The 56,288-nt window shown below is 64.4% G+C and carries 57 protein-coding genes (2 of these 57 cut by a window edge); 45 read left to right on the top strand and 12 right to left on the bottom strand.

All coding sequences use genetic code 11. The features are described from left to right. From AABA84_RS27805 to AABA84_RS27790, 4 genes are all read right to left on the bottom strand, one after another. On the bottom strand, positions 1–1,490 hold the 5' portion of the coding sequence (locus AABA84_RS27805) for a DEAD/DEAH box helicase (protein WP_338313755.1). It extends 1,120 nt beyond the left edge of the window; 1,490 of the gene's 2,610 nt are visible here — the first part of the coding sequence; it begins with the start codon at positions 1,488–1,490; its stop codon lies off the left edge, out of view. Continuing rightward, entirely contained in the window at positions 1,487–2,449 is a 963-nt protein-coding gene (locus AABA84_RS27800) for a HamA C-terminal domain-containing protein (RefSeq protein ID WP_338313754.1), read from the bottom strand. Before AABA84_RS27800 ends, AABA84_RS27805 begins: the two co-directional genes overlap by 4 nt. 1,060 nt (positions 2,450–3,509) lie before the next feature. Then, positions 3,510–5,300, bottom strand: coding sequence for a peptide ABC transporter substrate-binding protein (locus AABA84_RS27795; RefSeq protein WP_338313753.1), 1,791 nt, complete (start codon positions 5,298–5,300; stop codon positions 3,510–3,512). 174 nt (positions 5,301–5,474) lie between these two features. Then, positions 5,475–5,861, bottom strand: a complete 387-nt coding sequence (locus AABA84_RS27790) for a hypothetical protein (RefSeq protein ID WP_338313752.1) — start codon at positions 5,859–5,861, stop codon at positions 5,475–5,477. 210 nt (positions 5,862–6,071) lie between these two features. On the opposite strand from AABA84_RS27790, the gene AABA84_RS27785 reads away from it, so the two are divergent. The 8 genes from AABA84_RS27785 (at position 6,072) to AABA84_RS27750 (ending at position 13,963) form a co-directional block, all read left to right on the top strand. Then, positions 6,072–6,866 (top strand): MetQ/NlpA family ABC transporter substrate-binding protein, encoded by a 795-nt coding sequence (locus tag AABA84_RS27785; protein WP_338313751.1) that lies wholly within the window; start codon positions 6,072–6,074, stop codon positions 6,864–6,866. 150 nt (positions 6,867–7,016) lie between these two features. Continuing rightward, complete coding sequence (locus AABA84_RS27780) at positions 7,017–8,051, top strand: putative FMN-dependent luciferase-like monooxygenase (protein WP_338313750.1); 1,035 nt, start codon at positions 7,017–7,019, stop codon at positions 8,049–8,051. A 35-nt stretch (positions 8,052–8,086) separates the two neighbouring features. Further along, positions 8,087–8,689: a CMD domain protein gene (locus AABA84_RS27775; protein WP_338313749.1), complete on the top strand. Its 603-nt coding sequence runs from the start codon at positions 8,087–8,089 to the stop codon at positions 8,687–8,689. A gap of 15 nt (positions 8,690–8,704) precedes the next feature. Next, positions 8,705–9,283: an alkylhydroperoxidase domain protein gene (locus AABA84_RS27770; protein ID WP_338313748.1), complete on the top strand. Its 579-nt coding sequence runs from the start codon at positions 8,705–8,707 to the stop codon at positions 9,281–9,283. Between the two features lie 59 nt (positions 9,284–9,342). Then, positions 9,343–10,500: an ABC transporter substrate-binding protein gene (locus AABA84_RS27765; protein ID WP_212248877.1), complete on the top strand. Its 1,158-nt coding sequence runs from the start codon at positions 9,343–9,345 to the stop codon at positions 10,498–10,500. Between the two features lie 54 nt (positions 10,501–10,554). Next, positions 10,555–12,378 carry an ABC transporter permease gene (locus AABA84_RS27760; RefSeq protein ID WP_338313747.1) on the top strand — a complete coding sequence of 608 codons (1,824 nt, stop codon included), beginning with the start codon at positions 10,555–10,557 and terminating at the stop codon, positions 12,376–12,378. After that, complete coding sequence (locus AABA84_RS27755) at positions 12,378–13,226, top strand: ABC transporter ATP-binding protein (RefSeq protein WP_338313746.1); 849 nt, start codon at positions 12,378–12,380, stop codon at positions 13,224–13,226. The genes AABA84_RS27760 and AABA84_RS27755 overlap by 1 nt, the downstream gene beginning before the upstream one ends. Further along, on the top strand, positions 13,223–13,963 hold the full coding sequence (locus tag AABA84_RS27750) for an ABC transporter ATP-binding protein (RefSeq protein ID WP_338313745.1): 741 nt from the start codon (positions 13,223–13,225) through the stop codon (positions 13,961–13,963). Before AABA84_RS27755 ends, AABA84_RS27750 begins: the two co-directional genes overlap by 4 nt. Positions 13,964–13,967: 4 nt before the next feature. Here AABA84_RS27750 and AABA84_RS27745 read toward each other — a convergent pair whose 3' ends face one another. Further along, positions 13,968–15,479 (bottom strand): ATP-binding protein, encoded by a 1,512-nt coding sequence (locus tag AABA84_RS27745; RefSeq protein WP_338313744.1) that lies wholly within the window; start codon positions 15,477–15,479, stop codon positions 13,968–13,970. 103 nt (positions 15,480–15,582) lie between these two features. Then, entirely contained in the window at positions 15,583–16,401 is an 819-nt protein-coding gene (locus AABA84_RS27740) for a YkgJ family cysteine cluster protein (RefSeq protein WP_338313743.1), read from the bottom strand. A 261-nt stretch (positions 16,402–16,662) separates the two neighbouring features. Between AABA84_RS27740 and AABA84_RS27735 the strand changes: the two genes are divergently transcribed. Continuing rightward, positions 16,663–17,247: a LysE family translocator gene (locus tag AABA84_RS27735; protein ID WP_212248883.1), complete on the top strand. Its 585-nt coding sequence runs from the start codon at positions 16,663–16,665 to the stop codon at positions 17,245–17,247. Between the two features lie 27 nt (positions 17,248–17,274). Here AABA84_RS27735 and AABA84_RS27730 read toward each other — a convergent pair whose 3' ends face one another. Next, complete coding sequence (locus AABA84_RS27730) at positions 17,275–18,339, bottom strand: ketopantoate reductase family protein (RefSeq protein ID WP_212248884.1); 1,065 nt, start codon at positions 18,337–18,339, stop codon at positions 17,275–17,277. 375 nt (positions 18,340–18,714) lie between these two features. Between AABA84_RS27730 and AABA84_RS27725 the strand changes: the two genes are divergently transcribed. Together AABA84_RS27725 and AABA84_RS27720 are read left to right on the top strand one after the other, a co-directional pair. Continuing rightward, positions 18,715–18,975, top strand: coding sequence for a hypothetical protein (locus AABA84_RS27725; protein ID WP_338313742.1), 261 nt, complete (start codon positions 18,715–18,717; stop codon positions 18,973–18,975). 220 nt (positions 18,976–19,195) lie between these two features. Further along, complete coding sequence (locus tag AABA84_RS27720) at positions 19,196–20,278, top strand: alpha/beta hydrolase (RefSeq protein WP_338313741.1); 1,083 nt, start codon at positions 19,196–19,198, stop codon at positions 20,276–20,278. 76 nt (positions 20,279–20,354) lie between these two features. Here the strand turns inward: AABA84_RS27720 and AABA84_RS27715 are convergent, their stop codons facing one another. Beyond that, positions 20,355–20,834: a MarR family winged helix-turn-helix transcriptional regulator gene (locus tag AABA84_RS27715; protein WP_212248887.1), complete on the bottom strand. Its 480-nt coding sequence runs from the start codon at positions 20,832–20,834 to the stop codon at positions 20,355–20,357. A gap of 511 nt (positions 20,835–21,345) precedes the next feature. Here AABA84_RS27715 and AABA84_RS27710 point away from each other — a divergent pair. Next, complete coding sequence (locus AABA84_RS27710) at positions 21,346–22,917, top strand: porin (protein WP_212248888.1); 1,572 nt, start codon at positions 21,346–21,348, stop codon at positions 22,915–22,917. Between the two features lie 496 nt (positions 22,918–23,413). Here the strand turns inward: AABA84_RS27710 and AABA84_RS27705 are convergent, their stop codons facing one another. The 4 genes from AABA84_RS27705 to AABA84_RS27690 all read right to left on the bottom strand — a co-directional run bounded on the left by AABA84_RS27705 (position 23,414) and on the right by AABA84_RS27690 (position 27,705). Then, on the bottom strand, positions 23,414–24,049 hold the full coding sequence (locus AABA84_RS27705) for a MarR family winged helix-turn-helix transcriptional regulator (protein WP_212248889.1): 636 nt from the start codon (positions 24,047–24,049) through the stop codon (positions 23,414–23,416). 770 nt (positions 24,050–24,819) lie between these two features. Beyond that, positions 24,820–26,145 carry a flagellar protein export ATPase FliI gene (gene fliI, locus AABA84_RS27700; protein ID WP_212248890.1) on the bottom strand — a complete coding sequence of 442 codons (1,326 nt, stop codon included), beginning with the start codon at positions 26,143–26,145 and terminating at the stop codon, positions 24,820–24,822. Between the two features lie 42 nt (positions 26,146–26,187). Next, positions 26,188–26,916, bottom strand: coding sequence for a flagellar basal-body rod protein FlgF (gene flgF / locus AABA84_RS27695; protein ID WP_212248891.1), 729 nt, complete (start codon positions 26,914–26,916; stop codon positions 26,188–26,190). Between the two features lie 3 nt (positions 26,917–26,919). Continuing rightward, positions 26,920–27,705 (bottom strand): DUF1217 domain-containing protein, encoded by a 786-nt coding sequence (locus AABA84_RS27690; RefSeq protein ID WP_338313740.1) that lies wholly within the window; start codon positions 27,703–27,705, stop codon positions 26,920–26,922. A gap of 143 nt (positions 27,706–27,848) precedes the next feature. On the opposite strand from AABA84_RS27690, the gene motA reads away from it, so the two are divergent. The 33 genes from motA to fliR all read left to right on the top strand — a co-directional run. Continuing rightward, positions 27,849–28,745, top strand: a complete 897-nt coding sequence (gene motA / locus AABA84_RS27685) for a flagellar motor stator protein MotA (RefSeq protein WP_212248893.1) — start codon at positions 27,849–27,851, stop codon at positions 28,743–28,745. Next, a complete protein-coding gene (locus AABA84_RS27680; protein ID WP_338313739.1) occupies positions 28,742–29,683 on the top strand; it encodes a flagellar motor switch protein FliM in 942 nt (313 codons plus the stop codon). The genes motA and AABA84_RS27680 overlap by 4 nt, the downstream gene beginning before the upstream one ends. Next, on the top strand, positions 29,664–29,978 hold the full coding sequence (locus AABA84_RS27675) for a hypothetical protein (RefSeq protein ID WP_338305441.1): 315 nt from the start codon (positions 29,664–29,666) through the stop codon (positions 29,976–29,978). Before AABA84_RS27680 ends, AABA84_RS27675 begins: the two co-directional genes overlap by 20 nt. Before the next feature lie 76 nt (positions 29,979–30,054). After that, on the top strand, positions 30,055–30,444 hold the full coding sequence (gene fliN, locus AABA84_RS27670; RefSeq protein WP_212248896.1) for a flagellar motor switch protein FliN: 390 nt from the start codon (positions 30,055–30,057) through the stop codon (positions 30,442–30,444). Positions 30,445–30,446: 2 nt separating this feature from the next. Continuing rightward, positions 30,447–31,487 (top strand): flagellar motor switch protein FliG, encoded by a 1,041-nt coding sequence (locus AABA84_RS27665; RefSeq protein WP_097660213.1) that lies wholly within the window; start codon positions 30,447–30,449, stop codon positions 31,485–31,487. A gap of 13 nt (positions 31,488–31,500) precedes the next feature. Further along, positions 31,501–32,586 carry a flagellar biosynthesis protein FlhB gene (gene flhB / locus AABA84_RS27660; protein WP_212248897.1) on the top strand — a complete coding sequence of 362 codons (1,086 nt, stop codon included), beginning with the start codon at positions 31,501–31,503 and terminating at the stop codon, positions 32,584–32,586. Between the two features lie 64 nt (positions 32,587–32,650). Continuing rightward, on the top strand, positions 32,651–33,052 hold the full coding sequence (flgB, locus tag AABA84_RS27655; protein WP_212248898.1) for a flagellar basal body rod protein FlgB: 402 nt from the start codon (positions 32,651–32,653) through the stop codon (positions 33,050–33,052). Between the two features lie 11 nt (positions 33,053–33,063). Continuing rightward, complete coding sequence (flgC, locus tag AABA84_RS27650) at positions 33,064–33,480, top strand: flagellar basal body rod protein FlgC (RefSeq protein WP_212248899.1); 417 nt, start codon at positions 33,064–33,066, stop codon at positions 33,478–33,480. Between the two features lie 2 nt (positions 33,481–33,482). Beyond that, on the top strand, positions 33,483–33,812 hold the full coding sequence (locus tag AABA84_RS27645) for a flagellar hook-basal body complex protein FliE (RefSeq protein ID WP_014492660.1): 330 nt from the start codon (positions 33,483–33,485) through the stop codon (positions 33,810–33,812). A gap of 17 nt (positions 33,813–33,829) precedes the next feature. Further along, positions 33,830–34,618 carry a flagellar basal-body rod protein FlgG gene (gene flgG / locus AABA84_RS27640; RefSeq protein ID WP_338305439.1) on the top strand — a complete coding sequence of 263 codons (789 nt, stop codon included), beginning with the start codon at positions 33,830–33,832 and terminating at the stop codon, positions 34,616–34,618. Positions 34,619–34,631: 13 nt separating this feature from the next. Further along, positions 34,632–35,108 (top strand): flagellar basal body P-ring formation chaperone FlgA, encoded by a 477-nt coding sequence (gene flgA / locus AABA84_RS27635; RefSeq protein ID WP_212248901.1) that lies wholly within the window; start codon positions 34,632–34,634, stop codon positions 35,106–35,108. Continuing rightward, positions 35,105–36,235, top strand: a complete 1,131-nt coding sequence (gene flgI / locus AABA84_RS27630; protein ID WP_338305438.1) for a flagellar basal body P-ring protein FlgI — start codon at positions 35,105–35,107, stop codon at positions 36,233–36,235. The genes flgA and flgI overlap by 4 nt, the downstream gene beginning before the upstream one ends. 67 nt (positions 36,236–36,302) lie before the next feature. Beyond that, entirely contained in the window at positions 36,303–37,085 is a 783-nt protein-coding gene (locus tag AABA84_RS27625; protein ID WP_212248903.1) for a MotE family protein, read from the top strand. Then, complete coding sequence (flgH, locus tag AABA84_RS27620; RefSeq protein WP_212248904.1) at positions 37,086–37,793, top strand: flagellar basal body L-ring protein FlgH; 708 nt, start codon at positions 37,086–37,088, stop codon at positions 37,791–37,793. Positions 37,794–37,835: 42 nt separating this feature from the next. Beyond that, positions 37,836–38,279 (top strand): flagellar basal body-associated FliL family protein, encoded by a 444-nt coding sequence (locus AABA84_RS27615; protein ID WP_212248905.1) that lies wholly within the window; start codon positions 37,836–37,838, stop codon positions 38,277–38,279. Next, entirely contained in the window at positions 38,276–39,016 is a 741-nt protein-coding gene (gene fliP / locus AABA84_RS27610; RefSeq protein ID WP_018318447.1) for a flagellar type III secretion system pore protein FliP, read from the top strand. The genes AABA84_RS27615 and fliP overlap by 4 nt, the downstream gene beginning before the upstream one ends. A gap of 264 nt (positions 39,017–39,280) precedes the next feature. Continuing rightward, positions 39,281–40,186: a flagellin N-terminal helical domain-containing protein gene (locus AABA84_RS27605; protein ID WP_212248906.1), complete on the top strand. Its 906-nt coding sequence runs from the start codon at positions 39,281–39,283 to the stop codon at positions 40,184–40,186. Positions 40,187–40,449: 263 nt separating this feature from the next. Further along, the gene (locus tag AABA84_RS27600; protein ID WP_212248907.1) at positions 40,450–41,361 is read left to right on the top strand and encodes a flagellin N-terminal helical domain-containing protein; all 912 of its coding nucleotides are present in this window, start codon (positions 40,450–40,452) and stop codon (positions 41,359–41,361) included. 298 nt (positions 41,362–41,659) lie between these two features. Further along, on the top strand, positions 41,660–43,285 hold the full coding sequence (fliF, locus tag AABA84_RS27595; RefSeq protein WP_212248908.1) for a flagellar basal-body MS-ring/collar protein FliF: 1,626 nt from the start codon (positions 41,660–41,662) through the stop codon (positions 43,283–43,285). Further along, positions 43,282–43,974: a hypothetical protein gene (locus AABA84_RS27590; protein WP_212248909.1), complete on the top strand. Its 693-nt coding sequence runs from the start codon at positions 43,282–43,284 to the stop codon at positions 43,972–43,974. Before fliF ends, AABA84_RS27590 begins: the two co-directional genes overlap by 4 nt. 6 nt (positions 43,975–43,980) lie before the next feature. Beyond that, complete coding sequence (locus AABA84_RS27585; protein ID WP_212248910.1) at positions 43,981–45,294, top strand: MotB family protein; 1,314 nt, start codon at positions 43,981–43,983, stop codon at positions 45,292–45,294. Continuing rightward, positions 45,291–46,469: a chemotaxis protein gene (locus AABA84_RS27580; protein WP_212248911.1), complete on the top strand. Its 1,179-nt coding sequence runs from the start codon at positions 45,291–45,293 to the stop codon at positions 46,467–46,469. Before AABA84_RS27585 ends, AABA84_RS27580 begins: the two co-directional genes overlap by 4 nt. Continuing rightward, a complete protein-coding gene (fliK, locus tag AABA84_RS27575) occupies positions 46,466–47,794 on the top strand; it encodes a flagellar hook-length control protein FliK (protein ID WP_212248912.1) in 1,329 nt (442 codons plus the stop codon). The genes AABA84_RS27580 and fliK overlap by 4 nt, the downstream gene beginning before the upstream one ends. Then, positions 47,745–48,326, top strand: a complete 582-nt coding sequence (locus tag AABA84_RS27570) for a transglycosylase SLT domain-containing protein (protein WP_212248913.1) — start codon at positions 47,745–47,747, stop codon at positions 48,324–48,326. The genes fliK and AABA84_RS27570 overlap by 50 nt, the downstream gene beginning before the upstream one ends. A 90-nt stretch (positions 48,327–48,416) precedes the next feature. Next, positions 48,417–49,649 (top strand): flagellar hook protein FlgE, encoded by a 1,233-nt coding sequence (locus AABA84_RS27565; RefSeq protein ID WP_338305432.1) that lies wholly within the window; start codon positions 48,417–48,419, stop codon positions 49,647–49,649. Positions 49,650–49,683: 34 nt separating this feature from the next. Further along, complete coding sequence (flgK, locus tag AABA84_RS27560) at positions 49,684–51,162, top strand: flagellar hook-associated protein FlgK (RefSeq protein WP_338305431.1); 1,479 nt, start codon at positions 49,684–49,686, stop codon at positions 51,160–51,162. A gap of 3 nt (positions 51,163–51,165) precedes the next feature. Then, complete coding sequence (locus AABA84_RS27555; protein WP_338313738.1) at positions 51,166–52,224, top strand: flagellar hook-associated family protein; 1,059 nt, start codon at positions 51,166–51,168, stop codon at positions 52,222–52,224. Between the two features lie 55 nt (positions 52,225–52,279). Then, positions 52,280–52,624 (top strand): flagellar biosynthesis regulator FlaF, encoded by a 345-nt coding sequence (gene flaF / locus AABA84_RS27550; RefSeq protein WP_212248917.1) that lies wholly within the window; start codon positions 52,280–52,282, stop codon positions 52,622–52,624. Then, entirely contained in the window at positions 52,624–53,034 is a 411-nt protein-coding gene (flbT, locus tag AABA84_RS27545; RefSeq protein WP_212248918.1) for a flagellar biosynthesis repressor FlbT, read from the top strand. Before flaF ends, flbT begins: the two co-directional genes overlap by 1 nt. Before the next feature lie 14 nt (positions 53,035–53,048). After that, a complete protein-coding gene (flgD, locus tag AABA84_RS27540) occupies positions 53,049–53,471 on the top strand; it encodes a flagellar hook assembly protein FlgD (RefSeq protein ID WP_212248919.1) in 423 nt (140 codons plus the stop codon). Next, complete coding sequence (gene fliQ, locus AABA84_RS27535) at positions 53,468–53,734, top strand: flagellar biosynthesis protein FliQ (protein WP_018318462.1); 267 nt, start codon at positions 53,468–53,470, stop codon at positions 53,732–53,734. Before flgD ends, fliQ begins: the two co-directional genes overlap by 4 nt. A gap of 76 nt (positions 53,735–53,810) precedes the next feature. After that, on the top strand, positions 53,811–55,892 hold the full coding sequence (flhA, locus tag AABA84_RS27530; RefSeq protein ID WP_338305429.1) for a flagellar biosynthesis protein FlhA: 2,082 nt from the start codon (positions 53,811–53,813) through the stop codon (positions 55,890–55,892). Next, positions 55,889–56,288 carry the 5' portion of a flagellar biosynthesis protein FliR gene (fliR, locus tag AABA84_RS27525; RefSeq protein WP_338313737.1) on the top strand. 353 nt of this gene lie beyond the right edge of the window, so the window shows 400 of its 753 coding nt (coding positions 1–400); it begins with the start codon at positions 55,889–55,891; its stop codon lies off the right edge, out of view. The genes flhA and fliR overlap by 4 nt, the downstream gene beginning before the upstream one ends.

Below are 56,288 nucleotides of genomic sequence, written 5' to 3'. Positions count from 1 at the left end.
ATAAGATCCTGCTTGCCGCGCTTTGGATTTCTCATAAAAACACTACGGCAAGATAAGTTGACCCCCTCAATCAAAGTTGAGGTGCAAACCAGATAATTGATTTTCCCCAAGGAGAACAAACGCTCCACCTCGGTTCGAATCAATTGAGGGATGTTGCCGTAATGAAAGGCTACACCCTTCTTTACGAATCGTCGCAGCTTGAATTTTGGGTGGACAGCTTTTTCGCATAGTTCACTTAGAGCTAAAAGCTCAGGATCTGGAATTTCATTCTTGATGAATTGACAGAGTATTTCCGCGACTCTCTCTGCGTCGTATGCGCGATTAACATAGATTACGTTCCCTCCTGCCTTCCCCAATTCATGAGCGATGAATGGAAGCTTCTGCGTAACGGAGGGTCTGTTGGGTAGAGAAATTTGTCCGAGTGTGGCTCTCTCATTTTCTGAAAGCAGGCTTAGATTCCACTTCTTCGGCTTGCCTTTCTCTTGTTCTATCCAAATGAGATTCTGATTGACTGTCGGTTTGTTGCCAGTAATTGCCCGTGTTCTCTTTCCTTTCGGCGCGAACTGCAGGAGACTCTGCGGATTGTCTGTCGATGGACTTGCGAATAGGAATTTTGCCTTCGGATATTCTGCTTGGGCAAGTTCGAGGACTTGTTGCAGCAGGACTCCTCGCTGATTTGCTCCAATTTGTTGTGCCTCATCGATGACGATTAGGTCGGCTGAATCGTGCGATATCCGACGAAGCATGCACAGATGGAAGCGTTCCTGAGTGTAAATGTAGATGTTATGCGGTTTCGTGTCGTTGAAAGAGAGCGGTAGTGATGTGATACTCACGTTCTGCTGATCTTGGCCGACAAGTTTTCGAAGATCGGTCTCAACTTGCGAGATAAGTGCTCTCGTTGGGACTAAGAAGAATGTCGTGGAGTGTCGTCTCGTGAGGACGACATTCTCGATCCATTTCTCAAGAATATACGACTTCCCGGCTGATGTGGGAGCTGACGCGCTAATCCAGTCGTGAGTCTCCAGTGCTCTCCAAAGTTCCTGCTGAAAGTCGTTACCTATAAACTCTCGGGACGTGCCGATGTTAATCGTCGACGCGATTTGGCGGGCGGCAATATCTAGCGATAAGTCCGTTCCGAATCGGGAGAGTATGTCCGCGGGAAGTAATTGACGCTTTATCGCTACCTGTAGCGTTGGATTGTTGGAGGATTTTGCGAGGACTGCTGCGGCGAACGCCCGCTCAGTTTGAGCGTTACTCGAAGTAAGGCAGGAATGGAGAACGCGGAGGCCGGCCTCGTGATAGCTTTCAGAGTTGCTGTTCAGAAATATGCTCGCGCACCTTACCAAGTGAAACCAATTGGTATCTTCAGATAAGATTGGGCGGGAAACACCCGGCAATTCGTCAGCGACCGCTCGTAAGGTTATGGCTTGGATGGCCCCTTGCAAATTGCCATCATTCCAAATGAGGTCTGCTAGTGCCTGGACCGTCATGTGGTTAGCCCCAGGGACTTCTTCATTGCAATTCGAAAGTCATCGCAGAATCCAAAGGGAACATAGAGAAGGTGGATTTCAAAGCTTTCAATCCCTCGATAGGTCGCGCGAGATTTTGCCATTCTACACCACTCGGGAAGGGAGGACTTTACCTTCGCAGTAAATTCGTCGTGCCGGATCTGATTGGGCTTCGATGGATATTCGTAGTCAAAACCGACTAAGCAAATCCCCCTCCATGAGACTTTGTTGAATGCAATGGAATGGGGGTTGATCGAGTCGAGGATAAGCTTCTGCAACTCGGGGTCAGCCAAATCCATGTAGTGATCAAGCAGTACAAGCTCTCGTCGCTTGTCCGAGTCACCACCTCCTGCGGACAGTAGGAAGGGCGTCAACCCATCGAGAGCTTCAGACAGTGCGCCTTCCAGGCTCTTATGGACTTTTGACTCGCACCAATAGATTGCCAGTTCGTCGGGGCCGTTACCAGGACCGCAATGAACTCCGTCTAGGCCGTGAAAGTGCATCTCCCTGTCTGTTTTGAGGTCCATTTTGCAGAGAAGCTGCGGTAGTTTTAGTAGGCTCTCTGCGAGCACGAATAGAAGCATTTCGCCCTGCTCGCCTGACATGCCATTTCTCTTGAAGGTGTCAATGGCCTGTCGCCTCAAGCGCTCGTTTTTCAATCTGGCTTCTTGCTCGTTTGATGAGTTCGCCGTCATTAAGTGCTTGCGAGGCGTCACATAGTCGAGCAGCCAATTTGCAACTTCATCGGTGAAGTCTGAAAGCCGTGGAAGGGAACTCCCATCGAGAGCTATGTGATGGCAGTGGGCGATCGCTTTTGTATCCTCTATGCTGGCATGGGTTGTGACAGTCGTTAGAACTGGCGTGAGATCGAGGCCCGGCCGCGTAACAGCTGACAACCTATCGGCAAGGGAGACTGGGGGAACGGTGGTGGAATCCATCATTCGAACAATTTGGAGGTCATGAAAAAGAATCAACTATCGAGGAGTTAAAGCGTCATTGTCGCGCGAAAGTTGTCAATCCCGACGTGTGGATTAGTTGTGCTATACTCGCATTTTGTCGTTCCTCGGTTTTCCGTATTGATCATCAACTTTGGTCCTGGATATGCGTTCAAAGGACCACACATCCGCCCAGCGGCGGTAGCAAGGTGCCGTTGCGGAGTCCCACCCTGTGTCCCCCTCCGTCAACCCCTTCCCATAAAAATATTCCACTTTACCGAAATTCGGTTTCGGCGTATGTGTTGCCCATCCCGGCTCACCCAAGAGGGGCGACTTGAGGTCGTCTTGTTCGCGAGCCGGGCTTGCGGTGGACGCGGCAGCGTCGGCATGAGAGGTGCGGGCAGGGCGGGTAGTCCCTGTGAGTCCGTAACCGCGTGCGGACGACGGCGCTGCTAGGCTTCGTCTCGTTCGTAAGTTTCCGGCTCTGTCGACGGAGTCTGGGAATACTGCGGGTGAAATGGCGGGCCGTGCGTACGGCAAAACCGTGTGGTCCTGGCCGTCGTTGCCACGGTCAAGCTGTTCGAAGATGTGCGCGAGCCCAACCGGGCAGACGGCATCGTCAATTCGAACGGCGAGGGAGGCCAAAAGGAACGGTCGGCTCCCGGGAGATCACGGCATAAGCCGTCCAGCCATCGCGCAGGGAAGGCCGAGTGATCGGCGACACCTGTATGCTGCTGTGCGGTCTCCTTTGCGCATTATTCGCGCAGCAGACCGCGGGTGCCAGCTGGCACCCGGCCTTCCCTGCGCCCTCTTGGCTTTAGAGGGTGGAGCGACGAAGCAAAGCTCGGGCGAAATCCGCCGCGAGGCCGCGAAGGCGTGTCTGCGGTCGAGCTGAGTGCCACAATCTCGATCTCGTAGGGTGGGCAAAGCGACAGCGTGCCCACGCCTTGTTGCTCATGGAGGGAGATCGTGGGCACGGCGCTATGCGCCTTTGCCCACCCTACGGCACCGCCGCTGGGACGTTGCACTGGGGCATCGCAATGACACTCAGCGTCGATTCAGCCCCTCAGCTCCGATACCACGCCGCCAGATTCCACGTGATGGTGTCCCAGCCCGACATGTCGACCATGAGGTTGTTGACGCCGGCGTTGACGACGGGGCGCGAGAGCAGCGGCAGGAACACGTGGGCCTCGCAGAAGATCTCGTCGACCTTCATCAGCAGCGCGGCGCGCTTGACCGGGTCGAGCTCGTTCTGCGCGGCCTTGTAGGCCTTGTCGGCTTCGGGATCGGAATAGCGCGAGTTGTTGCGGCCGAGCCATTTGTTGTCCTTGGTCGCGATCTCCCAGGACACGCATTGGTTCAGCAGGCGCTCCGGATCGGGCTGCGGCTGCGTCGTGTTGTACATCTCCATGTCGGCATAGAATTTCGAGTAGGTGTCGGGATTGCCGACGTCGGAGGAGAAGAACACCGAGGCGGTGACCGCCTTGATCTCGATCTCGATGCCGGCCTTCTGGCAGGCCTGCTTGATGATGGCCTGCGTCTTCTGGCGCGGGGCGTTGGTCGAGGTCTGGAACACGTATTTGAGCTTCTTGCCGTCCTTCTCGCGGATGCCGTCCGCGCCCCTGGTCCAGCCGGCCTCGTCGAGGATCTGGCTCGCCTTGTCGACGTCGAACGCGTATTTCAGCTTGGGCGACTTGAACTGCTTCGGCGCGTTGACGAAGCTCGCGGTGGCGATGCCGCCGCGGCCGTAGATGAATTTCTGGATCGAATCGCGGTCGATCAGGAGGTTGATCGCCCGGCGCACGGCGGGATCGGACAGCGTCGGGTGCCTGGACTTGACGCTGGAGCGCTCGCCGTCGATCTCGGTCCACGGGTCCGTCGTGTTGAGGATGATGAACTCGACGTTGCCGGACGGCGTGATGTCGAGCTTGCCTTTGCCGCCCGCCTCCATGCGCTTGAGGACCTCCTCCTCCACCTGCATGTTCCAGGCAAAGTCGTATTCGCCGGTCTGCAGCACGGCGCGCGCCGCGGACACCGCGTCGCCGCCGCCCTTGACCTCGAGCGTGTCGAAATGCGGCTGGTTCTTGACGTGGTAATCGGGGTTGCGTTCGGCCCGGATCATGTCGCCCGGCTTGAACTCGACGAACCTGTACGGCCCGGTGCCGACCGGCTTCAGATTGCCCGGGGCTTCGCGCGACTTGGCGCCGATATAGTCGCCGAAATGATGTTTGGGCAGGATCTGGCCGACTTGGCCGCCAACGAACGGGTCGGCCCAGAACGGCGTTGGCGCCTTGAAGATCACCTTGACCGTATGGTCGTCGATCTTCTCGACCTTGAGGTCCTTGTAGGAGCCGGAAGTGAAGGCGGCGGTTGCGAGGTCCGCGGCGTACTGCCAGGTGAAGACGACGTCGTCGGCGGTGAAGGGCTTGCCGTCGTGCCAGTTCACGCCACGCTTCAGCTTCCAGACCACGCTCATGCCGTCTGCGGCAAGCCCGCCGTTCTGCTTGGTCGGCACCTCGGCGGCGAGACAGGGGATCAGATTGCCCTCCTTGTCCCAGCCGGCGAGCGGCTCGAAGAAGATGCGCGAGGCGATCTGGTCCTTGGTGCCGAGCGCGAAATGCGGATTGAGCAGGGTCGGGGCCTGCCACAGCAGGATCTTCAGCGGGCCGCCGCCGCCGGCCTTGGTCGGCTTGTAGGGCAACGTCGCATCCGCCATCGCCACGTCGTGCCAGAGCAGGATCTGGCTCGCGATCGGCGCTGCGATTCCGACCGCGGCCACCTTTTGGATGAACGAGCGTCGCGACAGCGTGCCTTGCTTCACCTCCGCGACCAGACCCCGGATTTCGCTCTCGTTCATCAGATGACCCTCCACCGCGAAGACAAATCGTTGCCGGAGGCCATCATGTTGCATCGTGCACGGGGCGGCAATGCCGGCGTGGCCGCAAGGCCATGCGACGAAATGACGACGTGGAGAGCTCTTGCAGGTCACGACCCGGACCGCCGCCCGCGAGCATCCGGGCGGCGAGCCGGTTCAGCCGATGCTGGCGACGCCGATCGCCAGCACCGACAGCAGCAGCGCGTTGCTCAGCAGCTGCAGCGCCGCCTTCGGCTGCGCCAGCCAGCGCGAGACCTTCTCGGAGAAGGACAGCGTCGGATCGGCGAACAGCGGTTCGAAATTGTGCCTGAAGAAATGCGGGAACTTCGGCCCCAGCCATGGCGTCACGAGGCCATGGAAGGTCGTCACCGTCGCAATGAAGATGGCGGCGCCGAACGGCTCGCCGGCGAATTCAGGGGCGTTGATCAGCTTGATCAGCAGCGCGACGCCGGAATAGATCGGCAGGCCCTGCAGCACGGCATAGAGCGCGAAGCATTCGAGCCGGTTCCGGCCGGTGAGCTTGGGAGCGGCGAGGGTCGTCATGGCGAAACTCCGGGGCTGATTGTGCCGGCAATCTCGCTCTCTTGGCACTGCCGTGCCGTGATGCGCCTCACGCTTGCACAGGCGCGTTCGTTCCCCACATCAGATCGAACGGAGAAGCGTTGTCCGCGCCGGGCGGCAAATATGGTTTTCCATTTCATTGATTTCGTTCGACGGAGAAGCGAATACGGTTCCCATCATTCGTGCCGTGCCATGGAGACCAAGATGTCGTTTCGCCTCCCCCTGATCCTCGCGACCGCGCTCGCCGCCTGGTCGGCAGCTGCCACCGCCGAGACCATCAAGATCGGCGTGACACCGGGCCCGCATGCGCAGATCCTGGAGGCAGTGAAGCCGATCGCCGCCAAGCAGGGCCTCGACATCCAGCTGCTCGAATTCTCCGACTATGTCGTGCCGAACGCCGCGCTCGATGCCGGCGAGATCCAGGCCAATTCGTTCCAGAACCAGCCTTATCTGGACAACCAGAAGGCCGACCGCGGCTACAAGATCGAGGCCGTCGGCCTGACCGTGAATTTCCCGATCGGCGTCTACTCGAAGAAGCACAAGGGCTTCGCCGACATACCCGAGGGCGGCAAGGTCTCGATCCCGAACGATCCGACCAATGGCGGCCGCGTGCTGCTGCTGCTGCGCGACAAGGGCGTGATCAAGCTGAAGGACGGCACCGGCTTCAAGCCGACGGTGCTCGACATCACCGAGAACCCGAAGAAGCTGAAATTCATCGAGGTCGATGCGGCGCAGGCGCCGCGCGCGCTCGACGACGTCGATGCCGCCGCGATCAACACCAATTATGCAACCCAGGCGGGCCTCGATCCGGTCAAGGATCCGATCCTGCGCGAGGACCCGAAGGGCCCCTACGTCAACCTGATTGCGGTACGCGCCGCCGACAAGGACAAGCCCTGGGTCAAGATCCTCGTCGACAGCTACCACAGCCCGGAGGTCAAGGAGTTCGTCCTGACCAAGTTCAAGGGCGCGGTGCTGCCGAGCTGGTAGGCAATCTGCCCAGCTCCAGCGCAAAGGGCGATCCGGCGGGCAGCCTTGCCTATAAGCCTTGCGTATGAGCCTTGCGCAATGCCCGCTTGTCTGGAGCCGCAGTACCCGACATCATCGGCAGCCTGGTCATCCCAGTCCGACAGGGGTCGCATGAAACGCTTTGCCAATCTGAAACGCCTGGGGTTCTTCACGCGGCTGCTCGACGAGGCCCCGCCCGCCGAGCGCTATCGCTTCGCGGCCGAGCAGATCGTGCGCGCCGAAAGGGCGGGCCTCGATTCCGCGTGGATCGCCCAGCATCATTTCCACGAGCGCGAAGGCGGCCTGCCGTCGCCCTTCACCTTTCTCGGTTACGTCGCAGCCCAGACCTCGCGCATCCGCCTCGGCACCGGCATCGTCACGCTGCCGCTGGAGAATGCGGTGCGGGTGGCGGAGGACGCCGCGGTGCTCGATCTCATCTGCAACGGCCGCTTCGAGCTCGGCGTCGGCACCGGCGGCAATCCGTCGGCCTTTGCCGCCTTCGGCCTCGACAGCGCCCAGCGCAACGAGATCTTTGCGCGCAATCTGGAGGTCGTCCGCACGGCCCTGGTCGGCAAGCCGCTCGACGGCGGCGACACGATCTATCCGCAGCGGCCGCAGCTGGACAAGCGGATCTGGCAGGCCACGTTCTCCGTCGCCGGCGGCGCGCGCGCCGGCAAGGCCGGCGATGGCCTGTTGCTGTCACGCACCCAGCCGCGGACCAAGGAAGCGCCGAAGGCGACGCTCGCCGAGATCCAGAACCCGGTGATCGATGCCTATCTCGCGGCGCTGCCGCCGGGATGCGAGCCCCGCATCATGGCCTCGCGCAGCATCTTCGTCGCCGACGATCATCGCGAGGCGTTGCGGCTTGCCGATATCGGCCTGCGCCGCGCGCTGCCGCAATTCATGAAGGGCGGTCATCTTCCCCCCGGCGAGACGCTGGAGGAGATGATCGCGGCGTTCGACACCCATGTCGGCGATGCCGACCACGTCATCGCCTCGCTGCGCACCGACGCCACGCTGGAGCGGGTGACCGACCTCGTCTTCCAGGTGCATTCGGTCGATGCCCCGCATCCCCACGTCCTGCGCTCGATCGATCTCGTCGCAGAGAAGGTCGCACCCGCGCTGGGCTGGACCCGGACGGCGCCCGACGTGGCGCTGGCGGGCTGATCGGACATGAAGAGCATCGCGTTGCACGAGGCTGAATGATGGCAACACAGGATATCATCGACACACTCGCCGGGATCGAGTCCGGCTCGGCGCTGGACGCCATCCGCGCCCGCCGCCTGCAAGCCCGCGAGAACGCGCAGAAGAGCTATCTCTCGCTGTTCGAGCCGATCGACGCCGGCGATGTCTCGCTGGCCGAGCGCGCGGCGGTTGCGGCCTTCGTGACCGGGCTCCATGGCGAGTCGCCCGTTGCCACCTTCTATCGCGACAAGCTCGCCGCAAACGCGGACGGCGCGCGCCTGCTGGAGGCGATCGACGCCGAGATCGCGCGGGGCAGAACCTCGGGCCCCTATGGCTCATATCCTGCCGGTCCGCTGTCGGTCGAGAACACGGCCGGCCTGATCTATCGCGCAAGTGCGGCGAGCAAGTCCTCCCTCGGCACGCGGCTCGCAGCAGCGCTCGAGCATGCGCATCTGCTGGTGTTCCGCCCGCGCGATGCGGCCGCTGCCGACATGAAGGCGCTGCTTGGCGCCGGCTGGTCCAACACCGGGATCGTCACCTTCTCCCAACTCGTCGCGTTCCTGTCGTTCCAGGTGCGCGTCGTCAGCGGCTTGCGCACGCTCGCCGCGGCGAGCGCATAAGAGGAGACCGCAATCATGAGCGCAACCGTCAATCCCCCCGTGGTCTTCACCCAGGACGAGCTCGGTTGGGTCTCCTGGATCGATCCGCTGCCCGAGGCCGAGCTGACCGAGCGGCATTACTCGGGCCTCGTCGATCGCTCGCGCGCCAAGTCGGAATATTTCCGCCTGCTGGTGCGCGATCCCGAAGTGCTGGAAGCCCGCACCAAGACCGACAAGGACATCTTCTACAACGTCGCCGACGGCCTGCCGCGTGCCGATCGCGAGCTCGCGGCAGCCGCGACCTCGCGCTACAACGGCTGCATCTATTGCGCCTCCGTGCATGCGCGCTTCGCCAGCACCTATTCCAAGCGCCGCGACGACGTGCAGCGTCTGCTCGACGAGGGCATCAAGGCCGATCTCGGTGAGCGCTGGAATGCCGTGGTCAAGGCCTCGGTGGCGCTGGCCGCGACGCCGATCGCGTTCGGGCCCGACAATATCGCGGAGCTGCGCAGTGCCGGTCTCGACGATGCCGAGATCGTCGACGTCATCAACGGCGCCTCGTTCTTCAACTGGGCGAACCGGCTGATGCTGTCGCTCGGCGAGCCCTCGAAATAGGCAATCTCGGCGGCATGGGAATTGCTGCTTGTTTCAACATTGAGTGGATGGAGCCGTGCATGAGCAACATCGATCGTCGTAGCCTGGTGAAGGGCTCTCTCGCCGCCATGATGGCGGGAGCGGCCGTCTCGCGCGGCGCCTTCGCGCAATCGTCCGAACCGATCCTGCTCGGCGTCAGCGGTCCCCTGACGGGGCCGAACGCGCAATATGGCACGCAGTGGAAGCAGGGCTTTGACCTCGCGCTCGACGAGATCATGGCGGCCGGCGGCATCAACGGGCGCAAGCTCGCCTATCAGTTCGAAGACAGCCAGAGCGATCCGCGCCAGTCGGTGGCGATCGCCCAGAAATTCGTTTCCGATCCCCGCATCGTCATGGAGCTCGGCGATTTCTCCAGCCCGGCCTCGATGGCGGCCTCGCCGATCTATCAGCGCGGCGGCCTCGTGCAATTCGGCTTCACCAATTCGCACCCCGATTTCACCAAGGGTGGCGATTTCATGTGGAGCACGTCGGTCAGCCAGGCCGACGAGCAGCCCCTGCTGGCGGCCTATGCCGTGAAGCGCCTCGGCCTCAAGAAGCTCGCGGTGCTGCACCTCAACACCGATTGGGGCCGCACCAGCCGCGACTATTTCGTCAAAGCGGCGAAGGAGTACGGCGCCGAGGTCGCGGTGACCGAGGGCTACATCGCGGAGGAGCGCGACTTCCGCTCCACGCTGGTGCGCGTGCGCGACGCCAGTCCGGACGGGCTGATCCTGATCTCCTATTATTCCGACGGTGCGCTGATCGCCCGTCAGGCGCGGCAGGTCGGCCTGAAGCAGGTGATCTGCGCCGCAAGCTCGGTCTACTCGCCGAAATTCCTGGAGCTCGGCGGCGAGGCGGTCGAGGATGTCCATCTCGGCACGCGCTATTTCCCCGAGGATCCCAGGCCCGAGGTGAAGAAGTTCATCGCCGGCTTCAAGGCGAAATACGGCGGGCAGGAGCCGGACGCCTTCAACGCTTATTCCTATGACGCCATGAACATGGCGGCCGCCGTGGTCAAGATCGGCGGCACCGACCGCCGTGCGGTCCGCGATGCCTTCGCGAAAGTGAAGGGCGTCTCCAGCGTCATCTTCGGTTCGGCGACGTTCGACGTCGAGAGCCGCCGCGTCAAGGGCGCCATGAACGCCGAGCTCGTCGTGCGCAAGGGCCAGTTCGCGCTCTGGGACGGCAAGCCGACCTGACCTATTGGCTGGAGTGATCGCTCCGACCCGTTCTCCCTTCAGTAGGAATGCTGCGTGTCTTCCTGGCTCGACTACACGATCAACGGGCTGATCGTCGGCAATGTCTACGCCCTCGTTGCGGTCGGGCTCGCGCTGATCTTCGGCGTCAGCCGGCTGATCAACTTTGCGCAAGGGTCGATCTACCTGGTCGGTGCCTATATCGGCTGGGTCGCGGTGGTGCAGCTGCATACGCCGCTGCCGCTCACCATCATCGTGGTCGCGGTGGCTGCTGCGATCGTCGGGTTGATCATCGAACGGTTCGGCCTGCGGCCGCTGCAGAACTCGGTGCGTATCGCCCCACTGCTCGCCACGATCGGCATCAGCTTCGTGCTCGATCAGCTGGTCATGCTGACCTTCTCGCCCAATCCGCGCGCGCTGCCGAGCCAGTTGCCGGATGTCCGCTTCCAGGTCGGTGGCGGCACCATCGGCCCGCTCGATCTCTTGATCGCCGGCGTCGGCCTCACCAGCGCGATTCTGCTGTTCGTGTTCCTGCGCTACTCCAAGCTCGGCTGGGCGGTGCGCGCCACCGCGCAGGATCGCGATGCCGCCATGCAGATGGGCGTCGACGTCAACCGCGTCAATCAGGCGGTGTTTGGCATTGCCGCCGCGCTCGGCGGTGTCTCCGGCATGCTGGTCGGCATGTACTACAACCAGATCGACACCGCGATGAGCCTGCAGGCGACGCTCAAGGGCGTCGTCGCCGAAGTGGTCGGGGGCGCCGGAAATGTGCCCGGCGCGGTGATCGGCAGCCTGCTGCTGGGCCTTGTCGAAAGCTACGGCGTCGCGGTGTTCGGTACCAGCTACCGCAATCTGTTCGCATTCCTGCTGCTGGTTGTCGTGCTCGTGTTGCGGCCCAACGGCCTGTTCGCGAGCGCGCGGCAGGCGCCGCCCGAGCCGCTCACCGGCACCTTCATCGCGCCGAGCCGCCCGGTGCGCATTCCGCGCTGGGCCTTGGCCGTTGCGGCCGCGATCTTCGCGGTCCTGCCGCTCTTCCCGGTGTCATTCTACGTGCTGCAGACCCTGATCAACGCCTGGCTGCTCGGCATGCTCGCGCTCAGCCTGACGCTGGTTGCGGGTACGATCGGTCAGGTCTCGCTCGGCCATGCCGCGCTGCTCGCGATCGGCGCGTATACCTCCGCGCTGCTGTCGCTGACCTTCTCCGTGCCGGTGGGCCTCTCGATCATCGGCGGCGGCCTGATGTGCGCGGCGCTCGGCACGGCGCTGATCTCGCCGTCGTTCCGGCTGCGCGGGCATTATGTGTCGATCGCGACGCTCGCCATCGGCGAGATCGTGTCGCTGGTGATCCTGAACTGGGAAAGCGTCACACGGGGCCCGATCGGCATTTCCAGCATCCCGCCGCTGTCGCTGTTCGGCTACGATCTGATCAGCCCGACGTCGATCTACTGGTTCAGCTTCGCGGTGATGGTCGTGCTGGCGCTGCTGCAGGGGCGACTGCTGACCTCGCATCTCGGACGCAGCTTTCGCGCCATTCGTGACGACGACATCGCTGCGCGTGCCTATGGTCTCAGCCTGAACCGCTACAAATCGCTGGCCTTCATCTTCGGCGGGTTCGCTGCCGGAATCAGCGGCGGCATCGCGGCGCACCTCTATTCCTACATCAACCACGAGACCTTCAACACGCAGCAATCGATCCTGGCACTGACCGTCGTGATCCTCGGCGGCCTCGGCAATGTCGTCGGCGCGATTCTCGGATCGGTGGCGCTGGTCGGGCTGCCCGAGGTCTTCCGGATCGCGGCGGAGTATCGCATCCTGATCTACGGCATCGTGCTGCTGCTCCTCGTGCGGTTCAGGCCGCAAGGCCTGTTGGGGACGATGTGATGGCGGAGCAGCACACGAACATGCTGTCCCTGCGCGGGCTGACGCGGCGCTTCGGCGGCCTCACTGCGGTCGATGCCATCGATCTCGATCTCGCCAAAGGCGAGCTGATCAGCATCATCGGCCCCAACGGCGCCGGCAAGACCACGCTGTTCAATCTCGTGACCGGGCTGGATCGACCCGACGCCGGCACGGTCCGCTTCGAAGGACACGACATCACAGGCCTGTCGCCGGAGCGGCTCGCGGGTCAGGGCATCGCGCGCACCTTCCAGCTCGGCCGCGTCTTCGGCAATCTCAGCGTCATGGACAACGTCCTGATCGGCGCGCACACGCGGCTGCGTGCGGTGAAGCCGGCGGTGCCGGTGATCGGTCCGCTGCTGGAATTGGGGTTGGCGCTGCTGCGGCCCGCGAGCGTCAGGGCCGAAGAAGAGCGGCTGCGCGAGGAGGTGAAGGCCATCCTCGCCCGCTTCGGCGAGCGGCTGCTGCCGCGGATCGACCAGCCCGCCTATAGCCTGTCCTACGCCAACCGCCGCCGCGTCGAGATCGCGCGCGCGCTCGCGCTCAAGCCGCGCCTGCTGCTGCTCGACGAGCCGACCGCCGGCATGAACCCGACGGAAACAACGGAGATGCAGGGCCTCGTCGCCGAGCTCAAGGCGGAAGGGCTGACCATCCTCCTGATCGAGCACAAGCTGGAGATGGTGATGCGTCTCTCCGACCGCGTCATCGTCATGGACGAGGGCAAGAAGATCGCGGAAGGGCCGGGCGAAGCCGTGCGTGGCGATCCCAAGGTGATCGAAGCCTATCTCGGCCATGGGCTATCAGGGGCGTCGGTGCAGGAGAGCGCGGCATGACGGCGAGCACACCAGAACCGCTGCTGGCGCTGTCCAACGTCAACACCTTCTACGGCCAGGCGCAGGTGCATTTCGACCTGTCGATCACAGTCGCGCGCGGCCACATCGTCTGCCTGCTCGGCGGCAATGCCAGCGGCAAGTCGACGACGATGAAGATCATTCTGGGACTGGTGAAGCCGCGCTCGGGCGATGTCACGTTCGACGGTGCCTCGCTGCTTGGCCTCTCGACACCGCAGATCGTCCGCCGCGGCATCGCCTCGGTGCCGGAGGCGCGGCGGCTGTTCGCGGACATGAGCGTGCGCGAGAACATTTTGATGGGCGCCTTCGTGCGCAACGACCGTGAGGCGATCGCGCAGGATCTGGACAAGATGCTGACGCTGTTTCCAAAACTCGGCCAGCGGCTATCGCAGCGCGCAGGATCCTTGTCCGGCGGCGAGCAGCAGATGGTGGCGATGGCGCGCGCGCTGATGAGCCGTCCCAGGATGATCGTGATGGACGAGCCGACCATGGGCCTGTCGCCGCTCTATGTCGACCGCGTACTGGAGCTGATCCGGACCATCAACCAGGAGGGCGTCTCGGTATTCATGGTGGAGCAGAACGCCAGCCTCGCGCTGGAGATCGCGCATGAAGCCTATGTGCTGCAGACCGGCAAGATCGTGCTGTCAGGCCCGGCGCGGGCGCTGAAGGACGACCCGCGCATCCGCGACGCCTATCTCGGCGGCTCCGAGGCTGCGTAGCGCTTCAAGCTGAAGCCGCGCTCGCGACCTGCTCCGCCGGCAGATCATCGCCATTGGGATCGCCGGGGGCCGTGGCCCAGGCCAGCTCCACCAGCGTCACGATCCGGCGTCCGCCGCCGTCGAGCTGGACGACGATCAGGCCCTGCTCCTCCATGTAGCCGAGCAGCCGCTGCGCCCGGCGCAGCGAGTGCGAGCCATAGGCGCGCGCGATCGCGGCGTCGCCGGGGCATGGCCAGCCTTCCTTCGCCGCGCGCGCGATCATCATGAATACGCCTTGCATGTCGTCGGGCAAAATGGATGCGCGCAGCGATACGTCCTGCCAGGCGTCGTCCTCGGCATGCTCGGCGCCGAGCCCCGCGCGTGCGCGCGTCAGCATGCGGCGGAATTCGGTGAGATCAGGGACGGCCGAGCCTAGTCCCTCGATCCGGCAGCGGACCACGAACTCCTGATAGAGCACGCCGACGGCGCGGAAGCCGGCGTCGGGCGCGGCGAGCACGGCACGAAGGGTGCGATCGACGCGTTCCCGCCGCTCGGCGAGCTCCTCGGCGCTGACCGGCACCTCGTCCACTTCCGGCTGGATCACCGGCGCGGCGGCCTTCGCGGCGCGGAGCTGCTCGAGCAGATCCGGCGCCGGCCGTCGTTGCGGCCGGCTGGCGTCGGGCGGCGGCGCGGCCAGGATCATGGCGCGCATATCGTCCGTGGCCGCCTCCGGCAGCGGCATCAGCCGCAGCGTGGAATTGCGCGGCTGGGTGTCGGTCGCCCCGATATGCAGGCGCAGGGGGCGGCGCGACAGCGCAGGTCCCAGCGCCATGAACTGCCCACGCTCGAGATCGCGGAAGGATTCGGCCTGCCGCCGTTCCATGCCGAGCAGATCGGCGGCGCGCGCCATGTCGATGTCGAGGAAGGTCCGGCCCATCAGGAAATTGGAGGCTTCCGCCGCGACGTTCTTGGCGAGCTTCGCCAGCCGCTGGGTCGCGATGATGCCGGCCAGCCCACGCTTGCGGCCGCGGCACATCAGATTGGTCATCGCGCCGAGCGAGAGTTTTCGCGCCTCGTCCGAGACTTCACCGGCAACGGCCGGCGCGAACAGCTGGGCCTCGTCGACGACCACCAACATTGGATACCAATGGTCGCGGTCGACCTCGAACATCCCGCCGAGAAACGCCGCCGCGCGACGCATCTGGTTCTCGGCGTCGAGCCCTTCGAGATTGAGCACGGTGGAGACGCGATGCAGCCGCGCGCGCTCGCCGGCGACCTGAAGGCCGCGCTCGGTATGATCCTCGGCCTCGATCACGAGATGGCCGAAACGCTCGGCCAGCGTGACGAAATCGCCTTCGGGGTCGATGATGGCCTGCTGCACCCAGGGCGCGCTCTGTTCCAGCAGCCGCCGCAGCAGATGCGATTTGCCGGAGCCCGAATTGCCCTGCACCAGGAGGCGGGTCGCCAAGAGTTCCTCGAGGTCCATGGCGGCCGGGGCACCTGCCGTGGTCTGCCCCATCTCGATCGCAACCGTCATGCCCGACTCAAGTCCCCGTCATTCGCGGACAGGGGCTTATCAATCCCGCCGCGGCGCGTCGAGCGGCACGGCGCTGATCAGGCCGCGTTGCCCACGGCGGCGTTCAGGCGTGATTCGATAGCCGTAGAAGTGCGGGCCGATAGGGGGCTTGCGGATCGTCGTCCTCGTTTGCGGGGATCGCGCAGGAGCCGAATTCCTGCCGGATCCGCTCCATCTCGGCGACGCGCTCGTGTAATCGCTGCAGATGCTCCGGCGATGTCGCACGCCAGAATTGGAACGTGTCGGCCGTCAGCGGCACGAACGCCGTGCCAAACAGCGTCGGCTCGGGAACGACGGTGCGTCCGAGCAGCAGGAAACGGTCGGCGCCGGAGACGACGAGAGTGGCATAGCCGCGGTTTCCGATCCGCTTGATCCCATTTAGCGACCATTCGGCGAGCTTGCTGAAATAAGGCTCTTCGCGCCAGCGATCGGGGCAGTGGTCGTCGACCGTGACGTTCACGGCATCCTGGCTGAAATGAACGATGATGCCCGACTTCGCCGGGAACCAGTCGTCGTCGAGATGCCCCTGCAGCCAGGCGCAGACGAAGGAACGGCACATTTGCGGGCGGCGGTCGTAGATGGTGCAGCCGGTGCCCGTCTGCCAGTGCTTGCAGAGCTGGTTCACCGGCTTGTCGACGGCGGCCACCTCGAGAATGTCGCAGCAGGCGTTGCACGATCCGCATTGCCGGGTCAGCGGCGCTGCCTTCAGCTGGCCGGCTGCCTTGAAGCCCTGGCCGTCGCGAACCAGCAGCTTCTGCTTCTCCAGCACGTTCAACGCGCGCTCGACCTTGAGGCGAGACAATCCGGTCGCGTCGATGACACCCTTCATGGTCGTCGCACCGGCCTCCACCGCGCGAACGACCTGCAATGCCGACTGATCCATCTTCGATGACTTGTTCTTTCGCCCGTCAATCCGGCTATCGCGGGCAGATTTGGAACCTGCTGCCCGCAGCCGGCATCTGGAGTATCTGCCGAGGCATCCCGTCGGCCTCTGTTACGTAAGGCCAGACCTCGCATGGATGCAAATTTTTCGCAAATCGGCGACCAGTGGGATGGGCGGATTCGGACCGATTCCGGGCTTTGAGGACCGGATTCGATGATGAAGATCAAATCGACCTGGCCAGGAGCCTGCTAGCTCAGGCGCATGACCTTCCTGACCTTCTTCACGGCGACCTATTTCCTGCTGGCCGTGCCCGGGCCGACCAACACCTTGCTCGCGACATCGGGGGCGGGGATCGGCATCGCACGCTCGCTTCATCTGCTTTTGGCGGAGCTGTGCGGCTATCTGCTGGCAATTGCCGTGCTGAGGCTGGCGCTCGGCCCTCTCGTCAGCGACATTCCGGTCGCGGCCGTCGTGCTCCGAGTCGCGGTCACCGCATACATCCTGTGCCTTGCCGTCATGCTCTGGCGAGTCAACAAGCGCGAGCTGCGCGACGGTGCACCGGTGACGTTCGGCCAGGTGATGATCACAACCCTGTTGAACCCGAAAGCGCTCGTCTTCGCCTTCCTGCTCCTGCCGCTCGAGGCCGGGCCGCTCGAACTGTTGCCCTGGTTCGGCGCGATCGCACTTCAGATCGTCACGGCTGGCGCCGCGTGGATCACTCTGGGCGCAACGCTCGGCCGCGGCGCCCGCCGCCTCGGGCATCCCGACCTCATCACGCGGACCGGCGCGGTCACGCTTGTCGCGGTGACCGGCCTGATCTGGCTTCAATCATTCCTGAGCGCGTGAGCGCCGACGTCACCGCAAGCGGCGCGCTTATTGCGCGCCGGATCCGCCTTGCACGATCTTCTCGTTCAATTTCAGATCGACGGTCTCGACGGTGCGGTCGATCTCGGCATTGGGCACGCCGAGCTGATGCGAGATCAGCTTCACCAGGAGGTCGACGCGCTCGATGAAGGGCGCGCCGCTCGCGACCGCACGCGCCGCCGATGACGGCTTGAGCAGGCTCTCGGCGGCCTTGGCGTATTTCGCGAACGGCACCTGGTCCTGCGGATCGGCGCCGAGCTTGCGGGCGATGGCGTCGACGTGGTCGTAGATCGTCTGCGAGCGTTTGAGGTCGCCGTGCACGGCGTCGCGGATCGACTGCGGATCGTGCGGCGTGATGCAGCGGTAATTGCCGGTGAGCAGCATCGACCATTTCGCCAGCGGCACGAACAGGGAATCGAACACTTTCAGCTTCACCGGCACGTCGTGGCCGTCGAGCGTCACCGCGTCGATGTCGGCCTCGAGCTCGCGCAGCACCTTGTTGTGCTTGTCGTCGGCGAACACCGACGCCTTGAAGTTGGTGGGCAGGCCGACATGCAGCACGTTCGCGGCCTCTTCCGGCGGACGGAAGGCCTGCGGGTCGGGCGAGCAGAGCGTCACCAGCCCCGGCTCGAACCGCTCCCAGACCTGCGCATTGGTGTAGGCCTCTTCCAGATCCATGTCGGCGAGCGCCGGGATCCGCTTCAGATAGGGCAGCGGCGGCATGTTCATGATCGACAGGCACGGCAGCTTCGCCGCGGCGATCTTGACCATGAGAACGCGCACCGTGTGGTTGGTGTATTGCGGCTCCTGCATCGCAAGGCCGACCATGTCGTAGCGGGAGAGGTCGACATTGGCCGGGGTCACGGCGTCGAGTTTGCCGGGCAGGTCGCGCGAGAAGATCGCCCGATGCACCGCCTCGTCACGCAGCTTGATGCGGACCTCGGTACCTTCGCGGTTGATCAGCTCCGCGGTCTTGGCGCGGCAGACCAGGGTCACATTGTGCCCCGCCATCAGCAGCTTCGTGCCCAGCAAGGAGCCGTAAGAAGCCCCGAGAATCAATATGTTGCGCGCCATATTCCGTCCCTTTGACAATGTCTGTGATTTTTGAGCCCCGGCCGTCATCCGCGGGCGAGTTGCCGGCATCTAAAGCGAACTGCGCAGGGATGGCAACTGGGATAATGCATACAAGGCGGCCGAGGTCCGGCGGCCGCGATGGCGCGAAAAGCATGATCCGGCAATCCTTCCGCAGGACCTCGCGGCTTGCGCAGCGCTCATCCGCGACGGGCCCTCATTTGTCGCTCGATGGGTCCTCGCTGTCCCGGCAGGTGCGGCGGTCCATCGGCTCGCGCAACGCCATACGACTTTACCGAATCCCGTCGGCGGGATGATGTCCCGCTCGTCCCGGCTCAGCGTGAGGTGCGATCGTACGTCGTCACAGCCGGCGCGCCGATGAGCGACACGTCGCTCGGTTCGCTGTCATCATCTTGTCACGTCGCCGGCGGGGCATTGATGAAGCGGCAATCCGCCGCATCCCTCACCATATCGTGCTTTCACAATGCCGGCCTACGCAGGCATGTATTTTACGTCGGCGAAGTGAAGTCTTTTCTATTCGCCGATCGCAACAAGAAACGACAAGGCCCGCATCGCTGGAGTGGCGGCGTGCGCGGCAAACAACTGAGTTCAGCGATGGAGCTGGGACGTGACGATTGAGTTGGGCCGGCCTCGACCTTGTGCCCAAGCGGGCTGGTTTGGAATGGCGGCGAAAGACGTCGACACGGCGGGCAGCATCGACAGGCGCGCGCGCGATGGACGCGATCAGGGGCGGCGGCGATCGCATCGAGCAGACGTGGAGGGCGTTGCACAGAACGCGAAGCCGGCAGGTCTGGGCGTAAGTCCGGGCAACCGTTGACGGCGCTGCTCGGGGGCTGACATGGAAGGTGATCATTGGCCACACGGCTCGTGCGACGGCGCCGGGCAAAGCCTGGCGCGCTTGCGGGACCGCGCGTCGCAGTTTTTCGAAAGCCTGTCCGTCGCGGAGCTTTCGCATGAGACGCACCGGCATCTGTGGATTTCGGATTGGCTGAGGGTCGCGGACGACTACAGGACATTGGCCGAATCCGCGCGCGAAAACCATTCCGCCTGGGTTGCGCGGGAAGCGTGGCTCTGTTCGCTGACGGCCCTCGAAGTCGTCAGACGCTTGTCTTGTCCGGGAGATGCCGAGAGTGCTGGCCTCGCAGACGAGGTCGGCATCAGCCTGAGAGGCTTCGAGGCGGAGGCCGGTCTGGCGATCGAGCGCGTCAAGATCGATTGCTTCGATCAAGGGGCGCTGGCCGGCTTCTTCCTGCCGGCGCTCCATCGTGGAGCTTCCGCGCCGACGGTCATCTGCCTCAGTGACGAGGACATCACCCTGGGCTCGATGATGAGCAGGCTGTTGCCGGCCTCACTCTGCGGGACCATGTCGCTCCTGCTCGTTGATGCCGGCAATTCGACCGTTCATCGCTCCTTCAAGCCGGAGCACAGGCTTCAGTACTGGTTGGATTATCTGGAGGCTCGCCCCGATGTCGATGCGCGGCGGATCGCAATCTATGGTGAAGGGGAGGGCGCCTGTCATGCGTCCCGTCTTGCCCTCTCGGATCGCAGGATAGCGGCCGCCGTGTGCGACGGCGGCCTTTTGACGCCGGTGATGCGTCGAGCGTCGCTTCGCTGGATGACCGGTTTCGGGCAGGCGGTCCCTGACGGGGCCTCGACGGGTTCGCTGCCGCCGTCGCGTCGACTCCCGTGCCCGCTGCTCATGGTCGTCGGGAGCCGCTCGATGATATGGGAGCAGGATGCCCTCGATCTGCAAGCCGGCTATCGGCAGACCGGAGCCGATTGCTCGGTCGTCGTGCCCAACAATGTCCGGCACCCGCTCGGCGAGGTCGAGAATTTCATCGCCGTCGACGACTTCGTCTTCGAGTGGCTGGGCAGCAAGCTCGGAACGGCCCGTCAGCTTGATGCCGTGACCTACCTCTAGCCCCTGGGGGCATCGTATTCGAGAGCGGTGTTTGCGGCCATGCTTCGGGGCGGTCGCCTCGAAGCCGAGGCGCGCGTCACGACACGTCGATAGCCAGCAATCGTGCCGCCAGCCGGGCGTTCCTGGCGATCGTTGCGAGCGCGGCATTCAGTTCAGCCAGGGTCTTCTCGTCGAGCTCGTTGAAGATGGTCGAATTCAAGGCGAGCTTTCTCTTGGACAGTTTTTCGATTTCCGTCGTGGCCTTCTCCGTCAGCGACATCAGAACGAAGCGGGCATCGTCCGGTGCCGGCCGCCGCGATAGGAAGCCGCTCTTTTCGAGGCTCTTGGTCTGGTTGGTCACGAAGGCCGGGTGGACCCGCAACTTGTTCGCGATGTCGATGCCGGCGACGCCGCGCCCGTCGTCCAGTTCGGTGATCGCCATCAAGATCAGCCACTGCGGCTCGGTAATGCCCAGCAGTCCGGCCCAGCAGGTATGGATGTCCTCCAGCTGGGAGTGAATTTCGACGACGTTCCAGATGAAGTCTGTAATCGCCCTGTCGAGTTTTTTCTCGATCATGTGGCTGCCCCCCGTTTCCCTTGGTTCAGTCTTTTAATGGGATATTGGGGAATCGTCTCGCATATCGCGCATAGACAATTGTGGCGGACACCTTACGGCGGAAACGGTTTGGCGGTTTAGTACTTGCAAAAAGCAATTAATTAAATTACGTCTCCTGGCACTCAATCTCTGCTGCTCTTGACCCTGTCGATGGACAGCGATGTGAGACCTCCAAGAAAGCCCTCGGGATGCCCCCTGAGGGCTTTTTCGTTTTATATTAAACAGTTAGTTGCCGCACCGATCGCCTCTGTGGCCATTGGGCAACATCTCTGACGGAAGTTACGATTCACTAAATCAATAAATTGAGGCCGTTGTTTTTATAAACTATACGTGAAGCTACGACGGAGGGGGGGCACCTCACTGTCGTTTCAGTCCGGACCTTCAGTGCGGACCTGAATTGAACGGAAATTAAGTGGGTCAAGCGGCGTCCTCCGAGGAGCCGAGCCCCCTGAACCGACCTGGAGGTTTACTAATGAAGTTGACGAAGACGCTCTTTCTCGGCTCGGCTGCCGGCCTGATGGCCGTCTCCGGGGCGTTCGCCGCCGATCTCCCCGTGAAGGCCAAGGCCGTCGAATACGTGAAGATCTGCTCGCTGTACGGCGCCGGCTTCTACTACATCCCGGGCACCGACACCTGCATCAAGCTGGGTGGTTATCTGCGCGCTGAAGTCGCGTTCAACACCAACAGCAACTACGGCATTTCGAACGGCTCTCCGGCCGGTGCGCACAACCGCCTCAGCAACTACTACCAGATGCGCGCTCGTCAGGATCTCAACATCGACACGCGCACCGCGACCGAATACGGCGTCGTCCGTACCTTCTTCGACGGCGTGTTCACCTGGACCACCGGTGGCTATCAGGGCTCCGGCTCCGCGACGGGCGGCACGGTCTATACCGGCAACCTCGGCCTCAACACCTCCGGCGCGACGCCGGCGCTGGTTGGTTCGTCGATCAACGGCACCGACGGCAACACCTCGGGCGGCTCGCTCGGCGTGTACTACGCCTTCATCCAGTTCGCTGGCTTCACCATGGGTAAGGCCGTGTCGCAGTTCGACGCGCCCTGGACCAACTATCCCGGCAACAACATCGACAGCCTCGTCGGCGGTTCCGGCACGGTCACTGGTGTCAACCAGTTCACCTACACCGCTGACTTCGGTCAGGGCGTGACGGCGGCGTTCTCGGCGGAAGACGCGACGGCTTACTACCAGGCCGGCAACGTCAACCTGACCGGTGCGACCGCAGGCAGCATGGTCGGCGGCACCTACGGCACCAACGCCATCGGCGGCTCGCGTTCGCCGAACCTCGTCGGTATGGTCCGTGTCGACCAGGCCTGGGGCATGTTCCAGGCGTCGGTTGCTGCGCATGACAACCACGTTGCCTATTACGGCGCGACCGAAGCCACCGGTCACCCCGACGACAAGTGGGGTTGGGCGGTTCAGCTCGCTCTGTCGATCAAGAACATCCCGACCGGCGCGGGTGACGTGATCAACATTTCGGGCGTCTACACCGACGGTGCGACCCGTTACAACTTCCAGAACCTGGCGGGCAGCAGCTACTCGATGTTCGGCAGCTCGGGCGTTGCCTATCAGAGCGTCGGCTTCGCCTATGCTCCGGATACCGTGTTCATCTCGGGTGGCCAGCAGGAAACCGTCAAGACCTGGGGCTTCCGTGGTGCCTACACCCACAACTGGGATGCCTACTGGAACACCGCGCTGTACGGTGCCTACGCTCAGGCTCAGTACGGCTCGACTGCCAAGACCGCTCTCTGCGGCGCTGGCGGTGCAGGCGGTGTGTTCGGCGGTCTCGCCGGTGTCACGGGTTGTAACCCTGACTTCGCCGTCGGCCAGGTCGGTATCATCACCCGCTGGACCCCGGTCAAGAACCTGACGTTCTCGGGCGACCTGAACTGGACCCGTCTCGACCAGAAGTACTCGGGCACGGTTGGTTACGCCGGTGCCGGCACGACGGCCAAGCCGGCCGCCCTGTACGAGCTGAAGGATCAGGACAGCGTCACCCTGCTGCTCCGCGCTCAGCGCAACTGGTAAGATCTTTCGAACCACGTGATGAACACCCGGCGGGAAACCGCCGGGTGTTTTTTTGTGCGCGCATTCCGCATGATGCCTGATGCCCCCGCAGCCCGGATGGAGCCGACGGGTCGCGCGAGGGCGCGGCCGATGGCGTAGTCCAGGGCATCTCTCACCGTACCGTCCCGGATTGCGCTGCACTCCATCCGGGCTACGGGACCTTGCTGTGTCGCGGCTCCGTCAATCCGGCCGCGCGAAAATATATCGTTTTTCCGAAATTCGGTTTCGACGCATGGGGCGCCTCGCAACGACGGTGGAGGGAGTGCGGGCCACACTCCGCTCTCGTGCCCCGGACGCAACGCAACGTCCCCCTGGGCGATGCGAAGCATCGTCCAGCAGGACGGTGCGCTGCAGAGCCGGGACATGAGAGGACGGAGTGCGTCGTTCGAAGACAGGCGCGGCTACGAAGCCATCTGCAGGCTCTGCCGCAACCACTCGCGCGGAAATTGCGTGCGCCTCAGCCCTGGCTCGCCACCCGCGCGCGATCGAGATGCTCCTCGATCTTGGGGCGGTCGCGAGTGCGCTCGAAACTGGTGCACAGCAATTCGGTCTCCTCGAGCGAGATCGGAGCGCGATACAACCGGCACATGAAGTCGGCGCTCGCGCGTCCCTTGCCGATGCCCGGGCCGCGTTCGGCGAGAAACATGCAGTCCCGGCAGACGCTGGCATCGAGCCGCTGATGGGCCGCGTCGAGGTGATTGAGGACCTCGCGGAGCGAGTCGCGCAGCCTGACGCATTCGTCGTTGCCAAGCGAGGTGACGGCATTGACCACGTGATTGATCGGGTCGTGCTGGTTCAGGCATTTCTCGCCCTGGGCGGTGACGTGCAGGACGACGGAGCGCTTGTCCTCTTGCGAGGGCTTGCGCACCAGGAAGGATTTGCTCTCCAGCGTCTTCACGATCTGCGACGCAGTTGCTCTGGTCGCGCCGATGAAGCCGGCGAGCGCGGACGGCGTGCGCGAGAACCTGTTGGCGCGGCCGAGAAAGCGCAGCGCCATCCATTCGCGATCACGCAATCCATGCTGATTGCCTTCGAAATACCAAGCCCTCGCCGCTTGAACCAGCAGCTCGACGGCTTCCCGTGCCAACGGCATGAATCTACCTCGTCCCCGGAATTTCGTCTGCGGCGCCCCGAAGCCGCTCTGCACCCTGGCCCGCGAAACCTTCGAAAGACATCGAACGGTTGCAGCTGTCCGGCGAACGCGTCGTGTCGAGCTCTCGTTCGAAGGAACGAATTGCAGTGCGCCCGACCCGGACCGATGCGCGTCGCGTGCTTCGAAGTGACGAACTGCGTCGTTGGCATCCCAACAGCGTCGTCGCACGGGAGCCCGAGTTGCCGTCGCCATTAGACGATGGATCGGAATAATTCAACCGAAGCCCCTGAGTTCAAGTCACACGCAGACGTTTCTTATATTCCGTCGAAACGATGAATGAGCTTCTCAACAAAATCAAGTAGAGACGCTCGCGGAGCCCAGATGTCGTTGCAGGCGAATGTAACGTTCAAGACAATCTCGCTCGTCGGGACACATGATAGTGAACGCAATACGCTGTCCGGCAAGCAACATGCACTCAACTCTGCGACGCCATGATTGCACGGCGTCCCGCTGTCCGTGATTGACGCAATTGACCGAAGCTTGTGCATGACGACGATGAGTTCGGCACGTCATCCACAACTTGTGCGTGGAGCCGGAGAATCGCCAGGGGAACTCGGAGGAATTACACGTGTCGGTTGTTGGTCGTCGTGCTCGCAGAATCGCCGGTGCGGTCGCTCTCACCCGAGTGGTAGCGGCGCTCGGGACGGAAAACCGGCGACGGCCGTGCGGTGCATACGCCGGCGGCGCGGCGGCATGCCCTTTTTCGCCGGCTATTCGCCCTTGAGCATGTCCCGCAGCTCGCGGAACGGATCGGCACTCGGGGGCGCCGAAGCGTCTTGCCGCATCGCGCCGTAGATTCTCGGAACCATGTCGACCGCCTGGTCGAGGCCCGAATCACGTCCGGACTGATAGCCGCCCATCAGGCGAAGGTCGCGCGTGTCCTCGTATTTGGCGATCAAGGCACGCAGCTTGCTGACCAATTCGCGCTCTTCGGGATCCCAGACGTTATGGGCGAGGCGGGAGACCGAGGCCAGCACGTCGACAGCCGGATAGCGCGCCTGGTCGGCGATGTGCCTGGAGAGCACGATGTGCCCATCGAGCGTGCTGCGGATGGTATCGGCGATCGGCTCGTTGTGGTCATCGCCGTCGACCAGCACCGAGAAGATCCCGGTGATGGTGCCGGAGCCGTCCTCGCCGGGTCCGGCGCGCTCCAGCAGGCGCGGCAGATCGGTGAAGACCGTCGGCGCGTAGCCGCGCGCGACCGCCGGCTCGCCGGCGGCGAGCGCGACCTCGCGGGCGGCATGGGCGAAACGGGTGATCGAATCGACCATGAGCAGGACCGATTCGCCCCGGTCGCGGAAATATTCCGCGACCGCCATGGCCGTCTTCGGCGCCAGCCGCCGCATCATCGGGCTTTCGTCGCCGGTCGACACGATGGTGACGGCGCGCTGACGATCGTTGCCCAGCACGTCCTCGATGAACTCGCGCACCTCGCGGCCGCGCTCGCCGACCAGGGCCAGCACGACGGTGTCGAAACCCTGGCTGCGGGCGAGCATCGCGAGCAGCGTCGATTTGCCGACGCCGGAGCCGGCAAAGATGCCGACGCGCTGGCCGGCGCAGATCGGCGCGAACAGATCGATGACGCGCACGCCGGTGCGCAGCGGCTTGTGGACGCGTGCGCGCTTCATGGCCGAGGGCGCCTCAGCCTCCGCCGAGACCGCCTGGGGGCCCGGCGTGAGGGGTCCCAATCCGTCCAGCGGCGCGCCGAGGGCGTTGATGACGCGACCCTTCCAGCTCGGATCGGGCGCAAAGGACAAGGGCGGCATCCGATAGGCGACCGAGCCGAGGCCGCCGGCGAACTGACGGTCGAACGGCTTGGCGATGATGCCCTCGCTGTCGATTCGCACCACCTCGCCGATCTGCGGCTTGCCGCCCGAATTGACGCCGATGAGCTCGCCGAGCCTGACGAAGCGCGACAGGCCGGAGACACGGAAATGCGTCGGTGCGATCTCGGAGATCGCGCCGCTGACGCTTGCCAGGGGAGTGCTCTGCTGGAGCTCCAGCAGCGCCCACTCGAGTTGCCGAAGAGCGTTCAAGGAAACCGTCCAACCTCAATCTCAATGCGCACGGGGCGCGGTCTACTTGCCGGGTTCGCCCAGCGTCCGGATGGCGTTCTGCAGCGAGCTCTCGGTGCCCTCGATCATCGAATTGGTGCCGTCGAAGGCGCGCGAGGCCGCGATCAGCTTGGTCAATTCCATCATCGGGTTGGCGCCGGAGCCCTCGACATAGCCTTGCTTGAAGCCGTCGCGGGAGAAATCGGCGATGGCGCTCGCTGGCCGGTCCGGCGTCACGCCGGAATTGCCGTAGCGCTCGAGATTGGCATCAGCGGGGATGTTGAACAGGCCGATGGTGCCGATCTCGTTCTTGTCCTGGGTGATCGCGCCGCTGCGCGAGATCGAGATCGGTCCGCCGTTCGGGTCCAGCGTGATCTGCGCGCCGCCGGAATCGACGACGGGAAAGCCGCTCACAGTCTGAAGATCGCCGTTGGCGCCGATCTGGAGCCGGCCGTCGCGGGTATAGACCGTGCCGTTCGGACCTGCGAAGGCGATCCAGCCCTGGCCGACCACGGCGACGTCGAGCGGGTTGCCGCTCTCGGTGATGTTGCCTTGCTCGCGCGAGATGATGTTGTCGCCGGGCGAGGAGAAGGCGACCGGGTTCGCGCCGGCCTTGGACAGCACGGTCTCGAACTTCACCACGTCGGTGCGGAATGCCGCCGTGTTGACGTTGGCGACGTTGTTGGCGATCGTCTGGAGGCGCTTTTCGAGGGCGACCTGGGCCGACAATCCCACATAGAGGGCCGATTGCATGATCTACTTTCCGAACCGGATGGACTGAAGTTTCGAGAGCATGTCGATATCCATGCTGGCCGAGCTGGCGCCGCCGATCAGGACCAGCGCGGGATTGGTCGAGTTGTCGCTCTGGGCCTGGGTCGCATCCCACATCGCCGCGAAGCGCTGCACGAATTTGGTGACCTTGGCCGGGTCCTGGAAATCGGTGAGGTTGACCTTGCTCGCGATCAGCTTGGCCTGGGCGTCGATGTCGGCCGCGCTGATCGTCGAGGGCAGGCCGAGCGCGGTCTGAACCACCTGCGTCAGCGCCTTGTCCGCGAGGACCTGGTATGCGGTCGTGATCGTGGAGGCCTTGCGGGTGAAATAGAGCGCCAGCCGCAGACCTTCGTTCTGGTCGCCGGCCTTCTGCTCCATCGTCTGCGTGACATAATGGGTCGCCGTTCCGGTCGTGGCCTGGGCGGTCTTCGTCGCGTTGCTGCCGAGGGCGGCGAAATTGAAGGCGGTGGCGAATTCCCGGTAGCGCGTGTCGGTCAGCTTGTTGGCGAAGGTGTTCTTGTTCCCGACCCCCTCGGTCAGCACCTTGCGCATGAACGCCTTGGCATAGGTCATGTCGCTGAGGCCAAAGGCCTTCATCGCGTAGGAGTAGAGGCGATAGTCCTTCAGGAAGCCGTCGATCGTCTTCACGTTGCCGATGTGGCTCAGGAAATAGTCGGTCTCGCGGCTGACATCCGGCTGTGTCGCGACCTGCGTCAGCGACTTGCCCATGTCCTGGGTCAGTCTGGTGTAGTCCGCGATGGTGGATAGCATGACACGCGCCCCTCTGGCCGCCGTTGCGACGCCGCCCCAAGCTGCCGCCGATTGCTTGCGCGGGGCTGGCGACGCGGGAAGCCAGCCTCGCGCAAGGCTCGCCGACTAGATATTCCCGATGGGATCGGCGATGGAGCGGCGCGTTGGGCAGTTTCGTGGGGGTTTTCATCACGGTAGCGGCGCTGCTCGGTGGATTTGCCGCCATGGGCGGGCACCTGGGCGTGCTGATGCAGCCGTGGGAATTCGTGATCATCATGGGAACCGCGGTCGGCACCTTCATCGTCGCCAATCCGTGGAAGACGGTCGTCGATACCGGGGTTGCCTGCATGCAGGCCATCACCGGCGCGGTGCCCGGCCAGCGCTACTACCTTGATCTGCTCGGGGCACTCCACGCCCTGATGCGCGAGCTGCGCGGCAAGGGCCGCAACGAGGTCGAGGCGCATATCGACGATCCCGCGTCCTCCGAGATCTTCAAGGCATTTCCGAGCGTGCTCGGAGATCCCTCGCTGCTCCAGTTCATCTGCGACTACGTCCGCCTCATCATCATGGGCAACGCGCGCACCCACGAGATCGAGGCGCTGATGGACGAGGAGATCCACACCATCGTGAAGGGCAAGCTGGCGCCCTATCATGCGCTGGTGACGGTGTCCGAGGCGCTGCCGGCGCTTGGCATCGTCGCCGCCGTGCTCGGCGTCATCAAGGCGATGGGCGCGCTCGACCAGTCCCCGAAGCTGCTCGGCGGCTTCATCGGCGCGGCGCTGGTCGGCACCTTCGCCGGCATCTTCCTGTCCTACGGCGTCCTTTCGCCCTTCGCGATCAAGATCAAGATGACGCGCGAGAAGAAGTGCCGGCCCTACATCATCGTCAAGCAGACGCTGCTGGCGTTCATGAACGGCGCCATGCCGCAGATCGCCGTCGAGCACGGCCGCAAGATGATCGCGAGCAGCGAGCGGCCGTCGATCGACGTCGTCGAGAACGAGACGATCGCAGGTCCCAAGGCCGTCGTCACCGAGCCCGAACCCAAGGCTGCCCGCGCATGATGATGGAAGACGTCGGGGTCGATCACAAGAAGCAGCTGCCGAACTACCTGCTGGACGCGGCCGGCATATCGATCGAACGCATGCCGATGCTCAATGTGATCTTCGATCGCATGGCGGCATCATGCACCGACAGCCTGCAGCCGATGGCAGGAACGCCGTGCTATTTCTCGGTCAACGGCATCACCAACGATCCTCTCGGCGACATCATCAAGGACTACGAGGGCAACGCGGTCGCGGCCGTGCTCTATGCCGAGCAGTGGGACTCGCGCGTCATCATCATGCTGGACCGCGACTTCGTGTTCACCATGGTCGAGGCGATGTTCGGATCCGACGGCGCAGAACCGCCGCTCGATGTCGAGCGTACTTTCTCGAACATCGAGATCCGCCTGGTCCAGGCGCTGTTCGAGCGGTTCGCCAAGGCGCTGCAGAGCGCTTTCGCCGGCACGTCGAACGTCACCTTCCGCGTCGAGCGGGTCGAGACGGCGATGGCGTCGCTGGCGATCGGGCGCGCCAGCAACATGTCGATCTGCGCGAACATGATGGTGCAGGCGCTCTACCGCGGCGGCCAGATGTTCCTGATCATTCCGCACTCCGCGCTCAACCCGCTGCGGCAGAAGCTCGCTCACGTCGTCGTCAGCGACGGCCGCGCGACCGATCCGCGCTGGCGCGAGCAGATGGAGAGCGAGGTTCACCGTACCCAAGTGACGCTGAGCGCGGTGCTCGACGAGAAGATGATCTCGCTCGAGGACGTTGTGAAATTCAAGGTGGGACAGGTGCTCGAGCTGGAGGCGACGCCGCGCACGCTGGCCCGCCTCGAGAGCAACAACCAGGTGCTGTTCTGGTGTCAGATCGGCCAGCTCGATGGCTATTACGCCATGCAGGTGGCCGATCCCGTCGATCAGAAACGGGAGTTCGTCGATGATATCCTATCTCGTTGATGCCGTGCTGCTGATCGCGCTCGCCTTCACCAGCATGCGGGTGACCCGGATGCACCGCGAGCTGGCGCGGTTGCGCAGCTACCAGGGCGAATTCTCCACCATCGTCCACGAGACCGCGGGCGCCTTCGACACCGTGATCACCGCGGCGCATGATTCCACCGCCAATCTCGGGCGCCTCGCCAACGTGCTGAGCACCAAGATCGACCAGGCCCATGAGGCGATCGCGGCGCTCGATGCGAGGAGCGGGCTCGCGCCGGCCGCGACCGCAGGCGGCGCCGAAGTGAACAAGCACTGAAGCCGAAGCCGGCAGAACCAACACGAGCGGAACGCCAAGGCGCTCCGGGAGCGGAAATACCAAGAGGCGATACCAGATGGCGCAATCCTTCGACTATGACTCTGCCCCGCGAGCACCTGCCGCCGATGAGGGGCATACCGACACGACTCCGCTGGAGCGGCTGGCGGAGATCGCCGCGCGCACCGCGGAGGAGAGCGGCAAGTTCGCCAATGTCGATGCCATCCTGCGCATTCCCGTCACCATGCAGGTGGTGCTGGGATCGGCGACCATCCCGGTGGCGAACCTGATGAAGCTCGGGCGGGGCGCGGTGGTTCCGCTCGATCACCGGGTCGGCGAGCCCGTCGACGTCGTCGTCAACGGCCGCATCGTCGCCCGCGGCGAGGTGGTCGTCGTCGAAGAGGACAATTCCCGCTTCGGTGTCTCGCTGACGGAGATCGTCGGGCCGCTGGGGCAGGGTGACAGCTGACCATGGCGGCACAGGTCGGCATCGCTCCCGTCAAGCAGCGAGGCGTTGCCACGCTGGGCGGTACGGAAAAGGTCGCGGCGCTTCTGCTGGCCATGGGCCGGCAGGCGGCCGCGAGCGTGCTCTCGCAGTTCGAGCCGCAGGAAATCCGCGTCGTCACCAAGGCCGCAGCCGAGCTGCGGCCGATCACGGCGCAGGAGCTCGAGGGGATCGTCGAGGAGTTCGCCCAGCAGTTCTCGATGGGCGCCAACATTCTCGGCACCATCGGTGGCCTGGAAGCCGTGCTCGGCGACGTGCTTCCGGCCGACCAGGTCTCGGCGATCATGACGGACCTGCTCGGCAATTCGAGCCGGTCGGTGTGGGACCGCGTCTCGTCGGTGTCGGAAAACTCGCTGGCGACCTACCTCTCCAAGGAGCATCCGCAGACCGCGGCGCTGATCCTGTCCAAGGTCAAGCCGTCTTGCGCCGCCAAGGTGATGAGCCAGCTGCCCTCGAGCCTGCGCAACGAGTTGATGCGGCGCGTGCTCAGCCTCAAGCCGATCGTCGACGACGCGATGAAGGTTCTCGAGAAGACGCTGCACGAAGACCTGACGCTCAATTTCGCCCGCAATCTCGGCGCTGATACCTACGCCCGTGTCGCCGACATCATCAACAAGATGGAGCGTGGCCATATCGAGGACATGCTCAAGAGCCTGTCGGAGAAGCGGCCGAAGTCGGCCGAGGTCCTGAAGGAGCTGCTGTTCACCTTCGACGACGTGACCAACCTCACGCCGAAGGCGCGCACCATGATCTTCGACCAGGTGCCGACCGATCGCATCGTCATCGCGCTGAAGGGCACCGACAAGCACTTCCGCGAACTGATCCTGTCCTCGGTCGCGTCGCGCGTCCGCCGCGTCGTCGAGCACGAGCTCGCCATCGGCGAACCCTCGAACCAGCGCGACGTGCTGGAGGCGCGGCGCGTCATCACCGATCTCGCGCTCGACCTCGCGGAGAAGGGCGAAATCGAGCTCAATCCCGAGCAGGAGGATGAGCTGGTCTTCCGCTGACCGCTGAACGGGCATGGCAGAATCATCCGATCAGGAGAGCAAAACAGAAGAGCCGACCGAGAAGAAAGTCCGTGATGCGCTCGAACAGGGCAAGATCCCGGTCTCTCGGGAGGCCTCTATTTTCGCCTCGATGGCCGCGCTGATGGTCATTCAGGCGTTCCTGATCGGCCAGGGCGTGCAGCAATTGACGCCGACGTTGAAGAACCTGCTGGACGATCCCGAGGGCTTCCCGCTCTCGACCGGCGCGGACGCGCAGAACCTGCTCACCGTGGTCGGCCTCGAGGCGCTGCGCTTCCTGGTGCCGCTGGTCGTCACCCTCGGTGCGTTCGGGCTCGCCGCCTCGCTGCTGCAAAACGCGCCGCGTCTGGTGCTGGAGCGCATCAAGCCCGACCTGTCGCGAATCTCGCCGATCGGCGGCTGGAGCCGGCTGTTCGGAACGCAGGGATTGGTCGAGTTCGCCAAGTCGTTGTTCAAGCTGGCTGCGGTGACCTCCGTGGTCGCCTTCGTGCTGCGCGCGTCGGAGGCGAAGGCGTTCGAGGCGATGTACACCGATCCGGTTGCGCTGCCGGAGATGATTCTCAACATCGCGATGCGGATCGTCTCGGCGATCTGCATCGCGACCATCGTCCTGGTGGCGATCGATCTCGCCTGGGCGCGCTTCCACTGGCGGCGCCAGCTGCGCATGACCAAGCAGGAGATCAAGGACGAGCACAAGCAGGCGGAAGGCGATCCGCTGATCAAGGCGCGCCTGCGTTCGCTGGCGCGCGACCGCTCGCGGCAGCGGATGATCGCGTCCGCATCGCGCGCGACGCTGGTGATCGCGAACCCGACGCATTTCGCGATCGCGCTGCGCTACCAGCGCGAGGAAAATCCGGCGCCGCTCGTGGTGGCCAAGGGCATGGACGTGATCGCGCTGAAGATCCGCGAGGTCGCCGAGCAGAACCGGATTCCGGTGATCGAGAACAAGGCGCTGGCGCGCGCACTCTACGAGGCGGTCCAGGTCGATCAGGTGATTCCGGCGGAATTCTTCCGCCCCGTGGCCGAGATCATCTACTTCCTCCAGTCGAAGCAGGCGTCGCGCACCGAGAAGGTCCAGTAGAATTCCGAGGACGACGTCCGGCCCAACAGCTTGACGAAAGCTTAACGCCCTAGGCTTCTCCCGAATGGACCAGAACGGGGCTGTCGTGGGACCGCTTTATCTCTTCGAACTCGCATCGTCGCAGGCGCGGTACCTCGAGCTCCGCCAGTCGACCATCGCCACCAACGTCGCCAACGCCAACACGCCCGGATTCAAGGCGCGCGACGTCGAGCCCTTCAACAAGGTACTCGACGGCATGCCGGTGAGGCTTGCCACGACGTCGCCGTCGCACATGCAGCTGGCCGCGGCCGAGACCGACACGCGGGCGACCGCGAAGAAGGACAGCTGGGAAGTGGTTCACTCCGGCAACTCGGTCAGTCTCGAGCAGGAAATGATCAAGGGCAGCGACGTCAGTCGCGATTACTCGATGAACTCGGCAGTCGTGCGGTCGTTTCACCGCATGCTGCTGTCGAGCGCGAAGACCTGAGGTGAATTGAGATGCTGGACTCACTGCAAGCGTCATTGACGGTCGCGAGCTCCGGGCTCGAAGCGCAGTCGACGCGTATGCGCATCGTCTCCGAGAACCTCGCGAACGCGACCTCGACGGGGCGCACCACCGGCGCCGATCCCTACCAGCGCAAGACCATCACCTTCGATGCCGCCATGGACCGCGCCTCGGGCGCGCAGCTTGCGAAGGTCAAGGAGATCGGGGTCGACACCACGCCGTACCGCGTGGAGTACGACCCGGGACATCCCGCCGCCGACAAGGCCGGCTACGTCAAGCTCCCGAACGTCAACATGATGATCGAGATGGCCGACATGCGAGAAGTCAACCGGTCCTATGAAGCCAATCTCCAGGTCGTGAAACAGGTGCGGTCGATGCTGGGCATGACCATCGACCTCTTGAGGAGCTGACAATGCTTGAGGCAATTTCATCCACCGCGATTTCCGCCGGGCAAGCGGCGAGCCGCGCGACCGAGACGCAGGCCATCGCGCCGGCGGCGCCGACCGCCATTCAGTCCACCGACGATGTCGGCTTCGAATCGGTGATGAAGCAGGTGACGACGGACGCAATCGGGACGCTGAAGGCGGGCGAGGCGGCGTCGATCTCGGCGATGCAGGGCAAGGAATCGACCCGGAAGGTCGTGGAGGCGCTGATGTCGGCCGAGCAGGCCCTGCAGACGGCGGTCGCGGTTCGCGACAAGGTCGTGCAGGCCTACCAAGAAGTCGTCCGGATGTCGATTTGATCTGAAGGAATGAAGCTGTGAAATCGCTCGCCATTGCGGCCACGGGCATGAACGCCCAGCAGACCAACATCGAAGTCATCGCGAACAATATCGCCAACATCAACTCGACGTCGTACAAGCGCGCCCGCGCGGAGTTCACCGATCTGTTCTACCAGATGGACCGCATGCAGGGCGTCGCCAACGTCAACGGCTCCTCGCCGATTCCGGAGGGCGCCAATCTCGGGCTCGGCGTCAAGTCGGCGGCGATCCGCAAGCTGCACATCCAGGGCGCGCTGACGCAGACCGGCAATCCCTACGATATGGCGATCAACGGCCGCGGCTGGTTCCAGGTGCTCGGCCCGAACAACGAGGTGCAATACACCCGCGCGGGCTCCTTCAACACCAACGCCAACGCCCAGCTCGTCACCATCGACGGCTATCTGCTGGACCCCGCGATCACGGTGCCGCAGGGCACGGTCGAGGTCACGGTCAATCAGACCGGGCAGGTGTTCGCCAAGCTGGACACCGAGGTGAACCCGCGCCAGATCGGCCAGCTCAACCTCGCCAACTTCGCCAACGAGGCGGGCCTCGAGCCGCTGGGCAGCAATCTCTATCGCGAGACCACGGCCTCGGGCACGCCGGTCGTCGGCCTGCCCGGCGATTCCGGATACGGCAAGATCAACCAGAAATGGCTCGAAGCCTCCAACGTCGACCCGGTCAAGGAAATCACCGAGTTGATCTCGGCGCAGCGTGCCTACGAAATGAATGCCAAGGTCATCCAGGCCTCGGACGAAATGGCCCAGACAGTGTCGAAGGGCATGCGCTAGTTCCGGTGTCTCGATGTTGAACAGGGTGGGCCTGATCGTGCGCGGGTTGGCCGCCGTGCTGCTGGTTCTGGCTTCAGTGCGCCTCGCAATGGCCGAGGAGAAGCGGCTTCCGGTGCCGGCGGTTGCAATCCGCGCCGGCGAGCTGATCCGGGACGACATGATCACCGAGCGCGCCTTCGCGCCGAGCCTGCTCGGCGTCGCCATGTTCATCGAAGGGCGGCAGGTTCTGGTCGGCCGCATGGCGCGGCGCGCGCTGCTGCCGGGTCAGCCCATTCCGACCAACTCGGTGGAAGATCCCTGGACCGTCGCCCGCGGCGCCATGGTCAAGGTCGTGGTGGAAGACAGCGGCCTGTCCATCGTCACTTACGGCTCGGCGATGCAATCGGGTGCGGCCGGCGCGCTCATCCCGGTGCGCAACACGGATACCGGGGTGATCATCAGGGGCGTCGTCCAGCCGGACGGCACCGTGAAGGTCGTGGACGGGTCATGACCAGAATCCTGCTTGCGCTCGTCCTGCTGCTTTCGGCCGCCAGCGCCCATGCCGCCGTCCGCATCAAGGACATCGCGGACATCAAGGGTCTGCGCGAGAACCAGATCGTCGGCTACGGCCTCGTCATCGGCCTGAACGGCACCGGCGACACGCTTCGCAACGCTCCGTTCACGGAGCAGTCCCTGCAATCGATGCTCGAGAACATGGGCATCAACGTCAGGAACGAGACCACGAGCACCAACAATCCGACGCGTCCGACGACGCTGCGCACGCGCAACGTCGCGGCCGTGATGGTGACTGCGGACCTGACGCCCTCGATCGGGCCTGGCGAGCGCATGGACGTGACCGTGTCGTCGCTCGGCGATGCGACGTCGCTCCTCGGCGGTACGCTTGTCATGACATCGCTGCGCGCAGCAGACGGCGCCGTCTATGCGGTGGCGCAGGGCGCGATCACGGTTGCCGGCTATAGCGTCGGGGGCCAGGCGCAGAACGTCAGTCAGGGTACGCCGACGGCCGGACGCATCCCGAACGGTGCGCTGGTCGAGCGCGAGGTGCAGGGAAGTCTCCACGAGATGGAGTTCCTGATGCTGCAGCTGAAGAACCCCGATTTCGTCACCGCAACGCGCATCCTGGACGCCATCAACCGTTACGCCGGCGGACGCTACCGCGCGCAGATCGCCTTCGAGCGCGACTACCGCACCATCGTGCTGTCGAAGCCGCGCCACATCGGCCCTGTCCGCTTCCTCGCCGAGATCGGGGAGCTGACGGTCGAGCCTGATACCCCCGCACGAGTGGTGATCAACGAGCGCACCGGCACGGTGGTGATCGGGCGCGACGTGCGAATATCGACCGTCGCCGTAACGCACGGCAATCTGACGGTTCGTGTCACGGAGATGCCCGTGGTGTCGCAGCCGGCGCCGTTCTCGCGAGGACAGACCGTGGTGGTCCCGCAGACCGTGGTCGAGGCCAACGAGGCCGGATCGCAGGTGGCGATCCTCAGCGGCGTCGATCTGCAGCGGCTGGTGCGCGGGCTGAACCAGATCGGCCTGAAGCCGTCGGGCATCATCGCGATCCTGCAGGCGATCAAGACGGCTGGTGCGCTCCAGGCCGATGTCATCGTGCAATGATGCGCAAGCGTCGTGCAAGCTTGGTCGCTCAATGCTCGTGTCTCGACCGAGAATCGCACGCGGCCCGATGCTGAAGCTGGATCACAAAGCCAAACTCCTCCTGCTGGTCGCGGCCTCAGTGCTCGCGGGCGCGTCGCCCGTGCTGGCCCTGGACGAGGCCAGGCCGACGAAGCCGCTCAACCTGCTCTCCTTCGCACGCGGCCGCGCGCCCGGCCCGCAGAAGCCGCAGCCGGTCACGGCGATGCCAGGCGACAATGCGTCGATCCGGGCGACGGCATGGGCGGCCGAGGACCAGGGCCCTGCAACCACCGGCGCGGTGCCCGCTTCCGAGGCGCCAGCGGCTGCACCTGCACCACCACCGCCTGCAGCTGCACCGGCGCGTCCGGCCAAGCCCGGCAGCGTCACGGCGCCGCCGAAACCTGCGCCGCCGCAGGCCGCGGTATCCGCGGACAACGAAGTCGCCCTGTTCTGCAGCAATGTCGCCGATCCCGCCGTCGATGCGAGGCTGGCCTGGCAGATCAAGGAGCTGGAGAAGGCCGAGAGCCTGCTGCGCGAGCGGATTGCCGAGGTCGAGGCCAAGCGCGTCGAATACGAGAAGTGGATGGCGCTGCGCGACGACTTCCTGAAGAAGGCCGAAGCGAGCGTCGTCGAGATCTATTCGCGCATGAAGCCCGAAGCTGCGGCGACCCAGATTGCCGGCATGGCGGACGAGACCGCCGCCGCCGTGCTCGCCAAGCTCAGCCCGAGGAACTCGAGCGCGATCTTCAACGAGATGGATACGGCACGCGCGGCGCACCTTGCCGATTTGCTTGGCGGAATGCGTCGCGTGGATGACGGAAAGACCAGATAGATGAAGAAGCCGATCCTCATCCTCTCGCTCGTGCTGGCGTCCGTGCCCCTGGCCGGATGCTTCCACGACCCGTCCGAGGTCCTGACCGGCCCGCAGATGTCGCCGGTCGGCAGTGGCCTCAGGACCCAGGCCGATCCGATCCCGGTGACGCCGCGCATGCGCACGCCTGTCAGCTATCGCTCGACCTGGGACGACGGCACCGATCTCTACCGCGATCCCCGCGCCCGGCGCACCGGCGACGTCGTGACGGTGATCATCTCGATGCAGGACAAGGCCAAGCTCGACAACAAGACCGGCCGCTCGCGCGATTCGCAGGTCAAGTTCGGGCTCGACTGGCTGATGGACGTCGCTGGATGGCAGGACAAGGGCCAGACCAACGCCAACCTCAGCACCAACACCCAGATCAAGGGCAACGGCCAGATCGATCGCACCGAGGACATCAAGCTCTCGATCGCGGCCATCGTCACCGACGTGTTGCCGAACGGCAATATGATGATCAGCGGCTCGCAGGAGTTCCGCGTCAACACGGAGATGCGCGTGCTCAACGTCGGCGGCATCGTGCGGCCGCGCGACATCTCGCGCACCAACACGATCTCCTACGAGAAGATCGCCGAGGCGCGCGTGTCCTATGGCGGTCGCGGAAATCTGTCCGACGTGCAGCAGCCTGGATGGGGACATCGGATCTATGACGCCGTGGCACCATTCTGAAGTCCGCGCCGGTCTGGCCGCGTCGCGAGGGCAGGGGACGTGATGCGCCTGATTGCGGCCATCGTGGCGCTGACCCTTGTCGCGATCGGTGCGGGCGCGCTGGCCGGGCTGCATCTGTTCGCGGCTGCCGAGCGCGTCGCCGACGCGAAGAAGACCGCCACGCCGCCGCCGCTTGCCTCGAGCTACGCCGGCAGCGCGCGGCTCAGGAAGCTGTCGCCGATCGTGACCAATCTCGCCGCGCCGGCCAACAATTGGGCCCGCATCGAAGCCTCCATGGTGACCGAGAGCATGAGCGACGAGGATGCCGGCATCCTGGCCGCCCACATCAGCGAGGACATCGTCACCTATCTGCGGTCGGCGACGGTGACGCAATTCGAGGGATCGCGCGGGCTTCAGCATCTGCGCGACGACCTGACCGAGCGCGCCAATATCCGCTCGTCGGGCAAGGTGCGCGAATTGATCATTGAGACCCTGGTGATTCAGTGAGAGTGAAAATCCTGCTGCTCGCGTTGGTTCTGGTCGTGCTGCCCGAAGTGGCGCTCGCCCAGATTCCGGACCTCAACTCGCTGCTGCCGCCCGGAAACGGCTCGACCAGCGGCCGGATCATCCAGCTGATGGCCCTGATCACGGTGCTGTCGGTGGCGCCGGGGCTGCTCATCATGGTGACGAGCTTCACGCGATTTGCGGTGGCGCTGTCGTTCCTGCGCGCCGGCCTCGGCCTCCAGACCACGCCGGCCAACCTGGTGCTGATCAGCCTCGCGCTGTTCATGACCTTCTACGTGATGGCGCCGACCTTCGATCGCGCCTGGGAGACCGGCGTCCAGCCGTTGATGAAGAACGAGATCTCGGAAGAGCAGGCCTATCTGAAGATCACGGATCCGTTCCGCGAGTTCATGCTGGCCCATGTCCGCGACAAGGATCTGCAGACCTTCGAGTCGCTCGCCGCGGAGAGCTTTCGCAAGAAGTTCGACGACAAGCGTGTCGATTTGCGCGTCATCATCCCGGCCTTCATGATCTCCGAGCTGAGGCGTTCGTTCGAGATCGGATTCCTCATCATCCTGCCGTTCCTCGTCATCGACATGATCGTGGCGACGCTGACGATGTCGATGGGCATGATGATGATGCCGCCGACGATCCTGGCCCTGCCGTTCAAGATGCTGTTCTTCGTGCTGATCGACGGCTGGAATCTGCTCGCCTCCGGACTGGTGCGCTCGTTCTCGTAACCGCGGCGATCGCCTGGCGCCCCGTCATGGTTAGCGAAAAGTACCGCGCTATGGTTAGCGTTGGGTAATATTAACCATCTGATATTGCTGAAGAATTCAAGCCGATCTTAATCCGGAAGCAAGATTCGGCGTGTTAGCAATGCGGCACGGCGGGTTGGACCCCACCCATATCAGTCCAAAGGCATGATGCCGCCCCTCCGTACCGGTGCAAGTCCGGTATGTCCCCTGATGAAAATGTAACGCGTACATAAAGGGACATTCGCAATGTCAAGCCTGCTCACGAACTCGTCCGCCATGACCGCGCTCCAGACCCTGCGGTCTGTCAGCTCGCAACTCTCCACCACGCAGAGCCGGATCTCCACCGGCCAGCGCGTGGCCACGGCCGCGGACAACGCCGCCTACTGGTCGATCGCGACCTCGATGCGCGCCGACAACGCCGCGCTCTCCGCCGTCTCCGACTCGCTCGGTCTGTCGGCCGCGACCGTCGACACCGAGTACACCGCTCTGAACAAGGTGCTCGGCGACAGCAACTCCGGCCTGACCAAGCTGCAGTCGCTGCTGGTCGAAGCCAAGACCGCCGGTATCGATCGCAGCAAGATCCAGTCGGAAATCACCCAGATCCAGCAGGACATGAAGAACGTCGCCGGCGCGGCGACCTTCAACGGCGTCAACTGGCTGAGCACGAACGCCTCCACGCCGACGACCGTCAACCTGGTGTCGTCGTTCTCGCGCGTCGGCTCCACCCCGAGCACCAGCTCGATCACCGTGACCGTCGCCAACTACTCGCTCTACACCTCGAGCACGAGCGGCATCCTCGACACGGTGAGCGGCAGCGCGTCGGTCGACAGCCTCAACATCGGTGCGCTGACCGATTCGGCCGCCGACCAGACCATTCTCGATGGTTACATCGCGAAGGTCACCGCAGCGATCGGCACGGTGTCTTCGGGCGCCGCCAACCTCGGCGCCATCAAGAACCGTATCTCGAACAACTCCGAGTTCGTGAAGTCGCTGATGGACTCGGTTGATCGCGGTATCGGCCAGCTCGTCGACGCCGACATGAACCAGGAGTCCACCCGCCTGGCGGCTCTCCAGGTCCAGCAGCAGCTCGGCGTTCAGGCGCTCTCGATCGCCAACAACAACAGCCAGAGCATCCTGTCGCTGTTCCGCTAAGCCTTAGACGATCTCCGGAGGGCCGCGCTTCTCGCGAAGCGCGGCCCTTTCGTTTGCCTGACGCGCGCACCGTGATTTCGGCTGCCCTGTTGCAGCGGAGTCACAGCGCCACAAGCCCCGCACAAGCTTCGTTGACTAGTCTGGCCGTTACGACGGATTGGGTTTACGCGCATTTCCGCAACCCAAAGGCATGATGCCGCCCTGTCGTACCGGTGCAAGCCCGGTATGTCCCCATCCAATCTGTTTTCAAAGGGACATCAAAGATGGCTTCCAGCCTGCTTACCAACTCCGCTGCAATGACTGCGCTCCAGACCCTCCGGAATGTCAGCGCCAGCCTGCAGACGACCGAAAACCGGATCTCCACCGGCCAGCGCGTCTCGACCGCTTCGGACAACTCGGCCTATTGGTCGATCGCGACCTCGATGCGCGCCGACAACGCCGCGCTCTCCGCCGTCTCCGACTCGCTCGGTCTGTCGGCTGCGACCGTCGACACCGAATACACCGCTCTGAACAAGGTCATCGGCGACCAGAACTCCGGCCTGACCAAGCTCCAGGCGCTGCTGGTCGAAGCCAAGACCGCCGGTATCGACCGCAAGAAGATCCAGTCGGAAATCACCCAGATCCAGCAGGACATGAAGAACGTGGCCAATGCGGCGACGTTCAACGGCGTCAACTGGCTGAGCACCAACGCCTCCACCCCGACGACCGTCAACCTGGTGTCGTCGTTCTCGCGCGTCGGCGCCACGCCGACGATCAACACCATCACGGTGACGGTTGCCAACTACTCGCTCTATACCTCGAGCACGAGCGGCATCCTCGACACGGTGAGCGGCAGCGCGTCGGTCGACAGCCTCAACATCGGTGCGCTGACCGACTCGGCGGCCGACCAGACCGTCCTCGACACCTACATCACGCAGGTCACCGGCGCGATCAACACGGTCAGCCAGTCCGCCGCCAACCTCGGCGCCATCAAGAACCGCATCTCGAACAACACTGAGTTCGTGAAGTCGCTGATGGACTCGGTGGATCGCGGTATCGGCCAGCTCGTCGACGCCGACATGAACGCGGAATCGACCCGGCTCCAGGCGCTGCAGACCCAGCAGCAGCTCGGCGTTCAGGCGCTCTCGATCGCCAACCAGAACAGCCAGAGCATCCTGTCGCTGTTCCGCGGCTAAGCGGCGCTTTCGAAAACGACCGTGCTCCCTTGAGGGAGCACGGTCCCCGCCGTGACCGGCGGACGTGACGGCACGACGTGCCCGCAATCGATCTCCCGACGTTGAATTTCATGCGACACGCCGCGGCCGATCGTGCGGCCCATGCGTCCCGGCGTGCGTTGCCGCTGGCCTGATTGCGTCGCCCTTCTTGTAAAATTGCAACGCCTCGCCTGCGAACCGACACATTCGTGTCCGCGCGCAACCTTCAGACAAGGTTGGCAGCGGAGTGTCCTGTACGTTCGCATTGGTACGAGGTCATATGCTCAGTCGTGCGCAGGTACAGCAACTGCTCAACAATCTGCTGGAGCTTGGGCCGCGACGCCTGATGGCCCTTGGCCTGATCGGTTTTGCCGTTCTCGTGACCGTCGTCGGCGGTGCGTACTATCTGAGCCGGCCCGAGTTCGAGACGCTCTATACCGGCCTCACCCGCGAAGACGTGACGCGCATGGGCGCGGCGCTGCGCGAGCAGAACATCACCTTCGACGTCAATACGGCCGGCGACGCGCTCTCGGTGCGCCCGAGCCAGACCATGCAGGCGCGGATGCTGCTGGCCGAGAAGGGGCTGCCGACCAGCGCCAATTCCGGCTACGAGCTGTTCGACAAGATCGGCTCGCTCGGCCTGACCTCGTTCATGCAGGAGGTCACCAAGCTTCGGGCGCTGGAAGGCGAGATCGCGCGCACGGTGCAGTTGATGAAGGGCGTCAAGGCGGCGCGGGTGCATATCGTGCTGCCGGTGCGGGGCTCGTTCCGCGCGACGCAGCAGCCGCCATCCGCCTCGGTCGTGCTGCGCACCGACGGCGCGATCGAGGCCCGCACGGCGCAGTCGATCCGCCATCTCGTCGCCGCCGCCATTCCGGGCATGAACCGCGACAAGGTGACGGTGCTGGATGCCGACGGCTCGATGCTGCTCGCCGAAGAGGACGAGGCGACCGCCGCGCCGACCAAGATGGCGAGCCTGCAGAAGACGGTCGGCGGCATGGTGCAGGAGAACATCCGCAAGGCGCTGACGCCGTATCTGGGCCTCGACAATTTCGAGGTCAGCGTCGCGCCGCAACTCTCCACCGACAAGCGGCAGATCAACGAGACCGTCTACGATCCCGAGAGCCGGGCCGAGCGTTCGGTGCGGAACGTGCGCGAGAAGGAATCCTCGCAGAACGCCGACCGTTCGACCCCGACCACGGTACAGCAGAACCTTCCCGATCAGCAGGTCAACGCCGGCGGCGGCAAGAACTCCAACGAGGACAAGACCCGCCGCGAGGACGTCACCAATTTCGAGGTCTCGTCCAAGACCACGACGACGGTGAGCGACGGCTATTCGGTGAAGAAGCTCTTCATCGCCGTGCTGGTCAATCGGGCGCGGCTGGTCGCCGATCTCGGCGACAAGAGCAACCAGGCCATCGTCGACAGCAAGCTCGCCGAGATCAGCCAGCTCGCGGCGACAGCCGGCGGACTGGACAAGCAGCGCGGCGACCAGATCCAGGTGACGGCCGTCGACTTCATCGAGGGCTCGCGCGAGCTGGCGCCGGTGCCGCCGATCAGTTTCGTCGAGATGATCAACAAGCAGCTCGGCAGCGTCATCAACGCGGTGACGATCCTGGCCGTTGCTTCGATGCTGGTCTGGTTCGGATTGCGGCCCGCGGTCAACGGCATTCTGACCCATCGCGCGCAGCAGGAGCAGGCTGAGGCCGCCGAGGTCGCCGAGCTCGAAGCCGCCGCCGCCCTTGCGTTGCCGGACGGCGAGGAGGCCGAGCTCAATCTCGTCGAAGACCTCGAAGGCAAGATGCAGCGAACGCCGCAGAAGCGACTGGAGCAGATCGTCCGGCTCGACCAGGCGCAGGCCGCAGCGATCCTTAAAGACTGGATGCGACGCGAGGAGGCGGCATGAACGCGGCAATCGGAAAATTCCTGACGCAGTTCGACGCGAACGGCCGGGTCAAATCACCGCCGCCTCCGCCGCTCAAAATCCAGGACGTGCTGACGAGGCCGAAGGAGGTCATGCGCGAGCCTCCGCAGCAGCCTCAGGCCCATTCGCAGCCTCTGCCGCAGTCGCCGTCTCCGGCGTCGAAGGCGGAAGCCCCGCCGGCCAATCTCCTGGACGATGCTTACCGGCGCGGCCACGCGGCCGGCGTCGCGGAAGGCGACGCCAGGCTTGCCGAGGAGCGCGTCCGCAGCGCGATCCGGCTCGGCGAGGAGCGCGCCAAATGGTCCGACCAGCAGGCGATCGCGATCGTCAGCGGCTTCGAGACGGCTTGCCGCGAGATCGAGACCAACATCGCAAGCTCCGTGGCGCGGATATTGCTGCCGTTCCTCACTGAGGCGGTCCGCGACAAGGCGATCGGATCGCTGGTGGAGCAGGTTGCGGCGCTGACCGGCAATTCGCCGGTGCCGGTGTTCAAGGTTACCGGTCCGAGCGAGCTGCTCGACCTCGTGAAGACGCAGCTCGAGGCCTCCAGGCGAACCGGCATCGAGTACGAGGCGGCCGACACCTTGGAGGTTCGCGTCGTGGCCGACCAGACCGTGATCGAGACGCAGATCACGGCCTGGAGCGAACGCCTGAAGGAAGCACGCCGGTAACCCGCCATGGAAGAGGTCAAGCATGAACTCGTGATCGTCCGCCGGCGCAGCGCTTTCGCTGAGGAGGCGCATCACGGCGGCGTATGGAAGATCGCCTATGCGGATTTCATGACCGCGATGATGGCGTTCTTCCTGGTCATGTGGCTGCTCAACGCGCTCAACCAGGATCAGAAGCAGGTCGTCGCGAGCTATTTCAATCCGATCCAGCTCGCGGAAAATGCCCCCGCGCCGAAGGGCCTGAAGAATCTCTCCAAGAAGGAGCCGACGTCGTTCGAAGGCCAGGACGGCAAGCGTCAGCCGGCCGGCTCGAACGAAGAGCGTCGCGGTGACTCGCCGACGGCCGAGAAGCCGGCCTCCTATGAAGAGAAGGTCCTGTTCCGTGATCCCTATGTGACGCTCGCCGAGATCGCCAATAGCGCGAACCAGTCCTCGGGGCAGCGACGCGTCGGCGCGCTGACCTCCGCCGAAGAGGATGGTCTCAAGGGCGGCGATGCCTACCGCGATCCCTTCGACCCCGGCTATTGGAAGCTGGCGCCGCAAGCGTCCAAGGATGCCGATCGGATCATCGAAAGCGAGCCCAAGCCGAATGCCTCCGCGCGCGACGGCGCGCCGGGCACGAATCAGGCCGAGCCGCAGGCCCGCCGCGCCAAGGCGGACGATGCCGGCGGAAGCCTGGCGCCGAACGCGGATGCGCAGTCCGCAAACCTGTCGCCGCTGCTGCCGCCGGGGCCGGCGCCGGCGCAATCCCCGCGCGAGGGCAGCGCCCAAGCGACCGTTCAGGCCAACGCCGCCGCGCAGGCGCATCCCAACGATACGACGAAGGAGTCCGATCCGCGCGATGCGGCGCAAACCCAGCAGCCGACCGTCAAGCAGCTTCAGGCCGCGATCGCGGACGCGCTGTCTGACATCAAGGCAGGCGCCGGGCCGGCGGCCGAGGTGCGTCAGGTCGAGGAGGGCCTCCTGATCAGCCTGACCGACGATGCGAGCTTCGGCATGTTCGCGGTCGGCTCGGCCGAGCCGCGGCCCGAGCTGATCCGCGTGATCGACAAGATCGGGCCGCTGCTGGCGAAACGCCAGGGCATGATCATCGTCCGCGGCCATACCGACAATCGGCCGTATCGTTCGGAGACTTACGACAATTGGCGGCTATCGACCGCCCGCGCCCAGATGGCCTATTACATGCTGGTTCGCTCCGGCGTCGACGCGTTGCGGATCGAGCATGTCGAAGGCTATGCCGACCGCCGGCCGAAGCTTCCGAACGATCCGTCGGCCGCGCAGAACCGCCGGATCGAGATCCTGATCCGTGAGAAGCGCCCTTGATCAGGCCGCTGCTCTGCGCCGCATTGCTGCTCCTGCCGTTCACGGCAGCGAGCGCGCTTGCCCAATCCGCGCGCCAGGCGGGCGAGCCCTATGAGCTCGTCCGCGCGTTGCAGGCGGTGCAGGACGGCATCGCCAGTGGTGACACCGCCGCGCATGGCAGCCACATCGCGTTGATCCGGCAGATCGGAGAGAAGTTTCTCGCCGCCGATCCGGGCGTGTGGAGCAACCCGCAGAACAGCCAGGCTGCGGTCATCTACCTGCTCAGCGGCGGCGCGCCGCAAATCGTCCGCAAGCTGCCGCGCGACAAGATGAACGTGGACGAGCGGCTGTTCAACGGCGCGCTCGCCTATGTCGAGGGTCGTCAGGAGGAAGCGCGGGAGCTGCTCAAGGACGTCAAGCCGCGGACGCTGTCCTCTGGCCTCGGCGGACAGGTCGCGCTGGTCCAGGGCGCGTTGTTCGCGCGTTCCGAGGCATCGCTGGCGATCGAGCGTCTGGACGACGCGCGCCTGCTCTTGCCCGGCACCTTGGTGGAGGAGGCGGCGTTGCGGCGCGAGATCCTGCTGGTGGGGCAGGCGGAGGAGTTCGACAAGTTCGAGTTCCTGACGCTGGCCTATATCCGCCATTACCGCAACTCGATCTATGCCGGCGATTTCTGGCAGCGCTTCTCCACGGGCCTGACGCAATCGAGTCTGGCGCTCGACGATCGCCGCTTCGCGCGGATCGCAGCGCTGCTCGAGCAGATCGACCGCGCGAGCCGCCTCAAGCTTTATCTCGTGATCGCGCGCGCGGCGATGGTGCGCGGACAGTTGACCGTGACGCGGCTTGCCGGCGAGCGGGCGCTGGCGCTCAGCGCCGACGCCTCCGCGGATCGCGAGCGGGCGCATTTCTTCCGCGGCACCGCGCGGGCGCTCACCGACGAATATGACGGCGGTCTCGCCGAGCTGAAGGCACTCGACCGGTCGAAGCTGCCCGAGCGCGACGTCCCCCTCTTGAATGCCACGGTGCAGCTCGCGCTCGATGTCCGCAAGCAGTTTCCGGGCGGATCCGCCGCCGCAGCCGACAAGCCTCCGGCCACGCCGGCGCGTCTCGATCTGGCGTCATCGACCGTGACGCTCGCGCGCGCGCAGAAGCAGCTCGGCGAACTCGAACTCCTTACCAGGGACCGCCGCCCATGACCAAGCTCAGTGGAACCTCCGGACAGCTCTTCTCGGGGCTCGCCGAGAGCCTCAACATCCGCGGGACGTCGCGTTCGGCAAAAAGCGCCGGGGCCAAATCGCAGGCTGGCTCGTCGTTCAACGATCTGCTCCACACCGTCTCGAGCCTCGCGAAGCAGGCACTGAACGATGAGGGCAGCGATACGACCGCGAAGGCCGGAACGCTGCGCACGCGTCTGCCCCACCCAGCGGGCAAGGACAAGTCGAAGGACGAGACGGACGATCGCACCGAGGCGACCGACGTGCTCAAGGCCGGCGACCAGACGACCGAAAAATCCTCGGAAACGCAAAGTCCGGTCGACCATGACCCCAAGCCGGATGTTTCGAACCGCCCGAACGCTCCCGCGATGGTCGGACAGGATATCGTTGCTGCATCGGCCGCAAAGCCGCAAATGCAGTCGCAGTCTGGCGACAAGAAAGACGTGCTCGCGCGCGACGAGCGCTCATCCGGGGCGAAGCGCGAGGTTCCGGCGACAGGTATGGCGAAGGCAATGGCGGCGGATTCCGCGCCATCCGCTGCCGTTCCGGCCGGCGCGCGTGCGCAAGGCGGCGCATCGCAAGCCGCGGTCGCACTGCCAGGCAGCGAGGCTTCCGCCAAAGCCATGCCCGCGACACCAGGTTTCGAGGCGGTCACGGCCAATGTCGAACGCGCTGCCAAGGCGTCAGCGCGTGACGTATTGCCGGAGACGACCAAGGTCACCGTGGTCCAGCAGGAGACCCATCTGCCTCCGGCGCAGTTCAACGCCCCGCAACAGGTCGCCAATGCGGTCGTTGCCGAGCTGAAGGACTCTGCAGGCCCGGCGGCGTCCACAGCGCCCGATCTCTCGGCATCCCAGACCAATGCGCCGGATCAGCCGCTGAAGATCCTGACCATCAATCTCGAGCCGCCCGCGCTCGGCAATGTCACCGTGCGCCTTCGTCTCGTCGGCACCGAAGTGTCCGTCCACCTCGCGGCCGCGCGCAAGGACACGAGCCAGATGCTGGATCAGCAGCGCGACCAGATCCGCGATCTCATGCAGTCGGCGGGCTATGTCGCCGACATCGCGCCCGTGCAGCACGGCTCGCTGGACGGATTTCAGAGCGGCTCCGGCCAGTCGCAGCCGCAGCTGTCGGGCCAGCAACAGCCCTCGTCGCAGTCGCAAGGCACGTTCGACGGCTCAGGGACGTCGTCGGGGCAGTCCGACGGCGGCGCGAAGCAGGCCCGCCAGGAGCGCCAGCCCAGCCAGGAGACGCGTCATGACCAGGACGTGGCGCCGCATCTTCGTCGCGGCCCTGTTTATCTGTAATGCGGGCGCCGCGGACGCGGCCACCGACGGCGCGCGCCCCTGCGAGCGCGAGATGGCGCGCGCGGCCCAGCAGCATGGAATTCCGCTCGGCATTCTCTATGCCGTCGGTCTCACCGAGACCGGGCGCCGCGGCGCGCTGCATCCTTATGCCCTCGGCGCCGACGGCCAGACCGTGTTCGCCAGGGACATGGATGATGCGATCGCAAACTTCCAGGCCATGCGCAGCAAGGGCATCAAGCTGATCGATCTCGGCTGCATGCAGATCAACCATTACTATCACGGCGACAAGTTCGCCTCGGTACGCGCCATGTTCGATCCCGCGAAGAACGTCGAATATGCCGCGCGCTTCCTGAAAGAGCTGAAACAGCGCGAGGGCAGCTGGACCATGGCGGTGGCCCGCTACAATGCCGGCCCCAACAACCAGCCGGCGCAGAAGCGCTATGTCTGTCACATCGTCGCTCACCTCGTGTCGAGCGGCTTCGGCGCATGGACCGACAAGGCGCGCTCGTTCTGTCAGCCCAAGACGACATGACGACGTGAAGTTGTGCATGGTTCCGAACCATCAGCCCCGCGCAAGCAAGATCCCCCATTGTAACTGCAACCTACCAAAGGAGCCCACTTCATGAGCCTGTATGGTGTTATGCGCACCGGTGTTTCCGGCATGAGCGCGCAGTCCAACAAGCTGTCGACGGTTTCGGACAACATCGCGAACGTCAACACCACCGGTTACAAGCGGGCTTCGACCGAATTCTCCTCGCTGATCCTGAAGAGCGGCTCCGGCAATTACGACTCCGGCGCTGTCGAGACCACCGTCCGTTACGCCATCAGCGACGCCGGACATACGCAGTTCACGACGTCGTCCACGGACCTTGCCGTGCAGGGCAACGGCTTCTTCGTGGTCTCGAACGCCGCCAACACGCAGCAGTTCCTGACGCGCGCCGGTTCGTTCGTGCCGGACGCTCAGGGCAACCTCGTCAATGCGGCGGGCTACTACCTTCTGGGCCAGCCCGGCAAGGTCACGAATTTCTCGCAGAACAGCCTGTCCGGCATGCAGATCGTCAACATCGCCCAAGTCTCGCAGGTGCCGGTGCCGTCGACGGCGGGCACGCTCACGACCGGCAATATGGATCCGAAGGCGGCTGTCATTGCCGGTCCTCCCGGCCCGGCGTCATATTCATCGAAGAGCTCGATCGTGGCCTACAACAATATCGGCCAGGCCGTCACGCTCGACGTCTACATGTCCCATACGGCGACGGCCGCCGGCACGGACACTTGGCAGATTCAGGCCTACAACTCAGCGACAGGTGCGTCGGTTGGTGCCGCCACCACTTTCACCTTCGATACGACCGCAACCGGCAAAGGCGCGCTGGCCGCGGCGAGCCCAACGACTCTCGCGCTCACTGTCCCCGGCGGTGCAGCGATGACCCTCGACCTGTCGAACATGACGCAGGTGGGTACCGACTTCAGCTTCAAGGCGACCGTCAACGGCAGTGTTCCCGCGGCGATCGACAAGATCAATGTCGACGAGAAAGGATACGTTACGGCCGTACTCAAGAACGGGCAGCAGAGGACGCTCTACACCATCATGCTCGCCGACGTCGCAAGCCCCGACAATCTGACGCCTGAGCCGGGCAACGTCTATTCGACCAACATGAATTCCGGCAACGCGCAGGCCGGGAACGCCGGCACCGGCGGGCTCGGTACGGTCCAGTCCGGCGCCCTGGAGGACTCCAACGTCGATCTCGCGGATGAGCTCACCGGGATGATCGAGGCGCAGCGCGGCTTCACCGCGAACTCGAAATCGTTCCAGACGGGCGCCGACCTGCTCGACGTCGTCGTCAACTTGAAGCGCTGAACTCTTCAGCGCTCCCCCCGGGCAAGAGTAGATCATGTCCCTTACCGCTGCTCTCGACTCCGCTCGCGCCTCGCTCATGGCGTCGGGCATCCAGTCATCGACGATCTCGCGCAACATTGCCGGTGCCAGCGCCACCGGCTATTCGCGCAAGATCGCCGTGCTCGACAACCTGCCCAATACCGGCGTCTATGTCGCGGCGATCCAACGCGCCGCCAGTTCCGGTCTCTATTCGAACGTGCTGACCGCGACCTCGTCGTCGGCCAAGCAGAGCGTGATCTATGACGGGCTGCAGAAGATCGCGGCCTCGACGGTGGACGATCCCGAGCTCGAGCAGTCGCCGACCGCCCAGCTCAACAAGCTGAAGAAGGCGCTGCAGCAATACGCCAACTCCACCGACAATGCGACCTTGGCGCAGGCCGCCGTGACGTCCGCCAAGGACATGGTGACCGCGCTGAACCAGGCCACCAAGACCGTGCAGTCGGTCCGCGAAGGGGCGGACGCCGACATGGCGGCGTCGGTCGCCAACATCAACCAGCTGCTGTCCCAGTTCGAGACCGTCAACACCGCGATCGTGAAGGGCACGATCTCCGGCGACGACGTCACCGACTATCTCGACCAGCGCGACAGCATCGTCTCGAGGATGTCGCAAGAGGTCGGCGTCTCGATGTCGATCCGGCCCAATGGAGATGCGGCGCTCTATACCGACAGCGGCGTCGTTCTGTTCGACAAGATAGCGCGGACCGTGAGCTTCGCACCGACCAACGCCTACACCGCCGGCACCACGGGCAATGCCGTCTATATCGACGGTGTGCCCGTGACCGGCGCCAATTCCGTCATGCCGCTCAAGTCCGGCAAGCTCGCCGGTCTTGCCCAGCTGCGCGACAAGGACACGGTCACGTATCAGAGCCAGCTCGACGAAATCGCGCGCGGCTTGATCGACGCCTTCAAGGAAAGCGACCAGTCACCTGTCCCGACGCTGGCGGACAGGCCCGGTCTGTTCACCTATCCCGGCGCGCCCGCGATGCCTGCGAGCGCCACGATCTCGGTGGGCCTCGCGGGCAAGATCGCGGTTGCCGCCTCGGTCGATCCGGCCGTGGGCGGAAACCCGAACCTGCTGCGCGACGGCGCGATCAGCGGCGTTCCCGCCTATAATTACAACACGACCGGCAATGCCGGCTTCTCGACGCGGCTCCAGCAGCTCATCAACAACATGGGCGCCCCGCAGCCGTTCGACGCCGCGGCTCAGGGCAAGCCGAGCGGCAGCGTGATCGAGTTCGCGTCCTCCTCGGCGAGCTGGATCGAAAGCCAGCGCAAGACCGCCGACGACAACGTCCAGTATCAGAATACGTTGCTCGACCGCAGCACCGCGGCACTGTCCAACGTCAGCGGCGTGAATATGGACGACGAGATGTCGTTGATGCTGCAGGTCGAGCGCACCTATTCGGCGTCGTCGAAGATCATTTCCACCGTCGATGAGATGCTGCAGAGCCTGCTGGCTGCCGTGGGGAATTAAGTCATGATGAGCGCGAACTACATCTCGACCCTGATGCTGTCTTCGTCGTTGAGGTCGTCGATCACGAACAACCAGAGCGCGCTGACCAAGGCCTCCAAGGAGGCGACCACCGGCCGTTTCGCCGATGTCGGCCTCGAGCTCGGCACGGGGACGGGCCGCGACGTGGCGCTGCGCGCCGATTTCGACTTCGCCGACCAGCTCGTCGACACCAACGAGCTGGTTGCGGGGCGCCTCGACGTGACCCAGAACCGGATCACGCAGCTCGGCAAGACCGCGTCGGAATTCCTCAAGAACCTGATCGCGGCCCGCGACGCCGAAAGCGGCGCGAAGATCATCATGCCGAGCGCGTCCGCGAACCTTCAGGACGTTATCGGCGCGCTCAACGTTTCCTACAACGGGTCGTATCTGTTCGGCGGAATCAATACGCAGACCGTGCCGATCACGAACTACACGGCCGGCTCGGCCAGCAAGAACCGGGTCGATGCGGATTTCGCGGCGGCGCCGCCTGCGGGCTTCGGCTTCTCGCAATCTGCACCCGGCGTGAGCACGATCACACCGGCGCAGATGCAGAACTTCCTCAACGGTGCCTTTGACACCGAGTTCGCAAGCCCGGCCTGGAACGCCAACTGGTCGTCGGCGACGGACCAGACGCTGTCGAGCCGCATCTCCACGACCGAGGTGGTCGACAGCTCGGTCAGCGCCAATCGGCCCGGCTTCCGCAAGCTGGCCGAGGCCTACACCATGCTCACCGATCTCGGGAATACGAGCCTGAGCAAGGACACGTTCCAGGTCGTCGTCGACAAGGCCATCGGTCTGGTCAGCGGCGCGATCAACGATCTGGCCGTGCTCGGCGGTACCGTCGGCTCGATCCAGCAACGGGTCACCGGCGCGACCGAGAAGCTGAAGATCCAGAAGGACATCCTCAACGACCAGATCGTCAAGCTGGAGAAGGTCGATCCGACCGAGGCCTCGGTCCGCGTCAACACCCTGCAGACCCAGATCAAGACAGCGCTCGCGCTGACCTCGCAGCTGCAGCAGATCAGCCTCATCAACTATCTCTAGAGCCGAGGCTCGCTACCTCGTCTTGTTATCCGGTCTCCTGCGCAGAGTGATGCTGATGACGTTTGAAGCCTATGAATCGGTCGTCGACGAGAGCGGTCACGAGGCGCGGGGCCGCGAGCGGCAGGCGCTCAGCCTCGGCATCGACCGGCTCGAGCGGATTCAGAGAGGCGTGTTCCGCCTCGAGGATCTGGTCGAGAGCCTGCTCTATGTGCGGCGGCTGTGGACGATCTTCATCGAGGATCTCTCGCATCCGGAGAACGGGCTCCCGGACAAGCTGCGCGCCGACATCATCTCGATCGGCCTGTGGGTCGTCAAGGAGGCCGATCGCCTTCGCGAGGAGAAATCGAACGACGTGATGCAGCTCATCGAAATCAACCGCATGATCCGAGACGCTCTTTGATGAAGATCTCCTTGCGGGCGGGCGAACGGATCTACATCAACGGCGCGGTGCTGCGCGTGGACCGCAAGGTCTCCGTCGAGCTCGTCAACGACGTGATGTTCCTGCTGGAAGGGCAGGTCATGCAGGCCTCCGACGCCACCACGGCGTTGCGGCAGCTCTACTTCATCGTCCAGCTCATGCTGATGAACCCGACCGACATCCGCGACGCCGCGGCGCTCTATGCCCAGCATCACGCGGCCCTGCGCGCGGTGTGCGAGAGCCGCGAAATGCTGGACGGATTGGGCGCGGTCGACGAGCTGGTCGAGGCGACCCGCTACTTCGAGGCGCTCAAGCGGATCCGGGCCCTGTTCCCGGTGGAGCAGGCCATCCTGGCCGGCACCATCACCGAGTCCCCATTCCAGGCTGCCTGACAGCGGAGAGGTACATGAACGTCAACAGCGCCACCGACAGCACGAGCAAGTCGTCCAGTTCGACCGGCTCCACCAATTCGACCTCGAGCAACAGCGTCGACTACAACACGTTTCTTCAGCTTCTCGTCGCCGAGATGAAGAACCAGGATCCGACCAATCCGATGGATACGTCGCAATATATGAGCCAGTTCGCGCAGCTCTCGACGGTCGAGCAGGCCATGCAGACCAATTCGAAGCTGGATGCGCTGCTGTCCTCGCAATCGTTGTCGCAGGCCAACGGCCTGATCGGCAAGACCGTCAGCTTCACCGACGCCACCGGCGCGAGCTTCAGCGGCAAGGTCGCCTCGGTCTCCATCAACGCCGACGGCTCCATCGCGACCCTCGAGAACGGCACCAAGGTCGCGGTCGGACCGGGACTTACGATCAGCCAGTCATGAACGAACGGGACGCTCTCGACATCGTCCAGGCGGCGATCTGGACCATCATCGTCGCCTCCGGGCCCGCGGTCGGCGCCGCGATGCTGGTCGGCACCATCATTGCGCTGATCCAGGCCCTGACCCAGATCCAGGAGGTGACGCTGACCTTCGTTCCGAAGATCATCGTCATCCTCCTGGTCGTTGCCGTCTCCGGCTCCTTCATCGGCGCGCACCTCTCCACTTTCACCGAGATGGTCTATTCGCGGATCGAGCGCGGCTTCTGATCCGCGCCGGCCTCGGCCACCATCCCCGCGTAAGCTTTGCGGGGCAGATTAGGGGTGGACCCCCTGCCGGTGACCCATGGCCGATACGTTAGTTGCTAGCCTGCCGACCCCACGACGATTGGGGGCCGACGCCTTTTTCGCCGGCGGTATCGTGGCCATGCTCACGATCCTGTTCCTGCCGATCCCGCCGATCCTGATCGATCTCGGACTTGCGTTCTCGATCGCGCTGTCGGCGCTGATCCTGATGGTCGCGCTGTGGATCCAGCGACCGCTCGACTTCTCGGCCTTCCCGACCGTGCTGCTGATCGCGACGATCCTGCGGCTGGCGCTGAACGTCGCGACCACCCGCCTGATCCTGTCGCGCGGCGGGGAGGGCGAGCAGGCCGCCGGCCACGTCGTCGCCGGCTTCTCCAAGTTCGTCATGGGCGGCGACTTCGTCATCGGCCTGATCATCTTCGCCATCCTGGTCACGGTGAATTTCGTCGTGATCACCAAGGGTGCGACGCGTATCGCCGAAGTCGGCGCCCGCTTCACCCTCGACGCCATTCCCGGCAAGCAGATGGCGATCGACGCCGATCTGTCGGCGGGCCTGATCGACGACAAGGAAGCCCAGCGCCGGCGCCGCGAGCTCGAAGAGGAAAGCGCGTTCTTCGGCGCCATGGACGGTGCCTCGAAGTTCGTTCGGGGCGATGCCATCGCCGGCCTGATCATCACCGCGATCAACATTTTCGGCGGCATCATCATCGGCGTCACCCATCACGGGCTGACGCTGTCGCGCGCGGCCGACGTCTACACGAAGCTCTCCGTCGGCGACGGTCTGGTGTCGCAGATGCCGGCGCTCATCGTGTCGCTGTCAGCGGGTCTGCTGGTCTCCAAGGGCGGCACCAGGGGATCGGCCGAGCAGGCCGTGCTGCGGCAGCTCAGCGGTTATCCGCGCGCGGTGTCGGCCGCCGCGCTGATGATGTTCGTGCTCGCCTTGATGCCGGGGCTGCCGCTCGCGCCCTTCATGCTGCTCGGCGGCGTCATGGCCTTCGTCGGCTACACCTTGCCGAGGCGGCAGGCGGCGCGGGAGCGGAAGGAAGATGTGCGCAAGGCCGACGAGCGCGCCCAGGCCGAGGCCAAGGAATCCGTCAAGGACCAGCTCAAGACGGCCGAGATCGAGCTTGCGCTCGGTGGCCATCTTTCGGTCCATCTCCTGGGCTCGCGCACCGAGCTGGCCCACCGCGTGGCCAAGATCCGCAAGAAGTTCGCCAAGCAGTACGGCTTCGTCATTCCCGAGATCAAGCTCAGCGACAATCTGTCGATCGACCCCAAGGGGTACCAGATCCGGATCCACGACACCCGCGTCGCCCATGGCGAGCTCAGGCTCGGCGAGGTGCTGGTGCTGGTCGACAAGGACGGCAAGCCCGACGTGCCCGGCGAAGAGGTGATCGAGCCCGCCTTCGGCATGAAGGCGCTGTGGGTGACGGAGGCCTTCACCGATGAAGTCAAGCGGCAGGGCTGCAAGCCGGTCGACAATCTGTCGGTGCTGCTCACGCATCTGAGCGAGGTGCTCAGGGCGAACCTCGCGCAGCTGCTGTCGTACAAGGACATGCGCGCGCTGCTCGACCGGCTCGATCCCGAGTACAAGCGCCTGGTCGAGGATCTCTGCCCGTCGCAGATCTCCTTTTCCGGCCTGCTGGCGATCCTGAAGATCCTGCTGGCCGAGCGCGTCTCCATTCGCAATCTCCACCTCATCCTCGAGGCGATCGCCGAGATCGCACCTCACGTGCGGCGCTCCGAGCAGGTCGCAGAGCACGTCCGGACCCGGCTAGCCCAGCAGATCTGCGGCGACCTCTCCGACAACGGCGTGCTCAACGTCGTCAGGCTCGGCAACCGCTGGGACCTCGCGTTCCACCAGAGCCTGAAGCGCGACGCCAAGGGCGACGTCGTCGAGTTCGACGCCGATCCGCGCCTGATCGAGCAGTTCGCGACCGAAGCCAGCGCCGCGATCCGCAAGTTCACCGAGAACGGCACCAGCGTGGTGCTGGCGGTGACGCCGGAAGCCCGTCCCTATGTGCGGATGATCCTGGAGCGGGTGTTCCCGACCTTGCCGATCCTGTCGCATGTCGAAGTCGCGCGCAGCGCCGAGATCAGGGCGCTCGGAGCCGTGTCGTGATCAGCGGCCTTGCCGACAGCGTGCTGGTGACGTTCATCGTGTTCTGCCGCATCGGCGCCTGCCTGATGCTGGTGCCCGGCTTTTCCAGCGTCAACGTTCCGGCCCAGGTCCGCCTGTTCGTCGCACTCGTCACGACGTTCGCGCTGACGCCGATCCTGATCGCGGTGCTGAAACCGCTCACGGACAACGCCGCGCCGCTGACGCTGGCGCTCCTGATCTGCTCCGAGCTCGTGGTCGGCAGCGTCATCGGGCTCGGCGGGCGGGTGTTCTTTCTCGCGCTGCAGACCATGGCGACCGTGATGGCGAGCGCGATCGGGCTCAGCAACATCCCGGGGACGCCGGTCGCCGACAGCGATCCGGCACCGGTGCTGGTGCCGCTGATCATGGTGTCGGTCA

The sequence above is a fragment of the Bradyrhizobium sp. TM239 genome (genome assembly GCF_036247985.1).
GTDB classification, from domain to species: Bacteria; Pseudomonadota; Alphaproteobacteria; order Rhizobiales; family Xanthobacteraceae; genus Bradyrhizobium; species Bradyrhizobium ottawaense.
This window is presented reverse-complemented; position numbering and strand designations above follow the sequence as displayed.

Bases quoted from the DNA above. Each gene is read 5' to 3' on its own strand.
- AABA84_RS27800 (WP_338313754.1), bottom strand. From the start codon at position 2,449: ATGATGGATTCCACCACCGTTCCCCCAGTCTCCCTTGCCGATAGGTTG.
- AABA84_RS27795 (WP_338313753.1), bottom strand. From the start codon at position 5,300: ATGAACGAGAGCGAAATCCGGGGTCTGGTCGCGGAGGTGAAGCAAGGC.
- AABA84_RS27790 (WP_338313752.1), bottom strand. From the start codon at position 5,861: ATGACGACCCTCGCCGCTCCCAAGCTCACCGGCCGGAACCGGCTCGAA.
- AABA84_RS27785 (WP_338313751.1), top strand. From the start codon at position 6,072: ATGGAGACCAAGATGTCGTTTCGCCTCCCCCTGATCCTCGCGACCGCG.
- AABA84_RS27780 (WP_338313750.1), top strand. From the start codon at position 7,017: ATGAAACGCTTTGCCAATCTGAAACGCCTGGGGTTCTTCACGCGGCTG.
- AABA84_RS27775 (WP_338313749.1), top strand. From the start codon at position 8,087: ATGATGGCAACACAGGATATCATCGACACACTCGCCGGGATCGAGTCC.
- AABA84_RS27770 (WP_338313748.1), top strand. From the start codon at position 8,705: ATGAGCGCAACCGTCAATCCCCCCGTGGTCTTCACCCAGGACGAGCTC.
- AABA84_RS27765 (WP_212248877.1), top strand. From the start codon at position 9,343: ATGAGCAACATCGATCGTCGTAGCCTGGTGAAGGGCTCTCTCGCCGCC.
- AABA84_RS27755 (WP_338313746.1), top strand. From the start codon at position 12,378: ATGGCGGAGCAGCACACGAACATGCTGTCCCTGCGCGGGCTGACGCGG.
- AABA84_RS27750 (WP_338313745.1), top strand. From the start codon at position 13,223: ATGACGGCGAGCACACCAGAACCGCTGCTGGCGCTGTCCAACGTCAAC.
- AABA84_RS27745 (WP_338313744.1), bottom strand. From the start codon at position 15,479: ATGACGGTTGCGATCGAGATGGGGCAGACCACGGCAGGTGCCCCGGCC.
- AABA84_RS27740 (WP_338313743.1), bottom strand. From the start codon at position 16,401: ATGGATCAGTCGGCATTGCAGGTCGTTCGCGCGGTGGAGGCCGGTGCG.
- AABA84_RS27735 (WP_212248883.1), top strand. From the start codon at position 16,663: ATGACCTTCCTGACCTTCTTCACGGCGACCTATTTCCTGCTGGCCGTG.
- AABA84_RS27730 (WP_212248884.1), bottom strand. From the start codon at position 18,339: ATGGCGCGCAACATATTGATTCTCGGGGCTTCTTACGGCTCCTTGCTG.
- AABA84_RS27725 (WP_338313742.1), top strand. From the start codon at position 18,715: ATGAGCGACACGTCGCTCGGTTCGCTGTCATCATCTTGTCACGTCGCC.
- AABA84_RS27720 (WP_338313741.1), top strand. From the start codon at position 19,196: ATGGAAGGTGATCATTGGCCACACGGCTCGTGCGACGGCGCCGGGCAA.
- AABA84_RS27715 (WP_212248887.1), bottom strand. From the start codon at position 20,834: ATGATCGAGAAAAAACTCGACAGGGCGATTACAGACTTCATCTGGAAC.
- AABA84_RS27710 (WP_212248888.1), top strand. From the start codon at position 21,346: ATGAAGTTGACGAAGACGCTCTTTCTCGGCTCGGCTGCCGGCCTGATG.
- AABA84_RS27705 (WP_212248889.1), bottom strand. From the start codon at position 24,049: ATGCCGTTGGCACGGGAAGCCGTCGAGCTGCTGGTTCAAGCGGCGAGG.
- flgF (WP_212248891.1), bottom strand. From the start codon at position 26,916: ATGCAATCGGCCCTCTATGTGGGATTGTCGGCCCAGGTCGCCCTCGAA.
- AABA84_RS27690 (WP_338313740.1), bottom strand. From the start codon at position 27,705: ATGCTATCCACCATCGCGGACTACACCAGACTGACCCAGGACATGGGC.
- AABA84_RS27680 (WP_338313739.1), top strand. From the start codon at position 28,742: ATGATGATGGAAGACGTCGGGGTCGATCACAAGAAGCAGCTGCCGAAC.
- AABA84_RS27675 (WP_338305441.1), top strand. From the start codon at position 29,664: ATGATATCCTATCTCGTTGATGCCGTGCTGCTGATCGCGCTCGCCTTC.
- fliN (WP_212248896.1), top strand. From the start codon at position 30,055: ATGGCGCAATCCTTCGACTATGACTCTGCCCCGCGAGCACCTGCCGCC.
- AABA84_RS27665 (WP_097660213.1), top strand. From the start codon at position 30,447: ATGGCGGCACAGGTCGGCATCGCTCCCGTCAAGCAGCGAGGCGTTGCC.
- flhB (WP_212248897.1), top strand. From the start codon at position 31,501: ATGGCAGAATCATCCGATCAGGAGAGCAAAACAGAAGAGCCGACCGAG.
- flgB (WP_212248898.1), top strand. From the start codon at position 32,651: ATGGACCAGAACGGGGCTGTCGTGGGACCGCTTTATCTCTTCGAACTC.
- flgC (WP_212248899.1), top strand. From the start codon at position 33,064: ATGCTGGACTCACTGCAAGCGTCATTGACGGTCGCGAGCTCCGGGCTC.
- AABA84_RS27645 (WP_014492660.1), top strand. From the start codon at position 33,483: ATGCTTGAGGCAATTTCATCCACCGCGATTTCCGCCGGGCAAGCGGCG.
- flgA (WP_212248901.1), top strand. From the start codon at position 34,632: ATGTTGAACAGGGTGGGCCTGATCGTGCGCGGGTTGGCCGCCGTGCTG.
- flgI (WP_338305438.1), top strand. From the start codon at position 35,105: ATGACCAGAATCCTGCTTGCGCTCGTCCTGCTGCTTTCGGCCGCCAGC.
- AABA84_RS27625 (WP_212248903.1), top strand. From the start codon at position 36,303: ATGCTGAAGCTGGATCACAAAGCCAAACTCCTCCTGCTGGTCGCGGCC.
- flgH (WP_212248904.1), top strand. From the start codon at position 37,086: ATGAAGAAGCCGATCCTCATCCTCTCGCTCGTGCTGGCGTCCGTGCCC.
- AABA84_RS27615 (WP_212248905.1), top strand. From the start codon at position 37,836: ATGCGCCTGATTGCGGCCATCGTGGCGCTGACCCTTGTCGCGATCGGT.
- AABA84_RS27605 (WP_212248906.1), top strand. From the start codon at position 39,281: ATGTCAAGCCTGCTCACGAACTCGTCCGCCATGACCGCGCTCCAGACC.
- AABA84_RS27600 (WP_212248907.1), top strand. From the start codon at position 40,450: ATGGCTTCCAGCCTGCTTACCAACTCCGCTGCAATGACTGCGCTCCAG.
- fliF (WP_212248908.1), top strand. From the start codon at position 41,660: ATGCTCAGTCGTGCGCAGGTACAGCAACTGCTCAACAATCTGCTGGAG.
- AABA84_RS27590 (WP_212248909.1), top strand. From the start codon at position 43,282: ATGAACGCGGCAATCGGAAAATTCCTGACGCAGTTCGACGCGAACGGC.
- AABA84_RS27585 (WP_212248910.1), top strand. From the start codon at position 43,981: ATGGAAGAGGTCAAGCATGAACTCGTGATCGTCCGCCGGCGCAGCGCT.
- fliK (WP_212248912.1), top strand. From the start codon at position 46,466: ATGACCAAGCTCAGTGGAACCTCCGGACAGCTCTTCTCGGGGCTCGCC.
- AABA84_RS27570 (WP_212248913.1), top strand. From the start codon at position 47,745: ATGACCAGGACGTGGCGCCGCATCTTCGTCGCGGCCCTGTTTATCTGT.
- AABA84_RS27565 (WP_338305432.1), top strand. From the start codon at position 48,417: ATGAGCCTGTATGGTGTTATGCGCACCGGTGTTTCCGGCATGAGCGCG.
- flgK (WP_338305431.1), top strand. From the start codon at position 49,684: ATGTCCCTTACCGCTGCTCTCGACTCCGCTCGCGCCTCGCTCATGGCG.
- AABA84_RS27555 (WP_338313738.1), top strand. From the start codon at position 51,166: ATGATGAGCGCGAACTACATCTCGACCCTGATGCTGTCTTCGTCGTTG.
- flaF (WP_212248917.1), top strand. From the start codon at position 52,280: ATGACGTTTGAAGCCTATGAATCGGTCGTCGACGAGAGCGGTCACGAG.
- flbT (WP_212248918.1), top strand. From the start codon at position 52,624: ATGAAGATCTCCTTGCGGGCGGGCGAACGGATCTACATCAACGGCGCG.
- flgD (WP_212248919.1), top strand. From the start codon at position 53,049: ATGAACGTCAACAGCGCCACCGACAGCACGAGCAAGTCGTCCAGTTCG.
- fliQ (WP_018318462.1), top strand. From the start codon at position 53,468: ATGAACGAACGGGACGCTCTCGACATCGTCCAGGCGGCGATCTGGACC.
- flhA (WP_338305429.1), top strand. From the start codon at position 53,811: ATGGCCGATACGTTAGTTGCTAGCCTGCCGACCCCACGACGATTGGGG.